General features: G+C 43.5%; 53 protein-coding genes and 1 pseudogene (1 of these 54 only partly in view). 24 read left to right on the top strand and 30 right to left on the bottom strand.

All coding sequences use genetic code 11. The features are described 5' to 3' along the window. Both PV763_RS02715 and PV763_RS02720 read right to left on the bottom strand, forming a co-directional pair. Nucleotides 1-307 carry the 5' portion of a universal stress protein gene (locus tag PV763_RS02715; RefSeq protein WP_253158795.1) on the bottom strand. Its footprint begins 140 nt before the window's first position, so 307 of the gene's 447 nt are visible here — the first part of the coding sequence; the start codon lies at nucleotides 305-307; the stop codon falls past the left edge of the window. 136 nt (nucleotides 308-443) lie between these two features. Next, entirely contained in the window at nucleotides 444-887 is a 444-nt protein-coding gene (locus PV763_RS02720; protein ID WP_253158797.1) for a universal stress protein, read from the bottom strand. Between the two features lie 266 nt (nucleotides 888-1,153). On the opposite strand from PV763_RS02720, the gene PV763_RS02725 reads away from it, so the two are divergent. Both PV763_RS02725 and PV763_RS02730 read left to right on the top strand, forming a co-directional pair. Then, nucleotides 1,154-2,140, top strand: a complete 987-nt coding sequence (locus tag PV763_RS02725; RefSeq protein ID WP_314136407.1) for an alpha/beta hydrolase — start codon at nucleotides 1,154-1,156, stop codon at nucleotides 2,138-2,140. Between the two features lie 87 nt (nucleotides 2,141-2,227). Continuing rightward, nucleotides 2,228-2,572, top strand: coding sequence for an SMR family transporter (locus PV763_RS02730; RefSeq protein ID WP_314136404.1), 345 nt, complete (start codon nucleotides 2,228-2,230; stop codon nucleotides 2,570-2,572). Between the two features lie 39 nt (nucleotides 2,573-2,611). Here PV763_RS02730 and PV763_RS02735 read toward each other — a convergent pair whose 3' ends face one another. The 4 genes from PV763_RS02735 to PV763_RS02750 form a co-directional block, all read right to left on the bottom strand. Beyond that, complete coding sequence (locus PV763_RS02735; protein WP_420937315.1) at nucleotides 2,612-3,787, bottom strand: benzoate/H(+) symporter BenE family transporter; 1,176 nt, start codon at nucleotides 3,785-3,787, stop codon at nucleotides 2,612-2,614. A 109-nt stretch (nucleotides 3,788-3,896) separates the two neighbouring features. Continuing rightward, on the bottom strand, nucleotides 3,897-4,556 hold the full coding sequence (gene leuE, locus PV763_RS02740) for a leucine efflux protein LeuE (protein ID WP_314136403.1): 660 nt from the start codon (nucleotides 4,554-4,556) through the stop codon (nucleotides 3,897-3,899). A 75-nt stretch (nucleotides 4,557-4,631) separates the two neighbouring features. Further along, nucleotides 4,632-5,609 (bottom strand): transaldolase, encoded by a 978-nt coding sequence (gene tal / locus PV763_RS02745; RefSeq protein ID WP_184413259.1) that lies wholly within the window; start codon nucleotides 5,607-5,609, stop codon nucleotides 4,632-4,634. 89 nt (nucleotides 5,610-5,698) lie between these two features. Continuing rightward, nucleotides 5,699-6,589: a LysR family transcriptional regulator gene (locus PV763_RS02750; RefSeq protein WP_180037390.1), complete on the bottom strand. Its 891-nt coding sequence runs from the start codon at nucleotides 6,587-6,589 to the stop codon at nucleotides 5,699-5,701. 98 nt (nucleotides 6,590-6,687) lie between these two features. Between PV763_RS02750 and aceI the strand changes: the two genes are divergently transcribed. Both aceI and PV763_RS02760 read left to right on the top strand, forming a co-directional pair. Further along, complete coding sequence (gene aceI, locus PV763_RS02755) at nucleotides 6,688-7,125, top strand: chlorhexidine efflux PACE transporter AceI (protein WP_247143511.1); 438 nt, start codon at nucleotides 6,688-6,690, stop codon at nucleotides 7,123-7,125. Nucleotides 7,126-7,300: 175 nt separating this feature from the next. Beyond that, a complete protein-coding gene (locus tag PV763_RS02760) occupies nucleotides 7,301-9,484 on the top strand; it encodes a hypothetical protein (protein WP_420937312.1) in 2,184 nt (727 codons plus the stop codon). Between the two features lie 54 nt (nucleotides 9,485-9,538). Here the strand turns inward: PV763_RS02760 and PV763_RS02765 are convergent, their stop codons facing one another. Continuing rightward, nucleotides 9,539-11,056 carry an acetyl-CoA C-acetyltransferase gene (locus PV763_RS02765; RefSeq protein WP_420937313.1) on the bottom strand — a complete coding sequence of 506 codons (1,518 nt, stop codon included), beginning with the start codon at nucleotides 11,054-11,056 and terminating at the stop codon, nucleotides 9,539-9,541. Nucleotides 11,057-11,296: 240 nt separating this feature from the next. Here PV763_RS02765 and PV763_RS02770 point away from each other — a divergent pair, with 240 nt between their 5' ends. The 5 genes from PV763_RS02770 (at nucleotide 11,297) to dnaX (ending at nucleotide 17,821) form a co-directional block, all read left to right on the top strand. Next, nucleotides 11,297-12,688, top strand: coding sequence for a 3-oxoacyl-ACP reductase (locus tag PV763_RS02770; RefSeq protein ID WP_314136392.1), 1,392 nt, complete (start codon nucleotides 11,297-11,299; stop codon nucleotides 12,686-12,688). Nucleotides 12,689-12,853: 165 nt separating this feature from the next. Beyond that, nucleotides 12,854-13,708: a MaoC/PaaZ C-terminal domain-containing protein gene (locus PV763_RS02775; protein ID WP_314136389.1), complete on the top strand. Its 855-nt coding sequence runs from the start codon at nucleotides 12,854-12,856 to the stop codon at nucleotides 13,706-13,708. 59 nt (nucleotides 13,709-13,767) lie between these two features. Next, entirely contained in the window at nucleotides 13,768-15,033 is a 1,266-nt protein-coding gene (locus tag PV763_RS02780) for a serine hydrolase domain-containing protein (RefSeq protein ID WP_314136386.1), read from the top strand. A 78-nt stretch (nucleotides 15,034-15,111) separates the two neighbouring features. After that, nucleotides 15,112-15,555 carry a copper resistance protein NlpE N-terminal domain-containing protein gene (locus PV763_RS02785; protein WP_005106602.1) on the top strand — a complete coding sequence of 148 codons (444 nt, stop codon included), beginning with the start codon at nucleotides 15,112-15,114 and terminating at the stop codon, nucleotides 15,553-15,555. A gap of 133 nt (nucleotides 15,556-15,688) precedes the next feature. Continuing rightward, the gene (gene dnaX, locus PV763_RS02790; RefSeq protein WP_314136383.1) at nucleotides 15,689-17,821 is read left to right on the top strand and encodes a DNA polymerase III subunit gamma/tau; all 2,133 of its coding nucleotides are present in this window, start codon (nucleotides 15,689-15,691) and stop codon (nucleotides 17,819-17,821) included. Between the two features lie 19 nt (nucleotides 17,822-17,840). Here the strand turns inward: dnaX and PV763_RS02795 are convergent, their stop codons facing one another. Further along, nucleotides 17,841-18,275: a thioesterase family protein gene (locus PV763_RS02795; RefSeq protein ID WP_314136380.1), complete on the bottom strand. Its 435-nt coding sequence runs from the start codon at nucleotides 18,273-18,275 to the stop codon at nucleotides 17,841-17,843. Between the two features lie 44 nt (nucleotides 18,276-18,319). Next, nucleotides 18,320-19,480, bottom strand: a pseudogene (locus PV763_RS02800) (iron-containing alcohol dehydrogenase). A gap of 120 nt (nucleotides 19,481-19,600) precedes the next feature. Between PV763_RS02800 and PV763_RS02805 the strand changes: the two are divergent. The 4 genes from PV763_RS02805 to PV763_RS02820 are packed head-to-tail and all read left to right on the top strand — an operon-like array spanning nucleotide 19,601 to nucleotide 23,335. After that, nucleotides 19,601-20,107 carry a low molecular weight protein-tyrosine-phosphatase gene (locus PV763_RS02805; protein WP_004645426.1) on the top strand — a complete coding sequence of 169 codons (507 nt, stop codon included), beginning with the start codon at nucleotides 19,601-19,603 and terminating at the stop codon, nucleotides 20,105-20,107. A 3-nt stretch (nucleotides 20,108-20,110) separates the two neighbouring features. Then, nucleotides 20,111-21,151 carry a UDP-N-acetylmuramate dehydrogenase gene (gene murB / locus PV763_RS02810; RefSeq protein WP_314136374.1) on the top strand — a complete coding sequence of 347 codons (1,041 nt, stop codon included), beginning with the start codon at nucleotides 20,111-20,113 and terminating at the stop codon, nucleotides 21,149-21,151. 1 nt (nucleotide 21,152) lies between these two features. Then, nucleotides 21,153-22,292: a YdcF family protein gene (locus PV763_RS02815; protein ID WP_314136372.1), complete on the top strand. Its 1,140-nt coding sequence runs from the start codon at nucleotides 21,153-21,155 to the stop codon at nucleotides 22,290-22,292. Beyond that, the gene (locus tag PV763_RS02820) at nucleotides 22,292-23,335 is read left to right on the top strand and encodes an alpha/beta hydrolase (RefSeq protein WP_314136370.1); all 1,044 of its coding nucleotides are present in this window, start codon (nucleotides 22,292-22,294) and stop codon (nucleotides 23,333-23,335) included. Before PV763_RS02815 ends, PV763_RS02820 begins: the two co-directional genes overlap by 1 nt. Before the next feature lie 68 nt (nucleotides 23,336-23,403). Here PV763_RS02820 and PV763_RS02825 read toward each other — a convergent pair whose 3' ends face one another. Beyond that, nucleotides 23,404-25,074: a glutamate synthase-related protein gene (locus PV763_RS02825; protein ID WP_420937314.1), complete on the bottom strand. Its 1,671-nt coding sequence runs from the start codon at nucleotides 25,072-25,074 to the stop codon at nucleotides 23,404-23,406. 503 nt (nucleotides 25,075-25,577) lie between these two features. Further along, entirely contained in the window at nucleotides 25,578-26,585 is a 1,008-nt protein-coding gene (locus tag PV763_RS02830; RefSeq protein ID WP_314136367.1) for a WYL domain-containing protein, read from the bottom strand. Nucleotides 26,586-26,825: 240 nt separating this feature from the next. Here PV763_RS02830 and PV763_RS02835 point away from each other — a divergent pair, with 240 nt between their 5' ends. The 5 genes from PV763_RS02835 to PV763_RS02855 all read left to right on the top strand — a co-directional run bounded on the left by PV763_RS02835 (nucleotide 26,826) and on the right by PV763_RS02855 (nucleotide 31,047). Further along, on the top strand, nucleotides 26,826-28,385 hold the full coding sequence (locus PV763_RS02835) for a circularly permuted type 2 ATP-grasp protein (RefSeq protein WP_314136364.1): 1,560 nt from the start codon (nucleotides 26,826-26,828) through the stop codon (nucleotides 28,383-28,385). Between the two features lie 22 nt (nucleotides 28,386-28,407). Beyond that, on the top strand, nucleotides 28,408-29,010 hold the full coding sequence (locus PV763_RS02840) for an alpha-E domain-containing protein (protein WP_313565505.1): 603 nt from the start codon (nucleotides 28,408-28,410) through the stop codon (nucleotides 29,008-29,010). After that, on the top strand, nucleotides 29,007-29,786 hold the full coding sequence (locus tag PV763_RS02845) for a transglutaminase family protein (protein ID WP_216986133.1): 780 nt from the start codon (nucleotides 29,007-29,009) through the stop codon (nucleotides 29,784-29,786). The genes PV763_RS02840 and PV763_RS02845 overlap by 4 nt, the downstream gene beginning before the upstream one ends. Nucleotides 29,787-29,799: 13 nt before the next feature. After that, nucleotides 29,800-30,534, top strand: a complete 735-nt coding sequence (locus PV763_RS02850) for a proteasome-type protease (RefSeq protein ID WP_004278798.1) — start codon at nucleotides 29,800-29,802, stop codon at nucleotides 30,532-30,534. A gap of 81 nt (nucleotides 30,535-30,615) precedes the next feature. Then, nucleotides 30,616-31,047 (top strand): BLUF domain-containing protein, encoded by a 432-nt coding sequence (locus PV763_RS02855; protein WP_314136359.1) that lies wholly within the window; start codon nucleotides 30,616-30,618, stop codon nucleotides 31,045-31,047. Nucleotides 31,048-31,094: 47 nt separating this feature from the next. Here the strand turns inward: PV763_RS02855 and alr are convergent, their stop codons facing one another. The 12 genes from alr to ppsA form a co-directional block, all read right to left on the bottom strand. After that, nucleotides 31,095-32,165, bottom strand: a complete 1,071-nt coding sequence (gene alr / locus PV763_RS02860; RefSeq protein ID WP_253146273.1) for an alanine racemase — start codon at nucleotides 32,163-32,165, stop codon at nucleotides 31,095-31,097. Between the two features lie 49 nt (nucleotides 32,166-32,214). Further along, nucleotides 32,215-33,657, bottom strand: coding sequence for a replicative DNA helicase (gene dnaB / locus PV763_RS02865; RefSeq protein WP_044108866.1), 1,443 nt, complete (start codon nucleotides 33,655-33,657; stop codon nucleotides 32,215-32,217). A gap of 216 nt (nucleotides 33,658-33,873) precedes the next feature. Then, a complete protein-coding gene (rplI, locus tag PV763_RS02870) occupies nucleotides 33,874-34,320 on the bottom strand; it encodes a 50S ribosomal protein L9 (RefSeq protein WP_004278793.1) in 447 nt (148 codons plus the stop codon). 9 nt (nucleotides 34,321-34,329) lie between these two features. After that, nucleotides 34,330-34,557, bottom strand: coding sequence for a 30S ribosomal protein S18 (gene rpsR / locus PV763_RS02875; protein ID WP_004278792.1), 228 nt, complete (start codon nucleotides 34,555-34,557; stop codon nucleotides 34,330-34,332). Nucleotides 34,558-34,569: 12 nt separating this feature from the next. Beyond that, the gene (rpsF, locus tag PV763_RS02880; RefSeq protein ID WP_004278789.1) at nucleotides 34,570-34,956 is read right to left on the bottom strand and encodes a 30S ribosomal protein S6; all 387 of its coding nucleotides are present in this window, start codon (nucleotides 34,954-34,956) and stop codon (nucleotides 34,570-34,572) included. Between the two features lie 436 nt (nucleotides 34,957-35,392). Next, entirely contained in the window at nucleotides 35,393-36,271 is an 879-nt protein-coding gene (gene cyoE / locus PV763_RS02885) for a heme o synthase (RefSeq protein WP_153566251.1), read from the bottom strand. A gap of 10 nt (nucleotides 36,272-36,281) precedes the next feature. Continuing rightward, nucleotides 36,282-36,608 carry a cytochrome o ubiquinol oxidase subunit IV gene (locus tag PV763_RS02890; RefSeq protein ID WP_004645410.1) on the bottom strand — a complete coding sequence of 109 codons (327 nt, stop codon included), beginning with the start codon at nucleotides 36,606-36,608 and terminating at the stop codon, nucleotides 36,282-36,284. Next, nucleotides 36,608-37,228 (bottom strand): cytochrome o ubiquinol oxidase subunit III, encoded by a 621-nt coding sequence (cyoC, locus tag PV763_RS02895; RefSeq protein ID WP_004278786.1) that lies wholly within the window; start codon nucleotides 37,226-37,228, stop codon nucleotides 36,608-36,610. The genes PV763_RS02890 and cyoC overlap by 1 nt, the downstream gene beginning before the upstream one ends. 4 nt (nucleotides 37,229-37,232) lie before the next feature. Then, nucleotides 37,233-39,221 carry a cytochrome o ubiquinol oxidase subunit I gene (cyoB, locus tag PV763_RS02900; protein WP_148334479.1) on the bottom strand — a complete coding sequence of 663 codons (1,989 nt, stop codon included), beginning with the start codon at nucleotides 39,219-39,221 and terminating at the stop codon, nucleotides 37,233-37,235. Nucleotides 39,222-39,224: 3 nt separating this feature from the next. Then, nucleotides 39,225-40,319, bottom strand: a complete 1,095-nt coding sequence (cyoA, locus tag PV763_RS02905) for a ubiquinol oxidase subunit II (protein WP_243474530.1) — start codon at nucleotides 40,317-40,319, stop codon at nucleotides 39,225-39,227. Nucleotides 40,320-40,617: 298 nt separating this feature from the next. Continuing rightward, on the bottom strand, nucleotides 40,618-41,415 hold the full coding sequence (locus PV763_RS02910) for an RDD family protein (RefSeq protein ID WP_005247265.1): 798 nt from the start codon (nucleotides 41,413-41,415) through the stop codon (nucleotides 40,618-40,620). Between the two features lie 419 nt (nucleotides 41,416-41,834). After that, nucleotides 41,835-44,213, bottom strand: a complete 2,379-nt coding sequence (ppsA, locus tag PV763_RS02915) for a phosphoenolpyruvate synthase (RefSeq protein WP_314136347.1) — start codon at nucleotides 44,211-44,213, stop codon at nucleotides 41,835-41,837. Between the two features lie 154 nt (nucleotides 44,214-44,367). Between ppsA and ppsR the strand changes: the two genes are divergently transcribed. Then, a complete protein-coding gene (gene ppsR / locus PV763_RS02920; protein WP_005106620.1) occupies nucleotides 44,368-45,204 on the top strand; it encodes a posphoenolpyruvate synthetase regulatory kinase/phosphorylase PpsR in 837 nt (278 codons plus the stop codon). 245 nt (nucleotides 45,205-45,449) lie between these two features. On the opposite strand, the gene PV763_RS02925 is transcribed toward ppsR, so the two are convergent. The 4 genes from PV763_RS02925 to PV763_RS02940 all read right to left on the bottom strand — a co-directional run bounded on the left by PV763_RS02925 (nucleotide 45,450) and on the right by PV763_RS02940 (nucleotide 48,653). After that, nucleotides 45,450-46,013: a flavoprotein gene (locus PV763_RS02925; RefSeq protein ID WP_314136345.1), complete on the bottom strand. Its 564-nt coding sequence runs from the start codon at nucleotides 46,011-46,013 to the stop codon at nucleotides 45,450-45,452. Between the two features lie 348 nt (nucleotides 46,014-46,361). Continuing rightward, nucleotides 46,362-47,366 (bottom strand): LLM class flavin-dependent oxidoreductase, encoded by a 1,005-nt coding sequence (locus tag PV763_RS02930; RefSeq protein WP_314136343.1) that lies wholly within the window; start codon nucleotides 47,364-47,366, stop codon nucleotides 46,362-46,364. 169 nt (nucleotides 47,367-47,535) lie between these two features. Next, nucleotides 47,536-47,991: a hypothetical protein gene (locus PV763_RS02935; protein ID WP_004278778.1), complete on the bottom strand. Its 456-nt coding sequence runs from the start codon at nucleotides 47,989-47,991 to the stop codon at nucleotides 47,536-47,538. A gap of 245 nt (nucleotides 47,992-48,236) precedes the next feature. Further along, on the bottom strand, nucleotides 48,237-48,653 hold the full coding sequence (locus PV763_RS02940; RefSeq protein WP_004645401.1) for a glycine zipper domain-containing protein: 417 nt from the start codon (nucleotides 48,651-48,653) through the stop codon (nucleotides 48,237-48,239). Between the two features lie 345 nt (nucleotides 48,654-48,998). On the opposite strand from PV763_RS02940, the gene prfA reads away from it, so the two are divergent. Both prfA and prmC read left to right on the top strand, forming a co-directional pair. Beyond that, a complete protein-coding gene (prfA, locus tag PV763_RS02945; protein ID WP_004645400.1) occupies nucleotides 48,999-50,087 on the top strand; it encodes a peptide chain release factor 1 in 1,089 nt (362 codons plus the stop codon). Continuing rightward, nucleotides 50,087-50,905, top strand: coding sequence for a peptide chain release factor N(5)-glutamine methyltransferase (prmC, locus tag PV763_RS02950; protein ID WP_005252142.1), 819 nt, complete (start codon nucleotides 50,087-50,089; stop codon nucleotides 50,903-50,905). The genes prfA and prmC overlap by 1 nt, the downstream gene beginning before the upstream one ends. Nucleotides 50,906-51,087: 182 nt before the next feature. Here prmC and PV763_RS02955 read toward each other — a convergent pair whose 3' ends face one another. Together PV763_RS02955 and PV763_RS02960 are read right to left on the bottom strand one after the other, a co-directional pair. Next, nucleotides 51,088-51,441 carry a hypothetical protein gene (locus PV763_RS02955; protein ID WP_004278774.1) on the bottom strand — a complete coding sequence of 118 codons (354 nt, stop codon included), beginning with the start codon at nucleotides 51,439-51,441 and terminating at the stop codon, nucleotides 51,088-51,090. Between the two features lie 229 nt (nucleotides 51,442-51,670). Then, nucleotides 51,671-52,693 carry an AraC family transcriptional regulator gene (locus tag PV763_RS02960; protein WP_180181375.1) on the bottom strand — a complete coding sequence of 341 codons (1,023 nt, stop codon included), beginning with the start codon at nucleotides 52,691-52,693 and terminating at the stop codon, nucleotides 51,671-51,673. A gap of 138 nt (nucleotides 52,694-52,831) precedes the next feature. Here PV763_RS02960 and PV763_RS02965 point away from each other — a divergent pair, with 138 nt between their 5' ends. The 3 genes from PV763_RS02965 to PV763_RS02975 all read left to right on the top strand — a co-directional run bounded on the left by PV763_RS02965 (nucleotide 52,832) and on the right by PV763_RS02975 (nucleotide 56,818). After that, on the top strand, nucleotides 52,832-53,602 hold the full coding sequence (locus PV763_RS02965; protein WP_314136338.1) for an SDR family NAD(P)-dependent oxidoreductase: 771 nt from the start codon (nucleotides 52,832-52,834) through the stop codon (nucleotides 53,600-53,602). A gap of 164 nt (nucleotides 53,603-53,766) precedes the next feature. Beyond that, entirely contained in the window at nucleotides 53,767-54,903 is a 1,137-nt protein-coding gene (locus PV763_RS02970) for an acyl-CoA dehydrogenase family protein (RefSeq protein WP_314136336.1), read from the top strand. Nucleotides 54,904-55,171: 268 nt separating this feature from the next. Next, entirely contained in the window at nucleotides 55,172-56,818 is a 1,647-nt protein-coding gene (locus tag PV763_RS02975; RefSeq protein ID WP_314136334.1) for an AMP-binding protein, read from the top strand. Between the two features lie 254 nt (nucleotides 56,819-57,072). On the opposite strand, the gene PV763_RS02980 is transcribed toward PV763_RS02975, so the two are convergent. After that, entirely contained in the window at nucleotides 57,073-57,603 is a 531-nt protein-coding gene (locus tag PV763_RS02980) for a pyridoxamine 5'-phosphate oxidase family protein (protein ID WP_004731434.1), read from the bottom strand. Between the last annotated feature and the right edge of the window lie 68 nt (nucleotides 57,604-57,671).

Genomic DNA, 57,671 nt, shown 5'->3' on the forward strand with positions numbered 1-57,671 from the left:
GCATAATGCCTTCTGACGGTGCCATGCCATGCAGGATTTTTGTCGTCACCTGGACGCCATCACGAACAAAGTTCAGTTTCAGTTCATTTAAACGATCCAGTGCATTCTGTTCTGCATGCATAAAGTAGTCTGTGACTGCTGGAGCAACTTTATAAAAATCTACGCCCTTAAAGGGATCCACCGCAATCACACTGAGTAAAGTGACATGGCTATGAAATACTTTGGCCAGTTCCAGGGCATGATCTGCGGCAGCATAGGAAATCGAGGACTCATCGAGTGCTACGAGAATATGATCATAGTTATTCATGGTGATTCCTCATATTTATTATTGCAGTAATTGGGAATGTGGTTTTAGTCAGTTAATCTTCACTGCATGTTTTGTGGCTGAATTTCAGAGCTAAAGCAGCAAGTCCTGCGCATCTTGAAGATGCGCAGTGTCTGGATTATTTTTTCACGATCAGTACAGGAATTTCACTGGCACCTAAAACATCCTGTGCAAAGCTGCCCAGAATCATTTTCTGGAAACCTTTACGGCCATGCGAGCCCATGACAATCAGGTCGGCTTTTACTTCAGCAGCAGTTTCAGCAATATGTTCTGCATTGACCAAACCTGTAACAATGCGGGATTGCGCTTCAATACCTTCAGTGGCTGCGATGGCAGTCGCTTCTTTCAAAGCCTTTTTGGCGTTGGCATGTGCCTCGATAAAATATTCCTTCATGATGGAGGAGCTGTAATAGAAATCCGCTTCAGTAAAAGGATCTTCTGCAATCAGGCTGATCAGAGAAAGCTGACTACCGAATGCCTTGGCAATTTTGGCAGCATGTCGTACTGCAGAAAAGGAGATTTCTGAACCGTCCACTGGGACTAAAATATGTTGATAAGCCATGGCTTTTCTCCGCAAGTTGTCTGATTTATAGGCTTGGTTTATTGATAGCACAGTGCTGTAGCAGGTGCAATTGCAAAAAAGCGGTAAAATTGAAAAAACTTATTAAATTACAAATATTTTTCATGTAAATATCATCAAAAAAACAGAGCGAAAAACTCGGAATTACTGTTTTCATGATCAAAAATAACAGGATGAATAATCCTCGTTTACATAAGGATGGTTTAAACTGCCGTAGCCTGTTTCGGGATCATACATAGGGGACTGTCTTGAGGTTTTTTACTATTTATCTTTTACTGATAGGTTCAGTCGTCCTCTCTGGCTGTCAGACGGCGCAAAACAGTAAAGTGATTGCCAGTGCTTTTAATCTGACCACAGGCTTGCAGCAAAAAGTGATGGATCGCTATGCGCCGGGTGCTGTGATTGTGCAGCAAAATATTGCTTATGCCCCGCAGCAGAAATTATCTCTGGATCTTTATCAACCGCAGAATATTGCCAGTATTGGCCTACGAACGACCATTGTCTGGATTCATGGTGGAGGCTGGATTTCAGGTTCCAAAGAACATGCCAGAGGTTATTTCAAGCTGCTGGCTGCCCAAGGCTATAACGTAGTATCCGTGCAATATCAGTTTGCACCGCAAGCCACCTATCCAAGCCAGTTACACCAGATCAATCAGGCACTTGAATTTCTAAATCGCTATGCGGCAAGCTACCAAATCGATACCCAGAATTTATATCTGGCCGGGGATTCTGCGGGCGCCAATCTCGCCAGCCATTATGCTGCTCTTTTAACGAATTCTGCATTTGCCAAACAATCCGGTATTCAGCCACATCTGCAACCTGAGCAGCTTAAAGGTCTGATTCTGCATTGTGGTATTTATGATCTGGAAGCGTTTGCCCATACTGCACCGAATGAAATGAAGATTATCGAATGGGGAGTCTTTAACCTGATTCAGGCCTATACCGGTGAACGTAAACATGATGCTGAATTTTTAAAGCAGATTTCTCCGATTCAACACATTACGCCGTCTTATCCACCGGTTTTTATCAGTGGCGGCAATAAAGACTTTCTCACCGATACCCAGTCTTTACCTTTTGTAAACGCATTAAAGTCGCAGCAGGTTCCGGTGACTGAAATCTTCTATCCAGAATCCAAGGCCTGGCTCATTCATGAATATCAGTTTTTTATGGGTAAAGAGGAAAGTCAGCAAACTTTTGTCAAAACGCTGGATTTTTTACATCAGCTTTCGCCTTAACGACGAAATTGTGCAATATGAATCGCTCATACCTGATTTTTCAATCATCCTGACAGTAATCATTGAACAATATTTTGGAGTTTAAAAATGAATCCTGTCTCTTGGGCCTATGTATTGTTAGGGCTGGCGATTATTGCCGAAGTAACTGGATCGACATTTTTAGTGAAGTCTGAAGGTTTTACCCGGTTATGGCCATCTCTGGCCGTGGTCGTTTTATTCTGTATGGCATTTTATTTGCTGTCTCAGGTGATTAAGGTGATTCCTCTCGGCATTGCCTATGCAATTTGGGCGGGTGTTGGCATCATTTTGACCGCCATTGTGGGCTATGTGATCTTTAAGCAGGCACTTGATTTGCCTGCTTTCATTGGGATCGCGCTGATCATTTCCGGTGTGGTGGTGATTAACCTATTTTCCCAAACTGCAGGACATTAAAAAGGCAGACAAAGTAGCTGCCTCATTTCTACAATAAGCTTATGCCACTTGCGGTTTCAGCTTAAACAGCAAATAAACCATCAAACCCAGTAGCAGTCCCCAAAAAGCGGAGCCAATACCAAAAAACTGGATATTAGAGGCGCTAAACAAGAACGTCATCAGTGCAGCTTCACGGTCATGACTGTCCTGAAAAGCCAGTGCGATATTGTGGCCAATGGTGCCAAACAGGGCAATTCCCGCTAAGACTGTAATCAGAATCCCCGGAAAAACCATTAGTACACTGGTCAAGGTCGCAGCGAAGAAGCCCATCAGAATATAAAACAGGCCGCAGCTCATACCGGCAATATAACGTTTGGCCGGATCAGGATGGGCTTGAGCATCCAGGCTGACTGCTGCACTGATTGCGGCAAGATTGACACTAAAACAGCCAAATGGTGCCAACATCGTCTGTGTAATACCCGTCCAGCCTAGAATAGAATTTACTTTCGGGGGATAACCATAACTTTTGATGACGGCCAAGCCAGGCAGGTATTGCGATACCAGATTAATCACCATTAACGGTAAGGCTAATCCTAAAACAGCCTGCAAACTAAATTCAGGTGTAATCCATACCGGCTGGGCAATACTCCAGTTCAGCTGTGGAATAGTAAAATTAATAAAGAACGGACAAAGGGCAATAGCCATTAACACGGTAATCACGATGCTATACCGCGTACTCAGTTTTTTGGAAACCAGATAAATCGCCAGTACACAAAGCACAAATTCCCATGACTGTTGCAAACTACCAAACACAGAGATACCAAATTTCAGCAAGACACCTGCCAGCATGGCACTGGTCAAACTTTGTGGAATAAACTGGAAAATTCGCTCGAAAATTCCAAAAAATCCTAGACAAGCGATCAGAATGCCAGAAATCAGAAAAGCGCCAATTGCTTCCCCCAGACTATAGTGACCGGCAGAAGCAATGACCAGCGCCAGACCGGCAGTCGACCAGGCGGTTGAAATCGGATAGCGATATTTCCAGGAAAGCAGAAACCCGGAAACTCCAATGCCGATACCCAGTGCCCACAACCAGGAACTGATCTGTGCCTGATTGGCACCCAGGCTTTGCGCAGCTTCAATAACCAGTACGGCAGAAACACTGATACCAATCATGCAGGTAATAAAACCGGCCATGATGGCGGGAAAGGAGAGATCTTGTAAAAGTTTTGGCATCATCCATGACACTATTTTTAAATGCGTTTAAATCATACGCTTTTCACGTATCAACACAATGTTTTTAACAATTTTATCCAGAGGTCTGCTGGCTTGAAGCCGGTCATTGCTAGAAAGTTGAAGTCGCCAGTTTAAGGCCAAAACCGCAAAACAGGATCCCAACCGCCGCGACACAGCTGGCAGTCACTTTATAGTTCTGATTGAAATAGGAGGCCAGTTTTACACCAGAAAAAATCAGGATCGACAGATAGGTCATACTGATCAATTGCAAGATTACAGCCAGAAGCGTGAATGTCAGGGCTGGATAAGGATAGGCAGGATCGACAAACTGCACAAAAAAAGACAGATAAAACAGAATCGCTTTGGGATTTAAAATACTGATTGTGAGCGCTGTACGAAAGGGCTGAACAGATTCTACCATATCTGGAGTCGTCTTTTTAATCTGGACGCGTTGTGATGACTTTTCCGGAAAGAAAGTCTGGTAGGCCGCAATGATTAGCTTGATACCCAAGTAACTGAGATAGATTGCTCCGATAATTTTCAGGGCAATAAACAGTACCGGAAAGGCATGTAGGAGAGAGGCCGCACCCAGTGCTGTACATATAATCAGGAGCAGATCACCGGTATAAACCCCCAAGGCACCCATATATCCCGTCTTAATCCCAAAGCGCGAAGCAATCGACATGACATACAGGGAGTTCGGCCCAGGCAGTAACACAATCAATGTGGTTCCAATGATAAAGGTCGTTAGATCTGTGATACCAAACACGAAAAACTCGCATGAACAAAAAAGCCGATGCGGCATTATAGCAACATCGGCCTGGAGAAATTTGCTAAATTTTCTTTAAATCTCAGTGGTACTCAGGAAAGTTTCACGTAATAAAGCAGCCAGTTGCTCACGGGCTTTAATGAAACCGTCAATGCCGCCTTGCAATAATTCACTGGCCATCGGATCCTGTTTCAGTTGTGCTTCAAAATCGGCAGGGCTGATTGGGCTGAGTTCACCTTGAACTTTAATATCTTTGGCTGAGAGTTGGGCCTGCACTTCACGCTGATCATTTTCCAGTTCGGCCAGCAGGTTTGGTGCTACCGTGAGCAGGTCACAGCCGCTCAAGCCTAGAACCTGATCAATACTGCGGAAGCTGGCACCCATGATTTCAGTCTGAATACCATGCGCTTTATAAAATTCATAAATACGCTTAACCGAAAGTACACCCGGATCTTTTTCAATCGGGTAAGACTCAACGCCTTCAGCTTTTTTGTACCAGTCCAGAATACGGCCGACAAAAGGCGAGATTAATGTTACTTTGGCATCAGCACAGGCATGGGCCTGATGTTGACCAAACAATAAAGTCAGATTGGTATGAATGCCTTGTTCTTCCAGTGCTTTTGCTGCCTGAATGCCTTCCCAGGTAGACGCGATCTTGATCAGGATGCGGTCTGAATCAATTCCATATTGCGCATAAAGTGCCAGCAACTCTTTGGCTTTGGCAATCGTGGCTTCAGTATTAAAAGACAGGGAAGCATCGACTTCTGTTGAAACACGGCCTTCAATGAGTTTTAAGATTTCTACACCGAATTTGACCGTCAAAATATCAATCGTACGTTCAATCAGGGCGTCATCTGTATAGCCTTCTTGCTGGGCTTGCTGAAAAGCAGCTTCAATCAAGGCCTGATTTTCAGGTTGTTTCGCTGCTGCAGTAATCAGCGATGGATTGGTGGTTGCATCAAGCGGACGAAATTTTTCAATGGCACTCAAATCACTGCTGTCTGCCACAATGGTCGTCAAGTTTTTTAATTGGTTTAATGCAGTTAATGTCATTACGATCTAGTTCTATGGTTATTGCTTATGCTTTCTTATATATCATAAATGGCCGGTTTACCAAGTAGACTGTCGTTGAATTTCTGTGATTAATGCCCGGTTTTACGTTGTTTGCGCAAGTGATTAATCAAAAAATGAGCAGCTGTGCCTAATCGGGTTTCTCTGCTCCAGACCAGATCAACAAAATATTCAAACTTTGGGGTGAAATCGAGCAGGTTGAGAACCTGTAACTGATCTTGCAAATGTGGCTGCTCATTCAGCATTTCGAGTGGCAGAACCCCCCAGCCCAGTCCTTGCTGAATCATGCTGCAAGCCGAGTGATGGTTGTCGGTGCGCCAGTAATTTCGTGAAAAGAGTAGTTCCGGCTTGATGGTGCGATCCCGACTGGCCACCACAATCTGCCTATTTTGCAAAATCTGTTCATAACTGACTTGATCGAACTGACTTAGGGGATGCTGTTTGGCGACTACAGCCACCAGTACCTCACGTTTCAATTCCACAAACTGTTCCCGTGTTTCCAGTTGTTCGCGTTCAAACATCAAGGCTAGCTGCGCTGAACCTTCAAACAGCATACGATGTGCATCTTCCTGAGGTGCACTGAATACATTGACTTGCAGTGCAGGAAATTCCTGTTCTAGCAACACAATATAATCGGTCCAGCGCGTATGCAGCAATTCTGAGACCACTACGATATTCAGTTCAGATTCCAAGCCTGAACTTAAGGCTTGAGCATGCTGTTTCCACTGGTTCATTTCTACCAGTAGCTGCTGGGTTTTTTCATACAATACCTGCGCCTGTGCGGTCGGTTTTGGTTCACGGCCTACACGCTGAAACAGTTCCAGATTTAAATCAATTTCCAGATTGGCAATGGCCATACTGACTGCTGAAGGCACTTTACCCAGTTGACGGGCAGCCGCAGAGAAAGAACCGGTTTCCATTACGGTTTTAAACATCAGCAGCTGTTCTTGATTAACATTCATAATTTTATCTTACATTTTTATTGATAGATTCTAACTCGAATAGTCAGATTTAAAGAAATAAAATTCTTGCATCATGTAATGAATTGAGCTGATTTGATATGTTAATTTCTAAAAGAAGATTGATTCATGCTGCCTTATATGAAGGCATTCTGCTGGTCGTGATCGCTGTCCTGCTAAGTACATTGATGCATATGCCGCTTGGGGTCACTGGTGCACTTGGGATTGCTATGGCCGTGACTTCAGTACTCTGGAACATGCTGTTTAATCATTATTTTGAAAAGTTTGAAGCGAAACATTGCCTGAAAAGAACCATTAAAGTGCGAATTGCTCATGCAATTGGCTTTGAAGGTGGTTTGATGCTGGCGACCATTCCGATGGTGGCTTATGCCTTACACATGAGTCTGGCTCAGGCCTTTCTGCTGGATTTGGCTTTAACACTCTGTATTCTGGTGTATACCTTTATTTTTCAGTGGATTTATGATCATCTAGAAGCCAGACTGGGGCTACAGCCGGATTATCGGAAAATCTCATCATAAAATACGTCATAAAAAATCCCACACAGTTCAGACTCCCTTTTCAGAATGCGAAAGGTGAAATATTCAGCGATGAGGACTTGATCAAGTCCTCATTTTTTATGCTCGAACCTAGCTGAAAATTAAGCTATAAGACTTTGATTTTTTATTTTAATTTTTAAATTTATTGGGGAATTCAATGCTATTTAGACGCGCGATCTTATCAGTGTCCATCGTGTTGCTGATGTCTGGTTGTGGGGGGGGAGGAGGTGATAGCAGTACGTCACAGCAGACGCTTCCGGATCTCGTAATTTCACCAGGTTCGGGTGAGCAACTGAGCAAAATTGCGGAATTTAAGGTTCTGGATGTGGGTTCAGAATTAACAGCAGGAAATTTTGGTCTGAAAACCTGGAATCCCACCGCCATGGTGGTAAATGGCGATGTCCTTTATATTGCCAATAGTCAGGCCGAATCGAATATTTTACGTTATGACTTAAAACAAAAACGTGCACTCAGTGCGATTGATCCTATGAAAATTTCGGGTCTGGCCAAAAAATGGGACAGTCTGAATGATCTGGAAATTCATGCAGGGCGTTTATATGTGGCCAACTATGGCTCAAACCGAATTGATATTCTAGATATTAGTGATGAACAGCCGAGCTTCATTATGGCACTCGGTACAGGTGTATGGTGGGGCGATGCGCTTAATTATGCGCTGGTACATAGCAATGCGGTGACTGCCGATGACCGTTACGTGTATGTGCCTGATATTGAAGGCCGGATCAATGTCTGGCGTCAAAGTGATGTGACAGCGCAAAATCATTTAAAGGCCCGAAAATTTGCACGGCTCAGCTTGCCGGGCTGTGCACGCAACTGTAATGCACGTATGGAGGTCATGAGCGACTATCTGTATACCAGCCTGCCTGATGGTATGACCTATGTCCACGATATCAATCAGATTCAGGAAAATGGAAATAATATTGCACCCATTTTAACAGAAACCAATTTGTCGGCAGTCATGCATCGCCATAACGATGGCCTGGTCTATGTGTCACGGAATGATGGCACTGTAGAAAGTTATAAGGAAAAATCCTTTAACTTGGAGTCTATCTTACCCAATAAAAGTGTGGATACCTTCCGAGACTATATTTTAAAAGGGCAAAACCAGAGCAGCCGAATAGCTAAAGCCAGCGATCTTTATATTTATGGTCAGAATCTATTACACATGGCCAATCAGAAAATTTATATTCTGCCAATGCTGACCCTGCACCAGAATAAATCGACTCAACTCAGTCCATCTGTGATATTGACCGAATCTCAGGCACGCGAGAGAAACCGTGTTTTGCAGGATGGTGAATCATGGGAAATCTTGACTAATAGCAGCCAGCGTCATGTTTATATGAACCAGATTTTATCGGCAACTCTAAATGGCAACCACCTGCATGTGCAAAGTTACAGTGCTGTGCCTGTACGTGATTTGCAGATTCGTGCCAAGATTAAAAACTCAGAAGACTGGGTGATTCTGGCTAAGCTGGATCAGTTGACGCCATTTTCGAAGGCAAATTTTGATCTCAAGTTAACCGATCAATCCCGTTTCCCGTTGCTTGATGGCACAGGCTCGATCCAGCTGGCAGGTCTGAGTCAGACCACGCAAAATCCAAGCAATGTTTTTGATCTGAAAATTAGCTCTGAGACTGATGAGCACGTTAAAAAGCTGAACCAGATTAAAGCCAAATGGAAAATTTATTTCGGTACCTATGATGAGTCAAATAAATGGTGTCGTATTACGCCGGTCTATGCCCGGGAATGGGTCATGATGATGACTAATCTGGCCTATATGCTCAGTACTCCAGAATTTGAAACCTTATGGTTTAACCATAAAGCGGTCATGGGACACGACTTTTTTGGCAATGATGGTCAGGTAGAAGGGCCGAATGGTTTCTTTCAGCCAGAAGATTATCTCCGGATCTATCGGGAAATTCTTAACTGCAATGAAATTAATCTTGGCATTACCAATATGGGTGGTGGTCTAGGTGGTGGAGCAGTATTAGGAGTAGATACCTGGTTATTCTATGGCCATTACAGATTATCTGGTTATCGAATTATTGCACATGAATTTGGTCATCATTGGGGCGGGCATAATAGTGCCTGGGCCATGTCGAATTATGGCTTTGAAGCTATGGTCGATGGGTTAAACTTCTATTTCCAGCGCCGTCCAAGCTCAATTCCTTATATGGACCCAAATGTGAATGCTTTCCACCTAACACCCGACAGCGCGCTTTGTCAGGGTGTGAACCAGAATATGGTGAAAGGTGTGGCATCGACTGCACCGTGGAACAAAGTGGATGAATATTTTAAAAATAACCCGATGCCAAATCCCTAAAATATAAAAAAAGTCCCTCATTTGAGGGGCTTTTTAATTGGATCGGTCAATAGATTATTTTTCAATAATCGCCGTTACACCTTGACCACCGGCTGCACAGATCGATACCAGTACGCGACCTGAACCTTTCTGGTTAATCAGTTTTGCTGCTGTCGCAATGATACGACCGCCAGTTGCTGCAAACGGGTGACCGGCAGCAAGTGAAGAGCCTTTTACGTTCAATTTTGCACGGTCAATTGAACCTAATGGTGCATCCAGACCTAAACGCTCTTTACAGAATTTCGGATCTTCCCAAGCTTTCAGCGTAGACAATACTTGAGATGCAAAAGCTTCATGAATTTCATAATAGTCGAAGTCTTGCAGTTTCAGACCTGCACGTTCCAGCATACGCGGCACGGCATAAGCAGGCGCCATCAACAGGCCTTCTTTTTTCTCGACAAAATCAACTGCGGCAGTTTCCTGGAAAGTCAGGTAAGCCAATACTTCATGACCATTTGCCTTCGCCCATTCTTCAGAAGCGAGCAGTACACAAGAAGCACCATCTGTCAGTGGCGTAGAGTTACCTGCTGTCATGGTACGTGCATCACCTTTACCAAAAGCAGGTTTAAGTTTTGCCAGCTTCTCAACTGAAGAGTCTGGGCGCAGGTTGTTATCACGCTTAAGACCCAGGAATGGCGTGATCAGGTCATCAAAGAAACCTTCTTCGTATGCTGCAGCCATTTTCTGGTGTGAAGATGCAGCTAGCTCATCTTGCGCTTCACGGGAAATACCCCATTCCAGTGTGGTAATTGCCTGATGATCACCCATAGACATGCCTGTACGTGGCTCGCCATTTTTTGGCGCATCCATCAGGTCTTTCACATTGATTTTGGTCAGTGCTTTTAGGCGGTCTTTCGCCGTTTTCGCAATGTTTAGCTCAAGCAATGCTTTACGTAAGCCATCACCAAAAGCAATTGGTGCATCAGAGGTCGTATCTACACCACCTGCAATCCCGACTTCGATTTGACCTAAAGCAATCTTGTTGGCAACCAGAAATGCCGCTTGCAAACCAGTACCACATGCCTGCTGAATGTCATAAGCAGGCGTTTCAGGTGCAAGGGCAGTGTTCAATACACATTCACGGGTCATATTGAAATCACGGCTGTGTTTCAGGACTGCACCCGCAACAACTTCACCTAAGCGTTGACCTTGAAGATTAAAGCGTTCAACCAGACCATTTAAGGTTGCTGTAAACATATCCGTATTGGATGCCGTAAAGTAAGCACCATTAGAACGTGCAAAAGGAATGCGGTTACCACCGATAATCGCAACGCGGCGAACTGTATTTTGGCTCATGTTGGGTTCCTGTAGAACAGAAGTTTGTGTTGTAGAGGTTGAATCTTTTTCGGATGAAGTCGTATTTTTGGCACGGGCAGTCGTGCTGCGTGTACGTGTGGTTTTAGTCGGGCTTTTTGCTGTGCCAGTGGCTGTATCAGTATTTTTAGTGCTACGCTTAACCCGCGTTGATGGTTTTGACACAGTTTCTGTCGCAGAGTTCTCGACTGCTGGATTTTCTTGAGTTGTTTTGCTCATAAGGCTTTACCAGGCAAATAGATCGTCTTCTTGGTGCTTACATTAGCATAGAAGAAGATAGGCTGTATTGACTACAATGACATTACAGACTGCGCTCAGGTCAAGTCATCTGCCTATTATCTCAAGTATGATTGGGCGGAATCTGGTAGATCTATTGAAATATAAGTGTCTGGCATCATATTGAAGTTTAAGGATAACTTTAGATCAACCAAAAATTAATTTGTATGAGAGATAATAAACATGACTGATCAGTACCAAACTTTTGCAAAATCTCCTATTGGTAAATTTGTCATTAAAAATTTGGGTCTGCCATCCCCAACTTCATTAGATCGTTTTGAGTCAGCTACGCCAGTGGTTAAAGGCGCAGTATTATTGGGTGCAGCCCCAGCAAGTGCATTAACGGGTGCGATTGCTCAGGTTCTGGCAAATATTCATGCCAACAGCTATGCGGGCAATAATTCTGAGTTACAACAGGCAGCAGCAACCTCCGGGCTGAATCTGGGTGCATTTAACCCGGGCGATAAAGAATCAAAATTTAAGGTCGTTATTTTTGATGCTTCAGGGATCGAAAATTCAGAACAGTTAAAATCACTATATGATTTCTTTAACCCGGTGGCGCGTCAGATTCAGAGTTCTGGCCGTATTGTGATTGTGGGGACTACACCTGAAACCGCGAAATCAGTTAGCCAGGCGATTGCCCAACGTGCGTTGGAAGGTTTTGCTAAATCCGTTGCGAAAGAATTCAAGAAAGGGATTGCAGCGAACCTGATCTATGTTGATGCAGGTGCTGAAGCCAATCTTGAGTCAGCATTGCGTTTTGCGATTTCTCCGCGTTCTGCGTATGTCTCTGGTCAGGTGATCCGTGTTTCACCAGCTGAAAAAGTAGACGTAGACTGGACCAAGCCATTAGCGGGTAAAACTGCGGTTGTGACAGGTGCAAGCCGTGGTATTGGTGAAGCGATTGCCCATGTATTGGCCCGTGATGGTGCACATGTCATCTGTCTGGATGTTCCACAACAGCAGGCTGACCTTGATCGTGTAGCTAGTGAGATCGGCGGTTCTACCTTGGCTATTGATATTACAGCTGCAGATGCAGGTGAGAAGATCAAGGCAGCGGCAGCTGAGCATGGCGGTCTGGATATTATTGTACATAATGCCGGAATTACTCGTGACAAGACCTTGGCCAATATGAAGCCTGAGCTGTGGGATCTGGTGATTAATATCAACCTGTCGGCAATTGAACGTGTGAATGATTATTTAATCTCCAACAATGGTCTAAATGCCAATGGCCGTATTATCTGTGTATCCTCAATTTCAGGAATTGCAGGTAACCTGGGTCAGACTAACTATGCAGCATCTAAAGCCGGGGTGATAGGTGTAGTAAAATTCACAGCACCGACATTAAAAAATGGTATAACCATTAATGCCGTTGCACCGGGCTTTATCGAGACTCAGATGACAGCTGCGATTCCATTTGCGATCCGTGAAGCGGGCCGCCGTATGAATTCGATGAGTCAGGGCGGTCTACCTGTCGATGTTGCAGAAACGATTGCAATGTTTGCTGCTACTGCATCAACAGGTTTAAATGGCAACGTGGTACGTGTATGTGGTCAAAGTCTGTTAGGGGCTTAATAGAATTCCCCTAAATCCCCCTTTATGAAAGGGGGACTACTCCTCCCTTTAATAAAGGGAGGTTGGGAGGGATTAAAAATATAAAAGGACAGTTTGAAACTTGCTCCTCATCCTCTCTATCCATTAGAGGGAACTTGATAAAGATAAATATTTTAAAGGTTCAGTATGAATACGCGCCATTTTAGTCAACTTCCAAAACCTTATTTAGCCTATCCAAAAGTGATTCAAGGCTTGATTTTTAAAAAGCCGAAAGCTGAAAAAGTTCTACCGCAAGTTGAATATGTGGTGGATTCATTCAAGGTCGATCAGAAACATCTGAAAGCCTATAACGACGTTTGTGGTTTTAAAAATAATGGTTATATTCCAGCAATCTATCTGACGGTACTTTCACAAAGTCTGCAAATGCACATGATGACTTCAGAAGCATTTCCGTTTCCGATTTTGGGTTTGGTACATATCCGTAACCAAGTGAAGCAATACCGTAAAGTCGGTGTGAATGAAACTTTGACCCTGTCATGTAAATTTGGCGAATTGCAGTCGCACGATAAAGGCGTTCAGTTTGATTTCATTACTACAGTCAAAGTGGGAGGTGAGGTCGTAGTTGAAGCATTGACGACTTATCTGTCACGTCAAAAGACCAATGCTAAAGCTGCTGCTAAACCTGTAGAAAGTAAGGCATCAGAATTTAAGCTGAATAATGAATGGAACATCTCGGAAAATACTGGTCGTCGTTATGCTATGACTTCAGGTGATTTTAACCTGATCCATATTCATGCAGTCACAGCGAAAGCCTTTGGCTTTAAAAAGGCAATTGCACATGGCATGTGGAGCAAGGCCAAAGCACTGGCGAATCTGTCATTGCCAGATGCTTATGAAGCTGATGTCTGGTTCAAGTTGCCGATGTACTTGCCATCTAAAGTTGAGTTCCTGACCGCACAGGCAGCGAATGATACAGATTTCCTGATTCGAAACAGTAAAAATCAAAAACCGCATGTCAGTGGTCATATCAAAGCGATTTAAATCTGAATCAAAAGCCTAAATCTGATTTAGGCTTTTGCATTTTAAGGGATCAAGATTCTATGGATAGAATGATGCAGCCAATTAAAGATTATCTGTTTGCTGATCAGCATAATTATCAGGGCAATGTCGATGAGCATTTTAGCGATCTTGCCCGTCAGTTTAGCCGTTTGCAGGATGCACGTACCGAACAGGGTGGTGCCGCACTGGTGGTATATTTTGAGGGACAAAAGGTCGTCGATATTTATACCGGTAAAAAGTCTGTCACTGAAAACTGGCAGCCCGATACCATGTCGCTGTGTTATTCTACAGGCAAAGGTGTACTGGCGACTTTGGCGCACATTCTGGTGAGTCAGGGATTTTTGGATTATGATCGACCGGTTGCAGAATACTGGCCTGAATTTGCGCAGAAGGGTAAAGAAAATATTACTCTGGCGCATATGCTGAGTCATCAAAGCGGATTGTTTGATATCCGTAATATCATTGATGATGCCACTGAAATGGCGGACTGGTCACAGATGCTGGACCGGATTGCGGCGGCTGAACCACGATTTCAGGTTGCTACAGATGCCGCTTATCAACCGCTGACTTTTGGCTGGCAGGTGGGTGGGGCATTAGAAAAAGCGACTGGTAAAAAACTGGGTGCACTGATGCAGGAATATCTGGTTCAACCATTACAATTAAATGGTGCTTATTTTAGCGTACCGACGAATGAGTTAGCTCGGGTGGCTTTACCCATTTCAAAGCCTAAAGTAGCCAAGTCTCAAGCACAGCCTGTGAAAAAAAATATGCAAAGAAAACCCAACCTGATGGAACGAGCCTTAGTATGGAGTGGTCAGAGTCCACAGGATTTTCAGGATGCAATGATTCCCAAAGGCATGAAGAAATTTAGTTTCTTTAGTGAAAAGGGTCTAAAAGCCATTATCCCATCTGCTAATGGTGTCTTTACCGCAGAGAGTCTGGCAAAAATCTATGCCATGCTGGCCAGTCATGGTGAATGGCAAGGTCAGCAACTGATTTCGCCTGAGGTGTTCCAGCGACTGAGTCAGGTGCAGTACAAAACACGCGATCGGATCATGCTTTTACCGATGCACTGGCGCTTGGGTTATCACCGTGTTCTCACTTTAGGAAAAGCCTCTAAAGGTTTTGGTCATATGGGGTTTAATGGCTCTGGTGCCTGGTGCGATCCTGAGCGCGGTTTGAGTTTTGCCTATACGCATAATTTCCCGACAGGTTCATTAACTGGAGATTACCGTCTTTGGGGCCTGACGCAAGAAACCTTGCGCTGTGCGGATGCGGTACTGACCGGTCGCAAAGGCTGGCGCTAAATATCCCTGATTTGGGAGTTTAGCCCGTTAGCTAAATATGTTATTTTGTCGCGCAGTCCATGGCTGTGGTGTGAAGTAATGAAAAAAGTGCTGGTGATTCCTCTGGTCGCAAGCAGTGCGTTGTTCGGATGTCAGGAGCCGAATCAGCCGGCTGCAAAAACGGTGATGGAAGCCAAAGCTCAGATTCCTGCCTGGGTTGGGAGTTATCAGGGCACGACGCCATGTATGGGATGTTTTTCAAGTTGTGAAGACTGTCCAGGCATGGCAGTGGCCTTGACCTTGAATGAAGATCAGACCTTTACTTTACAGCGTGAAAGTTTAAGTGGACATAATAAAATTGAAACGATGAGTGGGCAGATTCGGTTTCAGGATGAATCACAACAAAAGATTGAACTGCTGAATGTCGATACCCGAAATCTGCTCTATGTCGATCTGAAAAAGCATGTTCTGGAAATTCGTGAAGATCAAACAGGCAAACGCTACCAGATGCAAAGTGACTTTATCTTGTTTGAATCCGTCTAATTTTAAAAAAGCATTTGTTTTATATCCCTTTTTCAATGAGTTTGATTAAGGGATTTTTATTCTTTATAAACCGGCATTCATTTCACTATTTCATAAAAAAACAGTATGCTTAGACCTGTAAAAAGGAGCATACATGTATCAAGTACTTGCGCGAAAATACCGTCCTCGTAATTTCAATGAATTGGTGGGGCAAAACCATGTATCACGTGCTTTAACCAGCGCGCTCGAACGTGGCCGTTTGCATCATGCCTATTTGTTTACGGGAACACGTGGTGTCGGAAAAACCACGATTGCACGTATTTTGGCGAAGTGCCTGAACTGTGAAACCGGTATTACTTCGACTCCTTGCGAGGTGTGCCCGACCTGTAACGCAGTCAATGAAGGCCGCTTTATTGATTTAATCGAAATCGATGCGGCGTCACGCACCAAGGTGGAAGATACCCGTGAGTTGCTCGACAATGTGCCTTATGCACCGACTCAAGGTCGCTTTAAAGTCTACCTGATCGATGAAGTGCACATGCTCTCCACGCATTCTTTCAATGCGCTGTTAAAGACGCTGGAAGAACCGCCAGAACATGTCAAATTCTTGTTTGCAACCACCGATCCGCAAAAACTACCCATTACCGTAATTTCTCGCTGTCTGCAATTTACTTTGCGTCCATTGGCAGTCGATGAAATTACTGAACATCTAGGCCATATTCTTAGCAAAGAAAGCATTCAGTCTGATCAGGATGCCATCTGGCAGATTGCTGAATCTGCACAAGGTTCTCTGCGTGATGCCTTGTCGTTGACCGATCAGGCGATTGCCTATGGTCAGGGAGGGATTCAGCATCAGGATGTCAAAGACATGCTGGGTCTGATTGACCGCACTATTATTTATGACCTGATTCTGGCGATTCACCAGAACCAGAAAGCACGTGTTAGCGAGTTATTATTGCAGTTCCGCCAGCAGGCTCTGGATGTATCGTTGGTGCTCGACCAGCTGATTTCGACATTGCATGAACTGGCTTTATTGCAGTACCTGCCAGATCTGAGCCTGAAATACAGTGCAGAGATCAATCAAAAGATCATGCAATTATCGGCTATAATTTCAGCACAAGACCTGCAACTCTATTATCAGATTGCCTGTAAGGGGCGTGCCGATTTACAGCTTGCAGTTACGCAGGAACAAGGTTTTGAGATGACGGTGCTACGTTTATTGGCTTTCTGTCCCTTACAGCCAAGCGAAATTCCGGTGATGCAGGAGACTGCACCGCAACAGGCAGCCACTCATACAACACGCCTACAGCAGCCCGTTCAGACACAACTTCAATCTGAGTCCGTAGAAACACAATCATTTGAAGCGGAGCCTGTATTTGATGATTTTTCTCTGGACGATGAGACAGATGAGGAGATTGATGTCGCATCAGCGTCTGAACCTTCTTCGGATGATTTTTTGGATGAAGACGAGCCAACCAGCATCACTGAGCCTGAATCTGTCCAGCCCGTAGTAATTCAGACCACCATTGAAGAAGTGCAGTCTAGTGATCAAATTATTTTTGATCCAAATGATGACAAAGGCTTATTTGGTTTTGATGAAATCGAGAGTACGCCAGAAGCACCTGCTACCAGCAACAGTTCGGATGATTTGCTGCTTGAAGAGTTTATTCCTGCAGATGCTGTCATCCCTACCGAGCCAGCACAAGACAGTATGTCTGCTGATGAGGAATTTAGTCTTGCTGCACCGGAATTGGAACTTTCACAGGATTCGATTGCTCAGCCTGCTCTTGAAAATACAGTTCCGGTTCAGCCAGTTGCACAGACAGCTTTGCTGGAAGATATTTCCCAAGATGTAAATACGCAGAATCTGATGCCACAGGATATTTTAAAAATACCTGAGCAAACCTTAGAAGGCGAGTGGAGCGTAGAAAAATGGGAATACTGGTTCCGTAACAGCCAGCTTTCTCCAGCGGTACAGGAACTGGCACAGTATGGTGTCATGAGCGGCCAGATTAATGGTGAATCTGTTTTCCATATTCCTGAGCAGTACCAGCAGTTGTTGACCCAATTACAACATAATCTGGAAGCTGCCTTACAACAGCAATGGCCGCAAACCAATTTCCAAGTGAAATTTGAAAATGTGGACCAGCTCACGCCGTATACCATGCAGCATCAGCGTAAGGCGCGTGCTTTTAAACGTGCCGAAGAATTGTTGCATGCTGAACCGGCAGTACGCGATCTGTTACAGCAATTTGATGGTGAACTGCAAAATATTCAGCTGAAATAGGCAGGAAATATGCAGGGCTTTAAGGCGTAACAAATCGAGATAAAGCATCCCGCATTTCGACTGGAATCGGGGTGCTTTTTCGTGTCTCACGATCGACAAATACATGAACAAAATTGCCCTGTGCAGCCGCTGTATCTGAATTGCGTTTAAAAATGGCCAGATCATAGCTGAGCGATGAGCTTCCCAGGCTTTCAATGGCCACGCCAACTTCAATAATTTCCGGATAAGACAGTTCCTGATTAAACTGACAGTTGGAGCTGACCACCAGTCCAATCATCGGGGAATATTTCGGATCAAAATCGGCTTCCTGAATCAGCAAGGCATTGGCTGCGGTATCAAAATAACTGTAATAGGTCACATTGTTGACATGACCATATAAATCATTGTCTGCCCAGCGGGTTTGAATGGGTAAGAAAAATGTATAGTGTTCGCGTTGCTTGATCGTGGCTTTCATCAGTATTCAGTCCTCAGCTAGACAAGGCTTAGGTGGAAATTGGTCTAGGCATAGATCGCCTGATAAATCTGATAAGCATCCTCCACCTTGAGTTCACGTGGATTATTCTGTAACAGCCGGCTTTGTTGCATCGCATCTTCTGCCATGACCTGCAGCATATGTTCCGGAACATTCAACTAATTTAGTTTTAGAGTCAAACCGCTTTGCAGCAGATGATTATTAAAATGATCAATAAACAGATCGGTCAGACCATCATGACAACCTTTACTGTAAGGATCCAACCAGGTCATCAATTCCGCATAGAGCTGTTTGGCCGCTGGCGCATTAAACTTTAATACTTCAGTTAGAACCAGCGCATTGCTATGCCCATGCGACAGATGAAAATGTCCACCCAATGGATAAGCCAGCGCATGTACGGCGGCGACCGGTGCGTTGGCAAAGGCTTGTCCGGCGAGCATGGAACCGACCAGCATATTTTGACGGGCCTCTAAATCATAACCGTCTTGCAGCACGCGCTGCAGATTGGCATTCAGTAATCTTAAAGCCTGTTTGGCCAGCATATCCGAATAAGGATTTTTCTTGTGTTTTGAGGTATAAGCTTCAATGGCATGTACCATGGCATCAATGCCGGTGGCGGCAGTGATCTGTGCCGGAAGATTTTGGGTAAAGGTTGCATCCAGAATGGCAATATCTGCATAGAGAATGGGCGCGACAATGCCAGTTTTGGTCGTTTCACCTGTGGTGACAATCGAAATCGGCGTCACTTCCGAACCTGTTCCAGCGGTGGTCGGTACCAGAATTAAAGCTAAACGCGGTCCGGTAGCATTATCAACGCCATACAGATCGGACAGTGTCTGATGCTGCTCGGGATGCGCCAAAATTGCAATGAGTTTGGCCACATCCATCGAGCTGCCACCACCAAAGCCCAGCACCACATCAATATTTTCCTGTTTTGCAAAAGCCGCCGCTTCAAGCACCACTGTATCGGGCGGATCGGCCTGAACATCCGAGTAAATCACGTACTCCAGCCCGGCAGATTCAATAATATCAAGAAGCGGCAGATGTAATTGCTGCTTCAGCATCCCCGGGTCAGTCACTAGCAGAAGACGTTGATAACGGCCATTTTTTAGAATTTTAAATAATTCCTGAATCGTGCCTAGTCCGGCAATGATATTGGGGACGGTTTGAAACTGAAAACGATTCATGGCGATATCCTTGATTTTTTTATTGCAAATACGAGATTATTCTATGGTTGTAAGATAGGAATCAGTATATAAATAACTTAACATAAGAATCCTTAAAATAAAGTAGCTCTGAGGTTGTTTATGTCATCCAGAACGCCATACAAGGTGTTATGTGTTTGTTTGGGAAATATTTGCCGCTCTCCCACGGCAGAAGTTGTACTCAGACATTATTGTGATGAACAGCAACTGAACATTGTGGTCGATTCTGCCGGAACCAGTAATTATCATCCGGGCAAGGCACCGGACTTGCGTAGCCAAAAGCATGCGCTGAAACGTGGCTATGACCTTTCAGCACTTCGCGCACGTCAACTCATTCCACACGATTTTATTGATTATGATCTGATTCTGGCGATGGATCTGGAGAATTTATCCAATATCCAGAACATACAGCGTCTGGCAGAAACTCAGTTTGGTCATGTACGTGCACGTGTGGCATTGATGAGTGAACATGATCAGACCTATCCGAAACAGGCTTTACCCGATCCCTATTATGGCGAAGCGGATGGCTTTGAGCGGGTGCTTGATCAGTGTGAGTCCAGCAGCCAGGCCTGGATTGAAATTTTTAAACAGAATTTACATAAGGTTTAAGCGATGCAGATTCAAACTCAGGTTCAACTTAAACCTTTTAATACCTTAAATTTAGAAGCAGTTGCTTCACATTATGCTCAGATTCAATCAACCGCTGATCTACTGGCTGCACTGGATTTTGCTGAACAGCAGCAACTCAATGTGCTGATCCTGTCAGGCGGCAGTAATATGTTGTTGCCGGAGCAGATTGATGCGCTGGTTCTGCATATGGATATTCAAGGCATTGAAATGCTGGATGCTGATGATCACTCGCAGCGCTTACGTGTAGGCGGTGGTCAAGGCTGGCATGACTTTGTGCTCTGGACTACAGCACAAGATCTGCATGGTTTACAAAATCTGGCCCTGATTCCTGGACGTGTCGGTGCTTCTCCAGTACAGAATATTGGCGCTTATGGCGTCGAAGTCGGAGAATTCATCGATTCTGTTGAGGTCTATGACCGACAATTGAAACAGTTTGCTTCGATTCAGGCAGCAGATTGTCAGTTTGCCTACCGGCATAGTATTTTTAAAGATGATCCCAATCGTTATGTGATTACCCATGTGACTTTTAGATTACTTAAACAGCCAGATTTGAAACTGAATTACGGTGACCTGAAGACTGCGGTCGGTGATCAGCTCACAGCAGAAAACTTGCAGCAACAGGTCATTCAGATTCGTCAGAGCAAATTACCTGATCCGCAAGAATTTCCCAACGTGGGTAGCTTCTTTAAAAATCCAGTGGTTGATCAGGTGGTCTTTGACCAAATTGCTGTATCTTTCCCGAATTTACCCCATTACCAACAAGCCAATGCTCAAGTTAAACTAGCAGCGGGCTGGCTGATTGATCAGGCGGGCTGGAAGGGTAAACAGTTGGGGCCTGTCGGCATGTTTCACAAACAGGCATTGGTCTTGGTGAATTATGGTCAAGCCTCTCTCACCGATGTTCGTAAAACGTATCGTGGGGTACAGCAATCAGTTTGGGAAAAATTTAGTCTGATGCTGGAACCTGAACCTGTATTGTTCGATAAAAATGGTTTGATCCGTTCTCATCAGGTCGAGGAATAACATGAAAAACACCCATTGGATAGTACGTTTGCTACAAATTGTCACTGGACTGTTTGTGCTATGCGGCTGTCTATTGGTGTTGGTTTATACGCCTTTTTACTCAAAAATGATCGTCAAGGGCTTAAACCAGTTTGTCTCCTTAGAGCTAAATGAAGTCGCGGCCCAAAGCCAGAAAATGGCAGCATTGAGCGAGCATGAAAATCTGGAACCTGGCTCTGATTTGTGGATTGCCCGTCAGGCGTATTTAAAGGTCATGGAACAGGATATTCAGCAAAATAATTCTGCCAACCTCATGCTGATTCAGGCACGTTATAAAGCACTGCAGCAGGTAATTGAAGATTATCAGCGCGAGCAACAAGATCAAAAAGCAGAGCAAAGTCCGCCCGCTCAGGTACCGTTATTGTCCTCACAGGAAGATGCAGAACCAGTCGATCCGACAGCCAATGTCCGGGAATTGCTGGAGTGGGACAGTAGTGAAAACAAGGAACGTATTGAGCAATATATGGAGTTTCTGACGACGCATCCGCTGGAACAAGGCGAAGCCAGTTCGGTACAGGAAACTGATGGAGAGGAAATCCAGCAGGACTTAGCTTTATTACAAGAGCAACAGCAGGCTAAACCCGCGAATCGCTCTCAGCCTTATGCCATTGTGGTATTGGGTGGTGGCTTAACTCTAGATGAGCAGGGTAAAGAAATTGTCGTCAATAACTATACGAGACTACGTCTGGAAACCACGCTGGCAGTAGAAAAACATTATCAGTTGCCGATTGTTCTGAGTGGAGTCGAAGCACCATATATGCAGCGCTGGTTAAAAAATCATGGTGTCGATGCCAAATTACTGGAAGATCGCAGCATGAACACTTGTGAAAATACACGATTCAGTTCATTACTATTACAAAAGAAAGGTGGAGCGCCTACAGTGATTCTGATTACGGATCGTTATCATATGCCGCGTACCCGCCGTTTATTTGCTTTAAATGGCATACAAACCATTCCGGTAGAAGCGCCGATGCCAACGCCATTGACACGGTGGCGTCCAAGTGCACAAAATTATGATCACAGTCGTCGTGCCAATTATGAAATGTTGGCGACCATGCGCGATATGTGGTTTGGATCCAGTGACTGTCGGGAGGTGCCATAATGTCTGATATCCCATTTTTAAATCCCACCATTCTGAAACAGCTGGATTTACCCATTCCGAGTCGGGATGTTACGCCTCAACTCTTGCCACCTTTAAACCTGAATCGTAGTGATGAACCGCCGATTGATCTGCAGTCCTATCGCAAGCTTTATGGTTTTGATTTGCTGGATTGCAAACACTGGCAGGGCTATGTACAGATGCCTTTATTCAAGTTGCATGTACAGGTGTTTGAACCGAATCTGGAAAATACCCGCTTTAACAAGATTCAGGGAACTGCTTTTCTGCTACATGGTTATCTGGAACATAGCGGCATTTATCAGCCTATTGTCAAAGAGCTTTTGGAACAGGGTTTTAGCGTATTGACCTATGACCTGCCCGGACATGGCCTGAGTGATGGTTCACCTGCCAGCATTCAGAATTTTGATCATTATCAGCAGGTTTTGCATGCCGTACATCGTTATGTGCAACATGCTTCACAATTACCCAAACCTTGGGTTGGCATCGGGCAAAGTACCGGGGGTGCGATCTGGATGCACCATTTACTGGAGTTTGCGGAACGTCGCGAAAATCCTTTTGTTGAGCGGGTCTTGCTATTATCACCATTGATTCGTCCCGCCAAAACTGCTTGGTGGCATAATTCGGTCGGATTGGGCATTATTAGCCGAATCAAACGTGAAGTTCCCCGACATTTCAGACGCAATAACCATAATCCGGAGTTTTTGCGTTTTATCCGGCTTAAAGATCCATTACAACCGCGAATGATGGGTATGGACTGGATTTTGGCGATGTCACGCTGGATGCTGGAAATGGAAGCGCGTCCGGCTTGTCGTATTCCAGTCTGGCTGGCACAGGGTGCACAGGATCAGACTGTGGACTGGCGTTATAATATCGAATTTATCCGGCGTAAATTCCGGCTCCAGACTTTGCTTATGCTAGAAGAGGGTTCGCATCAGTTAATCAATGAGCGTGCTGATATTCGTGCTGCATTGACGGGTTTGATTCCTGCCTTTCTGCATGCACACGGCAGCAAAACTTATTATTAATAGATTGAAAATTTAATATTTAAAAAGGCGTTTATGAAAACGCCTTTTTTAGTTCTAATGCTATTGATTTAAAATTTTTCTAATTGGGCCAAATTCCACATCCGGAAGTAGAAGTTCTCCTCATCCTTATTTTCACAGGATAATAATTCGCCTTCTTTCAACCAGAAATGAATCTGCGCAAAGTTCTTTATTTCGTGATTATTCACACGTTGTGCCAGATGATGCGCCTTAATGGCTGAAGGGTGTTTCAGACCAGCGGAAGCAATCAGTTCAGACAGGGCATGTAAAGTGTTTTTATGAAAATGAAATACCCGTTCTGCCTTGGTCGGCACATGTAAGGCTTTCTGGCGATCTTTATCCTGGGTCGTGACCCCAACCGGACATTGATTGGTATGACAGCTTTGAGCCTGAATACAGCCCACTGCAAACATAAAACCACGGGCGGAATTCACCCAATCCGCACCAATGGCAAGCGTACTGGCAATATCGAATGCACTAATAATTTTACCACTTGCACCAATTTTGATCTTATCTCTCAATCCTGCACCAACCAGGGTATTGTGTACAAACAGCAAACCTTCTCTTAAAGGGGCGCCAACATAGTCAATTAATTCAATGGGTGCAGCACCGGTTCCACCTTCAGAGCCATCAACCACAATAAAATCTGGGTAGATCTGGGTATGTAACATGGCTTTGACCATGCTCATAAACTGCCACGGTTGACCCAGACACAGCTTAAATCCGACCGGTTTTCCGTTGGAAAGTTCACGTAATTTTTTTATGAAATGCATCATTTCAATCGGCGTACTAAATGCTGGATGACTCGAAGGTGAAACACAATCATGATCACGGTTGATGCCTCGAATTTGGGCAATTTCTTCCGAAATTTTACTTTTAGGTAATATACCGCCGTGGCCAGGTTTTGCGCCTTGCGAAAGCTTGATTTCAATCATCTTCACTTGAGGTAATTGGGCTTGTGCAGCAAAACGTTCCGGATCAAACTGCCCATCTAAAGTACGGCAGCCAAAATAACCGCTGCCAATTTCCCAGACCAGATCGCCGCCATATTCCAGGTGGTAGGGACTGATACTGCCTTCTCCAGTATCATGGAAAAAATCACCTTTTTTAGCACCGAGATTAAGTGCCCGTATCGCATTGGCACTCATGCTTCCAAAGCTCATGGCTGAAATATTTAAAATAGAAGCTGAAAAGGGCTGGGTACATTGCTCATTTCCAATCAGGATACGAAAAGTCTGCGGATCGGCAACTTTGCAGGGCGTGATGGAATGACTAACAAAACGGTAATTATCTTCATAGACATTCAGGATCGAGCCGAAAGGTTTATCAGAATTTTCATTTTTTGCCCGCTGATACACCAGACTGCGCTGCATACGGGAAAAAGGCAGTGCGTCCCGGTCGGCTTCAATAAAATACTGACGAATCTCGGGACGGAATTCCTCAAAGATAAAGCGGAAATGTCCCATAATGGGATAATTTTTCAGAATGGAATGCTTATTTTGTAGTATATCATACAAACCCAGCAAACTCAGCAGAATGCTCAGGATCCACAGGGTATTCACTAACGTTTGCGGCATAAAATAATAGATATAACGCGGCGAATAACCGATATGAAATGTAGTAAAAATCACTGCAATCACAATGCAGGCAAACCAGACCGAATGGCGGGAAAAGAAAGTATTGAGCAGCTTGTGACGTACTAATTGAGCAGGGTTAGCCATTGTAAAATTAAGTCCCTATTTCTACTTCTATAGGGCTTTATGATGTGCAGAGCGAGGTATCTTATACAAGCAGAGAATTGTTATTCGATTTTATCCACTTGCCGAAAATGCTATTAAGCCGGGCAATAAATCAGCAGCGATTATATAGATAAATTTTTCGAAAAAAGTACTATAGAAAAAATCTGCAAAAGACATGCATTCTATTTATTTCACAAGTAAGGCAGATGACTTTATAGTCGGTTTATTCACTACGTAGGAGTCTTAAACCATGACCAAAAAATCCATTCGCTTTAATAATGCTGAGCTGGCTTGCTCATGTCTCAGTCATTTTTAAATATTGATGTTTCATCCAAGTTGCATTTCGGGGTATCAAAGAAAAGCAGCTTAGCACAGCGGCAGATCACCACAACAAGAACAAAAATATAAGCATAATTCTCCAGTCCCCAATTTGGGGATTTTTTTATTCTGGAATACCTAAAAGAATCTGGATGAAGCCTGTGTGGTTAAGGGTTTTCCTCATCCAGTTGAGCGACTGCATTGGCTACAATACTCGGTTCAATATGTTTAATCTTTTTACCAAAGCTGCGTAACCACCAGACCAGTTGGGAGGTAAATGGCACGGTAGCTGTGATCAGCGACATGCCATTGTCCATTTTTTCAATCTTCTGGTCTTTGCTGAGCTGGCTTTCCTCAAAGTAATGCGCATCCGATTCTGACATGCTGAGTTTAAGCGTGACATTTTCGGTAGGATGGTTAAAGTCCACCCGGAAGCCCAGCGCACCAGAATCAATATACTCATCAATATCGAAATTGACCGGATGCAAGGCGCGGGAATTTAGCACCACGGCCGATTTAAAGCGGTGCAGGGCAAAGGTCTGGATATCCGATTTGTCATGACGGGTACACACCAGATAAATGATCGACCCTTTTTGTACCAATGCCAGAGGATTGAGAATATAGGTTTTTTCTTCACTGTTATGACCACGGCCCTGATACACACATTCCAGTTGTTTGTCCTGTAACAGACCTTCGTACACCGCTTGTTGCGCGGCCTTATCTACCACAGGTGGAATCAGCGGCTGGGTAGCTGGAACAATACGTACGCGGTTAATCCATTGCCGGACATTGTTCTGGGAAGAAAGACTGCGTCGTGCCAGATCAAACCACGGATTCATCTCATCGATCAGGCTCGGCGGCAGCAGATGTTTTAAATGTTCTTCGACCATCATGAAAGTGACCGCTTGCGAACTGGTCATATGCGGCAAACTTTGCAGCGGCGCATCTGAACGCCAACGCCAGCCTTGCGGCGTGGTTTTACTGCTTTCAATCGGAAAGCGTTGAGCAATCTGATTCAGGTCGCGCTGAATGGTGCGCAGACTGATATCAATGCCTTCGCGATTCAGGATTTCCTGTAATTCACGTGTTCCCATCCATTTGCCGGTAGAAAGACGCGACAAAATTTGCCATTGGCGATACAGACTGTTTGAAGTTTCTTTTTCTTGTGCTGACATAATTTATTTTGCTGGCAATAAAGAAGAGGGAATCTAGGCTTAGCTTAACACAATAAAAAAACTCTGATTTTTTCGCAAGTCCCTCTGTGCAACATTTGTCCTACAATTCTAAAACAACTTGGTCGAAAATAGCATTGAGTTCATTGGGCATTTATTAGATTAATGGTAATTGAAATGCAGATGTCATGGCATGGATATTGCTTTGATTTAATTATAATAGATGATAATACGAGGGTTTGTATGCTTAAAGGAAATCAGGATACAAATGTGATTGAAACAATTGATAAATTTAGTTCCCAGAATATTGGAAAAAATTTTATAGACACTAAAACTACAGCGGTATCTACTACAACAAACCCACAACTTTTACTGCAGCAGTTATCTTCAACGTTCTTTAATGAAATGCAGGATGAACATGTGCTGTCCAGTCAGACAGGTCAAAGACTGGAAGAATGGTTATCTCAACATACGCTGGATGAACTCAATGCACTGAATCAGGTAGCAAAAGAACATTTTTTAAATCACGGTATTACCTTTACCGTTTATGGCGATGAAGAAGGCGTAGAACGCACTATTCCCTACGATATCATTCCGCGAGTCATAGACCGGAAACAGTGGAATATGGTGGCTTTAGGCTCGGCACAACGGGTACGGGCGCTAAATTTATTCTTACATGATATTTATCATCAACAGGACATTTTAAAAGCCAATATCATTCCTGAATTGCAGATTTTAACTCATGAGGCCTATCAGCCGCATATGTATCAACATAGCTTGAAAGGCGGGATTTATAGCCAGATTAGCGGAATCGATGTGATCCGTGATTCCAAGGGCGAGTTTTATGTCTTAGAAGATAATCTCAGAACGCCATCTGGCGTGTCTTATATGCTGGAATGCCGCAAGATCAGTGAAAAACTCATGCCAAAAGTATTCGAGCAGTCCAAGATTGCCGGAATCGAGCAATATCCACAATTATTGAAAGAAATCCTGATCGAAAATGCCTACGTCGACAAGCCATTTGTCGTGGTGCTGACCCCAGGACGTTTTAATAGCGCTTACTATGAACATGCCTTCCTTGCAAGGGAGATGGGTGTACCATTGGTAACATCACGTGACCTTTTTGTTGATGACTCGAAGGTTTATGTAAAAACCATACGTGGTCGCCAACGAGTCGATGTTATTTATAGACGGGTCGATGATGCGTTTCTTGATCCCTTATGCTTTAAACCGGATAGCACTTTGGGTGTGGCTGGCTTGATGTCAGCTTATTTGCAAAATAATGTTGTGATTGCCAATGCACCGGGAACCGGTGTGGCAGATGACAAATCGGTTTATCCATATGTCGACAAAATGATTCATTTTTATTTGGGCGAGCAGCCAATTCTAAAAAATGTTCCGACTTATCAATGTCGTAATTCTGAAGAATTAGACTATGTCGTGGCTCATCTGGATCAACTGGTGGTGAAAGAAGCGCAGGGTTCGGGCGGTTATGGCATGCTCATTGGACCACAAGCCTCTAAACAGCAAATTGAAACTTTCAGGGAGAAAATTTTAGCTGCGCCGCATTTATATATTGCGCAGCCAACTTTGGACTTATCGGTTAGTCCGACTTTGACCAATTTTGGTATTGCTGAACGTCATATCGACTTACGCCCATTTGTATTAAGTTCGCCTTATCGTACTGAAATCGTACAGGGTGGCTTGACCCGTGTGGCGATGCAGCCCGGCTCACTGGTGGTGAATTCATCACAGGGTGGTGGTATCAAAGATACCTGGGTAGTCGACAATTTACATTCATAAGATTCCAAAGAAGGAAAATGTCATGGTTTTGCTGAATAGCAATGCACAACATATTTTTTGGCTAGGGCGTTATTTATCTCGCACTCATTTTTTATGTGCGCGCTTTCCATTTTTAGAAGACGAAGCGGCAGTGGCGTATGCCCATGCCTTTTGTTTACCTGCCTTTGATGCCAGTTCCCTAAATGAGCTAGTACTTGATCCTACGCAAGTGGCGTCTTTTAGCCAGCAGTTTAAAGTGGCCAAAGACAATATTCAGGAATTACGAGGGGTGCTGTCTGCTTCAGGCTATGCGGAACTGATGAAACTGATCAAAACCGCAGACAAAAATGCTGGTTATATCTGTGAAGTGGTGACGGAATGTGAAGATATTCTGGAAGCCGAATCTTCCGATATTTTTCTGTTTTTTAGTCTAGGGCAATGTGTCGAACAGCTCGATCATCAGTTACGCCTGGGTGAAGAGACTAGTACCACACTCTGCAAGATTGATTATGTGGTCAGAATTCTGGTGGAAATGGGCTGGGATGATCTGGAACAGTACTGGGAACAGTTGCGTACAGAACCGAACCGGATTCAGTTCTACCAGTTTAGTGACCATATCCATCAACTGTTTGAGGCAGATGTATGAAATTGATGGTGAATCACCAAACGCATTATATGTACACGGCCGAGGTGAGGAACAGTATTCAGTACATTAAAATGATGCCTTCGAGCAATGCGCATCAGCGGGTTCATTCTTGGGATATCAGTGTACCGGGTAATAAAGAAATCCGGAAAGATGCATTTCATAATCTGTGGATGACCTGTAGCCAGCGGGAGCCTTATTATTCCCTGACTATCATGGCGCAAGGGATTGTTGAACTGAATCCTGCGCATCAGAGTGGACTGAATGATTCAATCAATCTCAATCTTTTTCTACAGCCGACCGAATCGACACAATGTAATGCAGCAATGAAAGACTTTGCACAACGTCATGTTCCTGCATTAACCCGTCAGCATTTGATTGAACTGGCACAGGCCTTGCTGGAGCATGTGCCTTATATTTCCAACAGTACTTCAGTGCAAGGCTCTGCAATAGATGCCTTTGAGTCCAGACAGGGCGTCTGTCAGGACCATAGTCATATTTTTATTGCCATGTGCAAATATCTAGGTTTACCTGCCCGCTATGTTTCTGGTTATTTATATGCACAAAATGCTTCGCATCTGGCCAGTCACGCTTGGGCAGAGGTGTTTGTAGACCAGACATGGTATTGTTTTGATGTCAGTAATCTGTTGTTTACTCCAAGTTCGCATGTTTATGTGGCGATTGGACGGGATTATTGGGATGTGGCGCCGGTACGCGGTGTCAGAGAAAAGGGCGGTGTGGAATCCATGCATTCCATCGTTCAAGTGCTAGGATATTAATAAGGACGAATGAATGACGTATTGTTGTGCACTACGTTTAGAGCAAGGTATGCTTTTTATCAGTGATACCCGGACCAATGCCGGAGTAGATCACATTTCTGTATTTCGAAAGTTGTATACCTTTGGTATTCCTGGTGAACGTATGATCGTCATACAGGCATCCGGAAATCTGGCAACAACACAAGCCGTAATTGGGCATATCAAAAATCAGCTCGAACTGAAGCAGGAACCCAATATCTTGAGTCTGCACACCATGTTTGATGTCGCTGAGCTGGTTGGAAGTATGCTGAAAAAAGTGATTGCGAATGTTACGAGCGATATTTCGGAACAAAGCAATTACTATTGCAATCTGCTGGTCGGGGGGCAACTTAAAGATCAGGATATGCAGCTTTATCATGTCTATCCGCAAGGGAACTTTATCTGTGCCACACGCGATACGCCGTATTTCCAGATTGGCGAAAGTAAATATGGCAAGCCGATCCTGGATCGTGCGCTGACTTATGATATGCCGCTGGATGAAGCTTTGCGCTGTTCCCTGATTTCATTTGCATCGACCCTACGTTCCAATGTATCGGTTGGTATGCCCCTCGATGTGCTGGTCTATAAAAAAGACAGTCTGATCATGCCAAGAGGCAAGCGTATTGCCGAAGATGATGAGTATTTCACGTCAATCAGCCGGCAATGGTCAGAGACCTTGAAAAAAGGATTGGCGGAACTTCCGGTTCCCTCTAATGAGTATTTCTTATAATAAACCTATCCGGGTTCAGGTTTTTCGCGTACAGTGTTAACTTCTATGCATCAGGTATAATAAAAAAAGAGGAGTTAGCACATGTACCAATTTTGTTATGCCAGTAAAAGTACTTCTCCCAAACCTGACTTACTTGAAGATTTGGCGAATATCCTGAAAGAAGCTCGTGATTTTAATTACCAGCATCAAGTGACAGGTGTACTGTATTTTGCTGATGGTTATTTTTTTCAATGTCTCGAAGGTGAATGTCCCACTTTAAAAAGTCTGCTGGTGGAGCGACTGAATAAAGATCCTCGCCATCAGGATATTAAATTATTTGAGACCAAGGAAATTGAATATCCAAGTTTCCCGGACTGGTCCATGAAATATATTTCCAAACGCAGTCAGATCCAGCAATTCTGTCGGGAAATGGGATTTGATGACTTTAATCCTTTTGCCTTTCAGCAAAGCCATGTCGATGCCTTATTAATGCAATTATGCATAGAGCAGGGCGAAGAACAAAAGTCAGCCTAAAGAAAAAGCCCAACATAAGTTGGGCTTTTTTTATTTTGAGAACTAGATCAGACTACTTGACGTAGTGGACGATTGCTGAGCCTGCATAATAGTTCATAACCAATCGTGCCATTGGCTGTCGCTACATCATCCACCAGACGGGTTTTACCCCAAAGTTCGACTTCTGTGCCCAATTGCACTTCTAGTCCTGTCACATCAATGGCAATCATATCCATCGCTACGCGGCCGATCACACGAGTTTGCTGGCCATTAATCGCGACATAGTTCTGTTTCAGGAAAGCGCGAGGGTAGCCATCACCATAGCCAATTGAAACAATCGCTAGCGTCATGTCTTGATTTGCGGTAAACGTCGAACCATAACCGACATGCTCACCCGCTTGAATATCATTCAAGGCAATAATTTCAGCTGTAAACTTCATGACTGGCTTTAAGTCCAGATTATGCACATCCTGGTCTGCAAATGGAGTCGCACCGTAGAGCATGATCCCGGGACGGACATAGTCAAAATGCAATTCTGGATATTTATAGATTGCAGCCGAGTTACAGCAAGAGGCTAAAATTGGGGCACAGTCATTTTTAATTTCTAAGAATTGACGGATTTGTTCATCATTCAGTGGATGCTCAGCATCGGCATTGGCAAAATGCATGGCAAGCACGCAAGTAAAGCCTGCGGCTTTTAGCGTATAAATTACGTCTTTGATCGGTTCAATCTTAAAGCCCAGGCGGTTCATGCCGCTGTTCAGTTTGACCCAGACTTTAAGTTCTTTGGCGATATAGGCATCTTTATGTGCAATTAACCAGTCGACTTGTGCCTGTTGATGCACAATGACTTCAATATTTTGTTCAATTACGATTGGCATCTCATCTGGTGAAAAAACACCTTCGATAAGCGTGATCGGCTGTAAATAACCTAATTCACGAATTTCCAGGGCTTCTTGCAGACAGGCAACACCAAAGGCATCGGTTTCGCTTAAGGCTGCTAAGCAGTCTTTAACTCCGTGTCCATAAGCATTGGCTTTCACCATGCTGACGATTTTCGCGGTTGGGGCAAGTTGTTTGACACGGTTTAAATTATATTGCAGCGCAGCGCTGTCAATATAAACTGTAGCTTGACGCACCCTAAATTACTCCTAGAGGGACGATGGAAATGTGATGACGAGAGCCTGATTACTCTTCGTCATCATACTGAGCATAGAACTCAGGTGAGAGATTACTAAAGCGGGTATATTGACCTTCGAATGCCAGACGCACGGTACCAATCGGGCCATTACGTTGTTTACCGATAATAATTTCGGCGGTGCCAGCTTCCTTGGATTCCTTGTTATAAACCTCATCCCGGTAAATAAACATGATCAAGTCGGCATCCTGCTCAATCGCACCGGATTCACGCAAGTCGGACATCACCGGACGTTTGTTTGGACGGTTTTCCAGCGATCGGTTGAGCTGTGACAGGGCAATTACCGGACATTGCATTTCCTTCGCTAAAGCTTTTAAGCTTCGGGAGATTTCCGAGATCTCGCCGACACGGTTATCGCCCATACCGGGTACTTTCATCAGCTGCAAGTAATCGACCATGATACAGCCCAGCTTTCCGCCATGCATTTTGGCAATACGACGCGCACGGGCACGTAATTCTGTTGGTGGTAGCGCAGAAGAATCATCGATATACAGATTTTTTTCTTGTAAATGCACAATGGTACTGGTGACTTTTGACCATTCATCACTGTCCATTTTACCGGAACGTAAATGCCCTTGGTGCACGCGACCAAATGACGAAATCAAACGCATGGCGATGGAGTCGGCTGGCATCTCCATCGAATAGACCAGAGCAGGCAGGTTGTTATTGAATAAAACACTTTCGACCAGATTCATGGCAAAGGTGGTTTTACCCATGGAAGGACGCGCTGCGACAATAATCAGGTCACCGGATTGCATGCCGGAAGTTTTGTTATCCAGTTCCACAAAACCAGTAGTTAAACCGGTAATGCTGCCTTCCATTTGCGACAGTTCATTTAATTTGTCGAATACGTCCGCGACCACCGAGTTGATCGGCTTAGGCCCTTGCGCTTTGGCATTGTTATTATGCTGTTCGGCAATCGAGAAAATATTGGTCTCAGCCAGATCCAGAATTTCACTGACAGTACGGCCTTTGGTGTCATAGGCATTTTGTAAAATTTCAGAGCTGACTTTAATCATACTACGCAGGGTAGAGAATTCTTTAATTTTGCCTGCATAAGTTTCCAGGTTATAGAAACTCGATGGCGAATCTGCCATTAACTGCATCAGATATTCTTCGCCACCAATTGCATCGAGCAAGTTTTGTTTGATGAGCCAGTCATGCACCAGAACCGCATCATAAGGCGAGTTTTCTTTAGAGAGTTGCTCAATGGCACGGAAGATATATTTATGTCGGGTGGCATAGAAATCATTTTCGGTCAGTACATCACCGACCTGCTCAAAAGATTCAGCCACAGTCATAAGGGCAGCAAGTACAGCCTGTTCAATTGCTAAATTGTGTGGCGGAGTACGGAACTCCTTGAGATTGCTATTTTCAGTAACAATTTCTGGTTTAGCAGGAGCTACCTTTTTGCTGGCATTCGCCTGTGACATATAAATCCCTGATTTTAAATACAATGGTTAAATATCGTCGGAGATGAATAGCGTTTATTCACGACGAAATGAAATGATACGCGCTCTGATCAAAAATGCGAAGTGCAATTTTTTGTAAACACGAATAATAAAATGAATTTGACAGTGTTGGCTAGATTATATTTTTTAGAGATAAAAAAAGAGCATGCTTTCGCATGCTCTTTTTGAGGCGAGAAATTACTCAGCTACGATAGTAACTAGAACTTCTGCAGTAACATCATGGTGCAATTGGATTGCGATGTTAAATTCGCCAGTGTGACGAAGCGCGCCATTTGGAAGACGTACTTCAGCACGGTCTACTTCTAGACCAGCATTTGTCAACGCGTCAGCGATGTCACGAGTACCGATAGAACCGAATAGTTTACCTTCATCACCAGCTTTCGCAGTGATAACGATGTTCACTTCGTTCAATTGGTCAGCACGTGCTTGAGCAGCAGCCAAGATAGCAGCTTCTTCTTTCTCAAGTTCAGCACGACGAGCTTCAAAAGCAGCAGTGTTTGCTTCAGTTGCAGCAACAGCCTTACCTTGAGGGATAAGGAAGTTACGGCCGTAACCAGCTTTAACTGAAACTTTATCGCCTAGTTTACCTAGGTTTTTAATGCGTTGTAATAAGATAATATCCACAGCTCAACCTCACTTATGATTGTCAGTGTAAGGGATCAAAGACAAGTAGCGAGCTTGTTTGATAGCTAACGCTAATTGACGTTGGTAACGAGCTTTAGTACCTGTAATACGGCTAGGAACAATTTTGCCGTTTTCAGTGATGTACTGTTTTAAAGTGTCGATATCTTTGTAGTCGATGTACGTAACGTTCTCAGCTGTAAAGCGGCAGAACTTGCGACGACGGTAAAAACGTGCCATGTTATGTTCTCCTTAAGCTTCAGCAGAGTCTTGAGCGTGTTGTGCTTCTTCACGTTGAGCTTTACGCGCACGTTTTTCTTCAGCACTTTTCGCCAATAATGACTCTTCAGTGATAGCGTTTTCACGACGGATGATAAGGCTACGAATGATTGCGTCGTTATAACGGAACAATTCTTCAAGCTCATCAAGAGTAGTTTGACCACACTCAACATTCATAAGAATGTAGTGAGCTTTGTGGATCTTGTTGATTGGGTAAGCCAATTGACGACGGCCCCAGTCTTCAAGACGGTGAATTTGACCTTCAGCTTCTTTGATGTGAGTTAGGTAGCGTTCTACCATACCAACGACTTGATCGCTTTGATCAGGGTGTACTAAAAGTACGATTTCGTAATGACGCATTGTCAGCTCCTTACGGTTTGGACAGCCCCAATTTAAGTAAATTGAAGCAAGGAGTCACAACCAAAGTTGTGTCGCAGTGTTTGCGAAGGGGGAATTGTAGTGATCTTTAGGGATAATTTCAACCAAATAAGACATTTTTGCGAAATTATATCTATAGTCAGATCTTTTAATAGAAAACCACATTAACTTTAAAACAGCAGGGTTCGACTGCTTAAATTCAGCAAATGTACTATTGAGAATATCAAGTGGCTTTCTCTAACTTAAAATCTGCATACACATTATCAATGTCAGGCTAAAACCAAAAAACGGTAAATTTATCAGAGATAAGAAAAGAGAGGGAGGTTCTAAAGCAGAGATTTTGATTCTGCTCTACAGATACTTGGAATGGGGGATAGGAAAATCAAAATAAAAAAAGATAGAGACTAACTCTATCTTTTTAAAAAAACACAATCTGTGTAGATGGCGCAGTTGAGGTAAAGCTAAAGATAATACTGATGACAGTAATCAGGATCACCGAGAACAAGAAATATTTCTTTGCCCAAAGTTGATCATTTTCAGCTTTAAATCCAATGACACCGATATATAACCAGTAAATGCACAGTAAGTTTAAAATCACTGCATAGAACCAGTTGGCATAACCAAAGACAAATAACGCATTCATGGTCAGCGTGAATAACACCACATAAACCAGTGATTCAATCTTGGTACGATGAATCGAACGCGCTACAGGCAAAATCGGAATGCCTGCATTTTTGTAATCATCAAAGCGGTAAATCGCAATCGCCCATGAGTGAGGCATTTGCCATAGCGCATAACCTAAAAAGATCAGTAACGCACCGAGGTCAAATTGATTGGCTACTGCGGTATAACCAATGACAGGCGGAGCTGCACCAGAAATACTGCCTACAACAGTCTGATGAATTGTGGTTCGTTTTGTCCATAGGCTGTAGAAACCAACATATACGACAAAACCAATCACCGCGAATAAGAAAGCGTACGCATTTACCCAGAACCATAAAAGACTAAAACCAACGATGCCTAATACCAGAGCAAAGGCCAGGGCAACAGGTTCGGAAATGGTTTTGGTGACCAGAGCACGGTTTTGGGTGCGCTGCATTTTTTGGTCGATGTCCTGGTCAATCACGTTGTTGACCACACATCCTGATGCTACGACAAGCGTAGTACCGAGAAGGGTAATAAGCAGGAGAAGGAAATCTACAGAACCTTGAGTGGCTACGAAGTAGCCACCCAAAGTGGTAACAAAGTTACCGAAGAGAATTCCTGGCTTAGTCAGGAATAAATACTTTTTCAGCATGACGACCAGTTTAGATCATCATGTTGTAGTGTAGGTAATTCATGATCCATACAGAACCCACTAAAAGAATAGCGATAGTTAAGATGGTATACACGAATGCAATCACGTTCCAGCGTTGCTCTGAAGAAGAGTTCATATGCAGGAAGTAAATTAACTGCACAAGAATCTGAGCAACCGCAGTAATCGCGATGACAGTAATCAAGATACCACGGCCAAAACCGCCTGCCATCACCATACCGAATGGAATTACGGTAAGGATGACAGAAAGGATAAAGCCAACAGTATATTGCTTAACGTTACCGTGTGATTCGCCAGCAGCGTTATGATCGTGACTCATTACAGAACTCCCATCAAGTAAACTACGCTGAATACACAGATCCAAACGATGTCAAGGAAGTGCCAGAACAAGCTTAGGCAAGCTAGACGACGCGTGTTTGCAAGAGTCAAACCATATTTCTTGATTTGAACCATAAGCACGATCATCCAGACCAGACCAGAAGTTACGTGAATACCGTGCGTACCTACCAAAGTAAAGAACGCAGATAAGAACGCACTTGTGCTTGGACCGTGACCAGCATGAACTAGGTGATTGAACTCATATAGTTCCATGCCGATGAAGATAGCACCGAATACCCAAGTAATCGCTAACCAAGTCAGTACTTTTGCAACGTCTTTTTTGTATGCAGCAAGAACTGCAAAACCAAAGGTTACAGAAGAGATCAAGAGGGCGAAGGTTTCAGTAAGAACGAAACCTAGAGAGTCGCCAAACAGGTCTCTCGCACTTGGAGTACCCACAGGAATGTGGCTACTCAAAACAGCGAACGCAATGAAGAGTGTACCGAACAGGACAAGGTCACTCATCAAGTAAGTCCAGAAACCAAAGACGGTGATGTCAGTATCATCGTGATGATGATGCTCATCGTGTCCGTGGTTATCGTGATGAAGTACTTCAGCCATTGTCTTAGTCCTTCTTCAAGTGTTTTTCAAGAATCGCATAGCGTTCGTTTTCAATACGCTCAACTTCAGCAGCTGGAACATAGTAATCCACTTTCTTGGTGAAAGAAGACACGATGAAGCTAATGATAGAAGCAAGGAACGTAACAACTACTAACCACCAGATGTGCCAGATTAAACCGAAGCCCATAACAGTGATGAACATCGCGATAACGAAACCGGCAGCACGGTTAGTTGGCATATGAACATCTTCGTACTTCGTTGGTTTTGCATACGCAACACCATTTTCTTTCTCGATCCAGAAAGTATCAATACCATTGATCTTTGGAAGATGAGCAAAGTTATAGAACGGAGCAGGAGAAGATGTCGCCCATTCAAGGGTACGACCATCCCATGGATCGCCAGTCAAATCCAGACGTTGGTCACGTTGTAAGAAACCAACCACGATTTGCAGAATGAAACATACGATACCAAGCGCAATCAGAACTGCACCGAACATCGCGATATTTACATACGGGTCCCATTCTGGGTTGTCAAATGTATTCAAACGACGTGTCATACCCATGAAACCAAGGATATAAAGTGGCATGAACGCAAAGTAGAAACCGAAGAACCAGAACCAGAACGCTGCTTTACCCCAAGTCTCATTCAGTCTCCAACCGAACATTTTCGGCCAGTAGAAGATGATACCTGCGAACATCGCAAATACTACACCACCAATAATTACGTTATGGAAGTGAGCAATCAGGAATAAAGAGTTATGTACCAGGAAGTCCGCTGGTGGAACCGCCATCAATACACCTGTTAAACCACCGATACCGAAAGTTACCAGGAAGCCTAGTGTCCACAGCATTGGAGTAGTGTAAACAATACGACCCTTGTACATGGTGAATAACCAAGAGAAGATTTTCACACCAGTCGGAATCGCAATAATCATGGTCATGATACCGAAGAACGCGTTAACGTTGGCACCTGCACCCATGGTAAAGAAGTGGTGAACCCATACAACGAATGACAATACTGTGATTGCTACTGTTGCATACACCATTGATTTGTAACCGAACAATGCTTTGCGCGAGAAAGTCGCAACAACTTCTGAGTAAATACCAAATGCTGGTAATACCAAGATATATACTTCCGGGTGACCCCAAGTCCAAATCAAGTTCACGTACAACATCGGGCTACCACCCAAGTCGTTAGTAAAGAAGTGGAAACCGAAGTAACGGTCAAGCGTTAACATTGCAATTGTTGCAGTCAACACTGGGAAAGCCGCAATAATCAATACTGCTGTACATAAAGATGTCCAGGTAAAGATTGGCATTTCCATAAGTTTCATGCCAGGCGCACGCATTTTGATGATGGTAACGAAGAAGTTAACACCCGTTAATAGCGTACCCAGACCTGAAATTTGCAGTGCCCAGATGTAGTAGTCCATACCTACGCCTGGAGAATATTCTATACCAGACAGTGGAGGGTATGCCATCCAACCTGTTGCAGCGAATTCACCTAACGCAAGTGAAACCATCATCAGACCCGCAGCGCCGGCGAATAACCAGAAGCTTAAAGAGTTTAATAATGGGAATGCAACGTCACGTGCACCGATTTGAAGCGGTACAGAGATGTTCATTAAACCAACTACAAGACCCATTGCCACGAAGAAGATCATGATCACGCCATGCGCGGTAAATATCTGGTCGTAATGCTCAGGGTGTAGATAACCTTCGCCGCCACCTTTTGCAAGGAACTGCTGAAGACGCATCATGATCGCATCGGCGAAACCACGCAAAAGCATGATCACAGATACGAAGATATACATGATACCAATTTTTTTATGGTCTACAGATGTGAACCATTCGTTCCACAGGTAGCCCCATTTTTTGAAGTAGGTAATACCAGCAAAAACTGCGATACCACCCAGGATCATCATTGCAACAGTTGCCAATACGATTGGATCGTAAGGAATTGCATCTGGACCTAACTTACCTAAGAAGCTCATGTCTTATTCTCCTTGAGAAGCAGTCGCATGTTCACCAGCTACATGAGCTTCAGAAGCAGACGCTTCATGAGCAACAGCATCAGTCGCTGCAGCTTCTACAGGAGCTGAATGGTCAGCACCGTGGTAGTTACTCATATACTTGTGAATCACAGATTCAAACAAACCTTGCTCTACAGAAGAGTAGTAAGTCACAGGATGTGGCTTAGTAGGGTAAGGCTTCATTGCTTCAGCAGCAGCCTTCTCTTCAGGAGTTTCAGCTTTTGCAATAATCGCTTCGATCTGGTGTTTACCACGGTTGCCGTCACGTAAAGTTGCAAATTCAGCTTGGTCTAGAACAGTTTTTTGTACTGCATTAGGGTTAACTGAAGTACCGTTTCCTGCCTGAACAGCAGAAATCCATTCAGCAAATTGAGCATCAGTCACAGAATGTGCACGGAAGCGCATTTGTGAGAAGCCATAGCCTGAATAGTTTGAAGAGAAACCACGATAACCTTCAGCTGGACTAGTTTCATCTGCTAAGAAGTTAAGGTGAGTTTGCATACCTGCCATTGCATAAATCTGACCACTTAACGCCGGGATGAAGAACGAGTTCATCGTGAAGTTAGAGGTTAAACGAAGGCTTACCGGAGTTTGCTCTGGGAAACGCAATTCGTTAACAGTTGCAATGCCTTGCTCAGGATAGATGAAGATCCATTTAAATTGCTCAGCAATAACCTGAACAGTTAATGGCGCTTTATCTGCTTCAATTGGACGGTATGGGTCATACTTGTGGGAACCCCACCAAGTTAACCAAGCTAAAATACCAATAATAATGACAGGGATACCCCATACTACAATTTCAATCGCAGTAGAGTGTGCCCATGTAGGTTTATAGTCTGCGTCTTTATTCGATGCACGATATTTCCAACCGAACCATAATGCCATGATGATTGATGGAATAACCACCAAAAGCATTAAGTAAATCGCAGTCATCATCAGGTTACTTTGACCTGCTGCAACTGGACCTTTAGAGTTCAGAAGTACCATATCACCACCACACCCGGTCAAGAGTGCAGTCATCGCAGATAAAGACAATACAGCTAAAATCGTTTGTCTCATTTTACAACCTCGGTGAAGAGTCCCATTCCCTAATTTAATATGGGATAGCGATTAAAGTGCATATGACAAAAAAGGCTGAATTTTACAAAACATCCTATTAATCACAATACACCGCTACGTTGTAGGGCATTATGCCTGAGATTCACGAACTAAGCTATATCTAGGGCGCTTTAAATGCCTGTAATAAAAACCGATTTTGCTGGTCTGGATTGGGGAGGATTTATGGGAATTTTATTTCAATTTCAAAGTTCTGTAATCAAAATGGGATGATATTCATCCCATTTTGTGTATTCCTGCGCTATTGTTTCACAACTTTCGTTTTTGCCAGTTTGTCGTGCAAGGTTTGACGTTTTTTGCCCAATCCGAAGGCCCAGTCAATAATTAAACTCAGTGGCATAAATACAATATTTAAAAATATGAAGAATACGCTACGAATAGTAAAAGCGCGCAACAGGCTGGGCTTTTCACCTGATTCTGCATCTACAATTTTGATTTTCGTGAGCTTTTTACCAATACTTTGGCCTGATTTGGCAATCAGAAAGGCTTGAATGGCCAGCATGATAATCAAATAGACCGCTGTGGCAAGCCACGCCTGCTGAGAAAACATCTCAAACATTTGAGTCTGTAATTGCTGAGCCATTGCAGGATCTGCATCGCTACTCAGCACAACATTCATGAATTCTTCATTCAGTTGAGCAAACCGGGTTTCCTGTTCAGGCGTAAAAAAAGCAGTCAAAATGAAGGTTGCTGGTAGCCACAGTAATACGTCTACAATTTTGGCCAGGATACGGCTTGGAATACTGGCAAGTTCATTTTTTTGAGTTGCTGTTTGAGTATGAGGCTGTGAGTAGGCCGAAGTCGTTGGTTGGCTATTCTGGAATACCGGCGTTTCAGGTGTGACTGCTGGAGCGACATAACCTTCGGGTTGATATACCGATTTTCCTTGGGTAAGTTCACCTAAGGCTTTCCACTCGGTCATGCCTTGATGCCATGCCAGGTCAGTCAGCATGACTTGTTGATTCGCCAGCATCTGATTCAATTGCTCGAGCGTATATGGACCAGCTTGTTGATTGTTTCGTGCCAAGTAAATCTGCATATAGACTGAATCTCAATATATAAATGTGAACTGATAATAGCTTTGAACAAGATTGTATTGAATTCTGTTTTGAAAACAAACATCCTCTCATCGTAAGATATAGATTAATTAAGGATTTTCAATCATATTTCTTATTAAAAATGCGCCCATACAAAATTGCAAGGATCACCATTCTTAAAAATATCTTCCCGAACATCCAATGGTTATTCATTATTATTGCCATTTTGATATGACTTTACTGTTGGTATTTGTTTGTCATTACAGTTTTCATGTGTTGATAAGCTTTTTTTTAATTATTTTTATAAATTCAATGGTTTAGCTTTAGATTGGGACTTTAGTTATTAATTTTCAAACAATAAATCATAATAGCTGTCTCATAAAAAAGACCCTATCAAAGGGTCTTTTTTATTCAAAATTGCTTATGCTTTTTGCACTTTTTCTTCAGCCAAGAAGAACCAAGTTTCAAGTACCGAGTCTGGGTTTAAAGATACAGAGTCGATACCTTGTTCCATTAACCATTGTGCAAGATCTGGGTGATCAGAAGGACCTTGACCACAAATGCCTACATATTTGCCAGCTTTACGGCATGCTTGAATTGCAAGAGAAAGCAACGCTTTAACCGCAGGGTCGCGCTCATCAAATAGGTGAGAGACAATACCAGAGTCACGGTCAAGACCAAGTGTTAATTGTGTCAAGTCGTTTGAACCAATAGAGAAACCATCGAAATGTTCAAGGAACTGATCTGCCAATAAAGCATTGGTTGGAAGTTCACACATCATGATCACTTTAAGGCCGTTTTCACCGCGCTTAAGACCATTTAATGCAAGAAGTTCAATGACACGTTTCGCTTCAGCAACAGTACGAACAAATGGAATCATGATCTGGATATTGGTTAAACCCATTTCATCACGTGCCTTTTTCAATGCACGACATTCAAGTTCGAAGCAATCACGGAAGTTATCAGAAACGTAGCGACTTGCACCACGGAAACCTAGCATCGGGTTTTCTTCTTCTGGCTCGTATAACTTACCACCGATCAAGTTTGCATATTCGTTAGACTTAAAGTCTGACATACGAACAATGACTGGCTTGTCTGCAAATGCAGCAGCAAGTGTCGAGATCCCTTCAACCAGTTTCTCTACATAGAATTCGATTGGAGATGCATAACCTGCAGTACGCGCCATGACTGCTGCACGTGTTTCACGTGGAAGGCTGTCAATATTGATCAATGCTTTCGGGTGAACACCAATCATACGGTTAATAATGAATTCAAGACGCGCCAGACCAATACCTGCGTTTGGAATTTGAGCAAAGTCAAATGCACGGTCCGGGTTACCCACGTTCATCATGACTTTAAATGGAAGAGCAGGCATAGACTCAATTGAATTCTTTTGAATTTCAAAATCTAGTGCGCCTTCATAGATAAAGCCAGTATCACCTTCGGCACAAGACACAGTCACTTCCTGACCGTCTACAAGAACTTCAGTTGCATTACCACAACCCACGATTGCAGGAACACCAAGCTCACGTGCAATGATTGCAGCGTGACAAGTACGACCACCACGGTTTGTTACAATCGCAGCTGCACGTTTCATGACTGGTTCCCAATCCGGGTCAGTCATATCAGATACAAGAACATCACCATCTTGTACTTTGTCCATTTCTTTAATAGACGTCACAATCCGGACTTTACCAGAACCAATGCGTTGACCGATTGAACGACCTTCACAAATTACAGTGCCACGTTGTTTCAACAGGTAGCGTTCCATGGTGCCGACATTTTCACGGCTTTTTACAGTTTCAGGACGCGCCTGAACGATATAAATCTTGCCATCATCGCCATCTTTTGCCCACTCGATGTCCAATGGTGCACCGTAGTGGTTTTCAATGATCAGCGCTTGTTTAGCAAGTTCTTGTAATTCCTGGTCGTTTAAAGCGAACTGTTGGCGTTCAGCTTTTTCAACATCCACGACAACAACAGATTTACCTGCAGATGCTTCTTCACCATAAATCATTTTCTGGTGCTTAGAACCCAGGTTGCGACGAAGAATCGCGTGTCGGCCTGCATTTAAAAGCGGTTTAGAAATATAGAATTCGTCCGGGTTAACTGCACCTTGAACGACCATTTCACCCAAACCATAAGATGCGGTAATGAATACTGCATCACGGAAGCCTGATTCAGTATCTAGCGTAAACATCACACCTGCAGCGCCAGTTTCTGAACGAACCATGCGTTGTACACCAGCGGACAGGGCAACTACATCATGGGCAAAGTTTTGGTGTACACGGTAAGAGATGGCGCGGTCGTTGTACAAAGATGCAAACACTTCTTTGATCGCGATCAGAACGTTATCGATACCACGAATGTTCAGGAAAGTTTCTTGCTGGCCGGCAAAAGAAGCATCCGGCAAATCTTCTGCAGTTGCAGAAGAACGAACGGCAACCGCGATGTCAGGGTTGCCGTTAGAAAGTTCTGCAAATGCTGTACGAACTTCTTGTTCTAATGCAGGCGTAAGTGGAGTATCCACAATCCATTGACGAATTTTTGCGCCAGTTTCAGCGAGTGCATTTACATCATCAACATTGAGTGCAGCAAGCTCTGCATTAATTTTAGCGTTTAGGCCACTTTGCTCGAGAAATTCACGGTAGGCATCGGCAGTCGTTGCGAAACCACCTGGCACAGATACACCAGCATTTGATAAGTGGCTGATCATTTCGCCTAGTGATGAGTTTTTCCCACCGACCAGCTCAACGTCGTGCTTCCCTAATTTTTCCAGACCAATTACGCGCGCTTCCAAAGTTGTTACTCCACTTTTGCAGTATTAATCACTATCTTGGCATGAGAGTATAGCAAATCATCTAGGTTTTTGATTTTACTAAGCGACAGTCATGTAAGATCGGTTTACTATAAAGATTATATAGCACTAAGACAAATGTTGGAGGAGAATTTTAATGTCGGAAGGTAAACAAATTCAGCGTAGTGTTTTCTTTATTTCAGATGGTACCGCCATCACCGCTGAAACTCTTGGACACTCGCTGTTAGCGCAGTTTCCACATGTGAAATTTGACATTCATATTATCCCTTACATTAGCTCCGAAGAAGCGGCCACAAACGTGGTTGCAGAGATCAATGCAAGAGCTCAAGTCGATGGTGAAAAACCGCTGGTATTTGATACCCTGGTTGATCCCTATGTGCGCGACATTATTAACACCGCAAATGCAGTAAATCTTGATGTATTTGAAGGGCTTATTAGTAAGTTGGCTGATGAGTTAGGCACGATTCCTACAACTTTAGTCGGGCAGACCCATGCGGTGACCGACTCTGAGTCTTATAAGGCTCGTATTGATGCAGTGCATTTTGCTTTAGACAATGACGACGGCGCACGTACCCGCCATTATGATAAAGCTGACCTGATCCTGATTGGTGTATCGCGTTCAGGTAAAACCCCTACCTCTATTTATCTGTCTTTGCAGTTCGGTATTCGCGTAGCAAACTATCCACTGACTGAAGAAGATTTGGACGATAACCGCCTGCCAGCCGTGCTGCGACCGCATAAAAACAAGCTATTTGGCCTAATGATTGATGCGGAACGCCTTGTGGCCATTCGTTCTGAGCGTAAGGCCAATAGCCGTTATGCCAGCTTTAGTCAGTGTCAGATGGAGTTGCGTGCGATAGAAGGGATTTATATTTCGGAAGGCATCAAGTACCTGAATGTTTCTGAAATGTCGATTGAGGAAATCTCAACACGTGTGTTGCAAATGACCGGTTTAAAACGTCGAATCGGTTAAGAAACCAGCCAGAGCCAAACTGCGGTTTGGCTTTGATTTATAGCTAAAAATTACCAGTAAGCCGTTATTAATCGAAATAATGTATGAGTTTTATAATTCAAATAAAATACCAGCTATCATATTTGGAAATAGTGAAGAATATTCTTTGATCATTTTGTTGGATAAATCATCAATTGGTTCTTGGCACCTAACTCCAAATCTCATTATCAGCTTATCAATTTTTCATTTTTATCCGCCCGCATGAGTTATTTTTCTGCTGAATAAGTATAAATAATGATATCAACTGGATGCTGCTCAGCATTGATGCAATGAACTGCAGTCTCTGAAATTTTAAGAATTGGCCAGGTAATCAGCTGGCAATTTTCACGCTGTAGCGCTGCATAGTAATGATCTGACTTAAGATAAATTTTACGGGAAGATGCAAGATTTGGCATTAACTGGCGTCTTAGCCACAAATTCTGCACCTGATTTTCTAAAAAACGTAGAGAGAGTAGACTTTTAATCCGGTTGTTAAATAAGCGACGATTTTTACCAATCAGCGGATGATTAATAATTCGTTGCAGAATTCGGTCAGAACCGGGCAATACAAAAGCAGGATTAATCTGGAAAACTTTTACCGAACGGGCGTGTTGACTGATTTTATCCAGTTGGCTCACGGTAAACTGGTCCGTGCCAATAATTGCAATATCTTTATCTTCATAATCTAATTCTAGCAGCTCGGAAGAGGGTACTTTAATTCCAGTAAACTGCTGAAAATGTTCGGGGCGATTTTCAAAAATACCAGCGTGTGGATCCTGCTTGGTAGACATTAGAATTCCTTGAATTTATTTAATAATTAATTTTCTTTGTATGAGATATAAACAAAAACTCAAGCTAGGGTAAAGTGAAAAATTTAACTTAGACAGTCATCTATTTGACCAAAATATAAAATCTGATTTTATTGAAGACTAAATGGATTTACATGCGATTCAAAAGGAATGACTTTTAACTTGACAAGATCAACGAAGGAAATGAAGTTAAGTATTCACTCATGGAATAAACTGTTTAATGGAGGAGGTCGATGAAAATGCTTTTACTGGGATGTTTCTTTTAGTCATTTATCTTTAAAGATGAAAAACATCTACCCATTACTGAGAATAGGTAGATGCAACTTTCATTTACTGATCGTTTTTAATTTGCATCAATAGCTCAAAGTTGTGCAGACGTTTGTCAGTGTCATAAATGTCACAAGTAAAGATAAACTCATCCACATCATATTTGGTTAAAAGCGATTTTAGCCCAGCTTTAACGGTTTCTTTGGAACCGACCTGAGCCATAGCAAAGAAATTATCGACTGACATTTTTTCCGGCGGCGACCACAGACCTTCCATCGAATCAATTGGTGCTTTAAGTTTTAGGCTTTGCCCACGAATCAGTGATAAAACCCGCTGATAGGCACTAGTCGCCAGATATTGTGCTTCTTCATCGGTATCTGCGACACAGGTCGGTACGCCCATGGAAACATAGGGACGATCGAGATATTCAGACGGTTCGAAATTGTCACGATATAACTGAATGGCCTGACCCAGCATACGTGGAGCGAAGTGAGAAGCGAAGGAATAAGGCAGACCAAGTTTCGCCGCCAGCTGTGCACTAAACAGGCTGGAACCTAAAAGCCATACGGGTACATGTGTGCTTTGACCCGGCGTCGCCACAATACGTTGTCCTGAAATTGGATCTTTAAAATATTGCAGAATTTCCAGAACATCCTGCGGAAACTGATCTTCGGTTTCCTGACGGCCACGACGCAGGGCACGCATAGTCATTTGGTCGGTACCGGGAGCACGGCCCAGACCCAGTTCAATCCGATCCGGATAGAGCGTTGCCAAGGTGCCGAACTGTTCTGCCACAACCAGCGGGGCGTGATTAGGCAGCATAATTCCGCCAGAGCCTAAAGTTAAGGTTTTGGTATTCGCCAGTAAATAGCCTAAGAGAACTGCGGTTGCTGAACTGGCAATGCCATCCATATTATGATGTTCTGCCAGCCACATCCGGCGATAACCCAATTTTTCTGCTGTTTGGGCAAGTTCCAGCGCATGGTTCAGCGCGAATTGAATGCTCTTGTCGTCACGAACAGGAACCAGTTCGAGTATAGAGAACTGGGTATCGTTAAGCGTACGCATAGTATTACTCTTAAATAGACATCTCTAAAAGCATACGACTTTAGAAGGCGTTTGTATATCGAAAAAAATCGATATAAGTGTAAACCAAAAGATAAAGATAAAAAATAAAGGCAAAAAAATAAGCATCCGAAGATGCTTATAAAGGAGGAAAGAATAAGGGGAGAGAATCTTAACGACGACGGTTGTTATAGCGATAATCGTTATAACGGTAGTTACGAGAAGAGTTATAGCGACGTTCGCTGCGGTCATCATAACGACGGTCTTCGCTGACTTTCTTACCTAAAGCTGAACCACCTGCTGAACCGAGTGCCGCACCGATATAACCACCGTTGGTGCCTGCCATGTTTCGGCCAACTGCATAACCTGCACCGCCACCTAAAGCACCACCGATAATCGCACCATTACGGTCACGTTTATTTGCTGCTACTGCGGCACCCGCACCACCACCAATCGCTGAACCGATTGTTGCACCAGTAGTACCGCCCATTTTATTGCCTACTGCGGCACCAACGACACCACCCAAAGCAGAAGCTAAAGCTGTATTGGTTGTATTGCCTGCATTGGCAGCTGTCATACCCATGGCTGAGGTTGCTACGACAGCGATCATTAGAGATTTATAGTTCATGAGGACACCTTTTATATATCTAGCTATATTTTGTTGATGAGATAAATTTAATCTAGCAAGCGCAAAACAGCATGAAGGCAGTGTTGGCGAATTGTGATTTTTATCTCCTTAATTTATTCATGATGTGGACAGGATAATTCCATGTATTAATTGAAAATTCACGTATTAAAGCCACAATAAAAAAAGCACCAAAAGGTGCTTTTCATGTTAAATATAGCGTCTGGTCTAAACTGCCTGAGCGCAAATTAACGGTAACGTTTTTTCCAGTGTTTAGAGCGTTTTTCAGCTGCTTTATCTTTTGCAATCTTGTTACCTAGTGCAGCACCACCGGCAGCACCCAAAGCTGAACCGATATAACCGCCGTTAGTACCGCCCATATTTTTACCTACGGTATAACCTGCACCGCCACCTAGGGCACCACCAATGGCAGATTCAGTACGGTTTTTCTTGCTGCTTGCAACTGCTGCACCGCCAGCACCACCTAAAGCAGCACCAATGGTTGCACCAGTATTACCGCCCATGTTTTTACCTAATGCTGTACCTGCAACACTACCTAAAGCACTTGCTGCTGCAACACGCGCTGTACTGTCGGCATGTGCGTTTACGGTCATCATTGAACCAGCAGCTAAAACTGTACTCATTAAAAGTGCGTTGAGTTTCATGTCATCACTCCGTGTCCATCTACAGGACTGTAGTTATTTCGATGCGGAAAATGTAACAAATCATGCCCAAAACAATATGAAGATGTTTCTTCATAATTCCCTGCTTTATTTGGCGAATTGTAAAATCGGCAAGAAATAAGAATAAGATCGACTATAAAAAATGCAATTCCACTGTTTTTAATCATATTTGTTAACAAATACTGTAGAGCGCGAATGATAGCAACGCGGACTTACTCAATAATGATGTTCATTAGAAGCCAGAGTCGTTAAACTAGGCGCAATTTTTTGATTTCGCTGTGCTAAATCGGTTTTTAGTCCCAGCCTATGTTTGAGATTTTTTAGAAAATGAAAGAATCGTTACGTTTACGATTAGACCAACTCTCTGACCGCCATGAAGAATTGACCGCATTGCTGGCTGATGTAGAAGTCATTTCTGATAATAAGCGCTTCCGTCAATTGTCACGTGAGCATAATGACTTAACAGAAATCACCAATGTCTGGACCAAGTACAGACAGGCTGAAGAAGACATCGAAACGGCTCAGGCCATGTTGTCAGATCCAGATTTTAAGGAAATGGCACAGGAAGAAATTAAAGAGAATAAAGCTTTAATTGAATCGCTTGAAGCAGACCTGAACATCTTGATGATTCCGAAAGATCCGAATGATGCCAACTCGGCTTATCTTGAGATTCGTGCCGGAACCGGTGGTGATGAAGCGGCGATTTTCTCAGGCGATTTATTCCGTATGTATAGTAAATATGCGGAAAACCAAGGCTGGCGTATTGAAATCCTCTCTGAAAATGAAGGCGAACATGGTGGCTATAAAGAAGTCATCTGCCTGATTAATGGTGACGGGGTTTACGGTCGTCTAAAATTTGAAAGTGGTGCGCATCGTGTACAGCGTGTACCAGCGACCGAATCACAAGGCCGTGTGCATACCTCAGCATGTACCGTTGCGATTCTTCCTGAAATTGATGTCGATACCTCGGTTGAAATCAACTCATCTGATTTGCGCATTGATACCTATCGTGCTTCAGGTGCAGGTGGTCAGCATGTTAACAAAACCGATTCTGCAGTACGTATTACTCATATTCCAACCGGCACCGTAGTGGAGTGTCAGGAAGAGCGTTCACAGCATAAGAACAAGGCCAAAGCGATGGCACTGCTGGTATCACGTTTAGAAAATGCCAAACGTGCAGCAGCAGATGCAGCAACCTCGGAAATGCGTCGTGACCTGGTGGGTTCGGGGGATCGTTCAGAACGTATCCGTACCTATAACTATCCGCAAGGTCGTATGACAGATCACCGCATTAACCTGACTTTATACAAGCTGGATGCCGTGATGGAAGGTGATTTGACTGAATTGCTGGACAGCCTGCATCGCGAATATCAGGCGGATCAATTGGCCATGCTTGCACAGCAGAATGGTGGATAATGAATATTTTACAAGCCTTGGCTTTACGCGGCGAAGCTGAAAGTTACGAACGTCAGGAAAATGCCTGGTTACTGGAACACATCACCAAGATTGATTCATTTGATCTGCTGATGAAAAAGGATCAGGAGTTAACGCCGGAACAGGAACAGGCGTATAAAGACGGATTGGCGCGTATTGCTGCCGGTGAGCCTTTGGCTTATGTCACTGGTTCACAGCCATTCTGGACTTTAGACCTCAAAGTGACCAAAGATACCTTGGTGCCACGTCCGGATACTGAAGTGCTGGTTGAGACTGTGTTGAAATTGGATCTGCCTGATGATGCCCGTGTGGTGGATTTGGGTACAGGTACTGGTGCAATTGCCTTATCACTGGCATCTGAACGTTCTAACTGGACACTAACCGCTTCCGATATCTACGAGCCTACGCTTGAGGTGGCGAAATATAATGCGGAACAACATGATATTGAGAATGTGGAATTTGTTCTGGGTTCATGGTTGAAACCATTTGGCCGTCAATTCTTTGATGCCATTGTATCGAATCCACCTTATATCGATGCTGATGATGTGCATATGCAGAATCTGGCGACTGAACCGGAACGTGCGCTGGTGGCAGATAAAAAGGGGCTGGCCGATATTGAAATGATTATTCTGCAAGCCAAGAAGCATTTGACTGTGAATGGTTGGGTGGTGCTTGAGCATGGTTATGATCAGGCAGACGCCGTACAACATCTATTTAAACAGGCGGGTTATAAGCAAGTCCGCACGGTTAAAGATTATGGCGGGAATGATCGCGTAACTTTGGGTCAATGGCCACATTAATCTGTCATCTATCTTTATAAAAAAGCGACCGATGTGGTCGCTTTTTTATTGGATTTTTTCTTTATAAATTCCTGACTGCATCTGAAACCTTAAGTATTTTGAATGACATGATGCCAACGCAGTATAACTAAAAACAAAAAAGCGATGCCAGAGCACCGCTTTCGAGGAATTTTTAAAAATAATTACATTGGATAGTCTTGTAGACAGTCATAGACTTCTACCTGATCCAGACTACCAGTTTCCATTGCCAGACAAAGTGCCACAACTTTTAAAGTATCTGCCAGAGATTTTTCATCTTTCAAGGCAATACCTTGTTGTAACTCGTTGATACGTTCTGCCGGAATTTCAAGGGCCTGAGCTGCTTCCACAGCATCTACTTGGTTAAAGAAGTGCAAAATTGCATCTTTCAGTTCTGCATCCGATGCATTTAAAATCCCTTGATTCAACTGTTCTGTGATGAGATCAGTCGAAGAAAATAAAGCTTTAGAGAAGTTTTGGACAAGATTTTGCCCAAGTACATCAGTCATCTTTAACATGGAGATACCTTCAACTAGAAAGGAAAATGGAGAGTACAGCCAATAGCAAAAGTGCTATAAATTGAATGAAAAATAATCTATCTCCGGGTGAATTGCAAAGCTTTCTGGGTGACTGTGTAGTCCTGCTAATATATATTTTAGGGCTTGAAATATATAATCATAATAAAAATAAATGTTTAGAATCCAAGTGTTTTTTCGGTAATATTTTTAAAGTCTAATTTTATATAAATTATCTAATATTATTTTGTCGATACGCACCTGGACTGACGCCAGTCCACTTTTTGAATGCACGATGAAATGCACTGGATTCCTGAAAGTTAAGCTGATCGCTGATCTCTTGTAAACTTTGTTCAGTACGGGTCAGTAATTCAATTGCGGTATCCCGGCGTATCTCATTTTTTAATTGCTGATAGCTGACACCTTCACTTTTTAAACGCCGTTGCATGGTGGCTTCAGACATATTCATTTTTAAGGCTAGTTCATTCAGTTCCAGCCATTCTGCCGGCGAAACCTGTAGCAATTTTCGGCGAATCTGGGTGCTCAAGGCATAGGGGTTTTTAAAACGCACCAATAAATTTTGTGGTGTTTGCTGAATAAACTGATACCAAGACTGAGTATCCTGTTTAATCGGCAGTTGCAGATAGCTGGCATCAAATTGCACGTAATTTTCGCTGGCCTGATATTCAATCTGTTCACAGAATCGAACTTTGTAATCAAAATCATTCAGTGGTGCTGCACATTTCAATTGAATCTGATTAAGCAAAATCCGTTGTCCACTTAACCAGCAGATCAGGGTATGAATCAGCATCAGATAAGTCGCATAACTAAACATGCGTTTGGTTGTTTTTAAATCATAAATCACGATATAGGCATAGTGTTCCTCAACCATGAGCGTGCTTTGCAGGTCGTCCAAAACCAAGTTGAGAAATTGCAGAATGTTTTGCAGCGCTTTTTCCAGTGTATCTGCCTGCATAACCATTTTCGAAAGCAATTTAAAACTGCCACGACGCATGGCATGGCTGTCCATGCCAAAAAATTCGTCATTCATGCTGTCTGCAAGCACAGTCCATAATTGGGCAAATTGGCTGACCGACACGCGTGCCTTGGGAGCATTTAATACTTCTGCTGGGATATTGGCTTTTTTCAAAATGGCAGGGATATCAAATTGCAGCCGTTTGGCATCCAGCAATGCTTCGTTCACCAGGTCAATCGAGATGGTGCCTTTGCTATATTCCAGTGCAGGCTTATGCATATTCAGTCTGACATCCTTGTTTTCATTGTCCAAATACATCATGCAAGATGCAATATTTGGAAATTGTACAGAATAAAAACTCTGTTTACTCTGCATATTAAGTCGTATCTGAAATAGAAAAATCGCTAGGAAATAAACATGAACATTCAGGGAAAAGTTATTGTGATCACTGGTGGTGCCTCAGGTTTGGGTGCAGCTACAGCGACTCATTTGGTTGAACACGGTGCTAAAGTGATTCTGGTCGATATGAATCAGGAGCAGGGTCAGGCATTACAGCAGCAACTGGGCTCACAGTCTGAATTTGTACAGCTCGATGTTACCGATGAACAAGCCATTGAAAGTTTCTTCGCTCATGTTGAAAGCACGTATGGTCAACTGAATGGCTTGATCAACTGTGCCGGGATTGCACCGTCTGCCAAAGTATTGGGTCGTAACGGCATCCATGAATTAGCCATGTTTCAAAAAGTGCTCAATATTAATGTAAATGGTACTTTTAATATGTTGCGTCATGCGGCGGCTTTAATTGCAAAATATGAGTTGCAATCGGGTGAAGAAGAACGTGGCGTGATTGTGAATACTGCTTCAGTTGCCGCTTATGACGGTCAAATTGGTCAGACTGCCTATGCGGCATCCAAAGGTGCAGTCGTCGCAATGACTTTACCTTTGGCACGTGAACTGGCTCATGAAGCGATCCGTGTCATGACCATCGCGCCGGGCATTATGGAAACTCCGATGCTGAAAGGCATGCCGCAAAATGTCCAGGATGCTTTGGGGCAAATGGTGCCGTTTCCACCACGTCTGGCAAAACCACAGGAATTCGCCCAATTGGTGGGGCATATCTTTGAAAATAGCTATTTAAATGGTGAAGTCATTCGTCTGGATGGCGCAATCCGTATGGCACCAAAATAATTCATTAAATAAACACACTTTCTTTGACTCATCAAAATGGCAATGACGTGTCAGGGAAAGTTGCATGCTGAATTTGCCGAATATATCCAGAAAGCATCACATTTCTGGCAGTTAAAAAGTCCTTGCTAATGCTGGATAGAAAAAAATAAAGAAGGGAAATACCCGTGATTTTAAATGATGAACAAAAAATGATTCAGGACATGATGCGTAACTATTCGCAGCAGAAACTGAAACCGACGGCGGCCTTACGCGACAAAACGGCACAATTTCCAGCAGAAGAACTTAAAGAGCTTGGTGAGCTTGGTGCATTGGGTATGACAGTGGCTGAAGAATGGGGTGGTGCAGGTCTGGATTATGTATCATTGGTTTTGGCGCTAGAGGAAATTGCCGCAGGAGATGGTGCAATCTCGACGATTATCAGTGTGCAGAATTCTTTGCCTTGCGGCATTACCCAGCGTTATGGCACTGAAGCACAAAAACAGCAGTATTTAACTAAGCTGGCGACAGGTGAATGGCTTGGCTGTTTCTGTTTGACAGAACCTCAGGCCGGTTCGGATGCCAGTTCGCTGGAGTGTAAAGCCGAACGTGATGGTGATGAATGGGTGCTAAATGGCATCAAGCAGTTTATCACGACAGGTAAACACGCACAGATTGCACTAGTCTTTGCTGTGACTGATAAATCTGCAGGGAAAAAGGGTATTTCATGCTTTCTGGTGCCGACCGATGCACCGGGTTATATCGTGTCACGCCTAGAAGAGAAAATGGGTCAGCATTGTTCGGATACCGCGACCATCGTTCTGGATAACTGCCGGATTCCGGCTGCCAACCTGCTGGGCCAGGAAGGTGAAGGCTATAAAATTGCCTTGTCGAATCTTGAATCGGGTCGCATCGGGATTGCAGCACAATCAGTCGGTATGGCGCGGGCTGCACTAGATGCTGCAGTGGAATATGCCAATGAACGCAAAGCCTTTGGTGTGGAAATTGTGCAGCATCAGGCTGTGGCGTTCAGGCTTGCAGATATGGCGACCCAAATTGAAGCCGCACGTCAGCTTGTCTTGCATGCTGCAACGTTAAAAGATGCAGGCTTGGCGTGTTTAAAAGAAGCATCAATGGCAAAGCTGTTTGCATCGACCATTGCAGAGCGAGTCTGTTCAGATGCGATCCAGATTCATGGTGGCTACGGTTATGTCTCTGATTTTCCGGTTGAGCGTATCTATCGTGATGTGCGAGTGAGCCAGATTTATGAAGGTGCATCAGATATTCAACGACTGGTGATTGCACGTGAAGTGTGTCAACGCTGATTGTTAAATTAAAAAAACAGACTTTGATTAATGTTCAAATTCTGCACTTACATGGATGGATATGGAAATTGCAGGATTCAACTGAACATGATGATCTAAAGACATACAGTGCGAATAATCGAAAAATAAGCTTTATTCATGTTCTAGCCATAGGGCATGAATGCAGATTTGAGAAAGTATGCTGATGGAATCAGCAGGAACAACAAATACAAATGGACAAACTCAGGCAAGGTCGCCTGAAAACTACAACAGGAAAGAGGTTGTCGTCATGAAGACACTAGAACAGGCATATGCTGATTTTAATTTTGAAAATATGGTTCAAGAACATCTGGTTGGAAACGCAGAGAACATCAATGCGTATACCGAATGCTGTGGTCGCTACTTGGGTCAAAACCGAACTGCACTGATTTGGGAAGGCAAAAACGGAGACGCAGAGCAGTGGACCTTTGAACAGCTGGCTATGGCTTCAGGACAGCTGGCCAATTATATGCATTCTCTGGGTTTAAAGGCCGGTGATTGTATTGCAGGCTTACTGCCAAGAACGCCAGCACTCTTAATTACCATATTGGCCACCTGGCGTATCGGTGCCATTTACCAACCTTTATTTACCGCTTTTGAAAGTAAAGCCATTGAACATCGCATCAGTACCGCTGGCACCCAGTTGATCGTTACTGATGAAGAACAACGACTGAAACTCCATGATTTCAATATTCCTAATATTCTGACTGTGCATCAAACAGCGACAAATAATTATCAAGATGCGGATTTCTGGACAGCCTTACAGCAACAACCAGAGGAGTTTGAACCGGTAAATTGCCAGTTTAATGATGTCTTCCTGATGATGTTTACTTCAGGTACGACAGGCTTGGCAAAATCGGTTCCTGTACCTTTAAAAGCGTTGTTGGCCTTTAAAGGCTATATGCTGCACGCCGTAGATCTGCGAGATGAAGATTCCTTCTGGAATCTGGCAGATCCGGGCTGGGCGTATGGACTGTATTATGGTATTGCAGGGCCGTTGAGTTTAGGGCACAGCATCATCATGGATGAACGTGGCTTTAGTGTCGATAATGCCGTACAAATCATTCAAAAATATCAGGTGAATAACCTGACTGGTTCGCCAACCGCATTTCGCATGTTCTTTGGCTTTAAAGAAAAATTTGATGCAGGCATCAGTTCGCATTTGCGCGTAGTCAGCAGTGCCGGTGAGCCGCTCACGCCTGAGGTGATTCAGTGGTTCAATCATGATTTAAATGTGAATATTTACGATCAATATGGACAGACTGAACTGGGTATGGTGATCGCCAATCATCATGGCTTGGAGCATTATAAAAAAGTTGGTTCAGCCGGTTTTGCTATTCCTGGGCATCGTTTTGCTGTATTGGACAAAGAACATCAGGAAGTAGAAAAAGGCGGGATTGGAACCTTGGCAATTGACTGTGCAGCTTCACCGTTGATGTGGTTTGAAGGCCATGCAGGCCACAACCGCAAGTCATTTGTCGGGCAGTATTATCTCACTGGTGATACCGTGAAGCTGAATGAATATGGCGGTATTGATTTTATTGGGCGTGCAGACGATGTCATTACAACTTCGGGCTATCGGGTTGGGCCTTTTGATGTAGAAAGTACCTTGCTTGAATGTGAAGAAGTGCTTGAATCTGCCGTAGTCGGCAAGCCAGATCCAGAACGAACTGAAATTGTGAAAGCCTTTGTAGTGCTTAAATCGGCTTATCCGGCTACTGAAGATTTAATGTTGAAACTGCAAAGTTATGTACGTTCACGCTTATCCAAACATGCCTATCCGAAAGAGATTGAGTTTGTGACGTCTTTGCCTAAAACATCGAGTGGCAAGATTCAGCGCAATTTACTCAAACAGCAGGAAGTTGCCAAACTTCAAGAGATGAAGCGAGTCAGTTAATTTTTCAAATTAATTGTTTGATTGAATGTTCAAAGGCTGCCATGGCAGCCTTTGGTTTTTTTAGGAAATAAATCTTCTACTTAAATTTTAGTCAGATATTGAGCTGATTTCCCCAAACTTATATCTTCAAGAGAGCAGATTGAGGCAAGCTAAAATTATAATTTTTATGTCATTACAGTAAAATTACATTAATATTTAAAATGAAATATATCAAAAATTTAGCCTCTTAATTTCAAGAGGCTAAATCTCATTCATTACCAGATATTACCTTGTAGATTCACTTTTTGATGTTCTGCATGAGGTTCGCCCGCTTCACCAGTTACGCCGCCTTTTAAGGCTTTAAAAAGCTGGGTGACTTTGTTGTCTGTCACATTCCAATATTCTGCGCTGACTGCTTCTGCAATCAATACCCGTACGGTAGGATCATCCTTGCCTTCAAACCAGTTTTCAGCCCATGGATTCCATAATTGCTCAATCAGAATACGGTCAGTACTGATCTGGGCATGTGCACTAATCGACACATAAATACCATCTGATGGTTTTGCAAAAGACAGACCGATCTGACCACGGCCTGTTTCTGCTGCTTTGACCAGATCATTGGTATTACGCAGGATGAAATATAAGTTTTGACGTTCATTCATCTGCTCGGAGTTCAGCATGGTCATCGGCTGGGAGTGGATTTCATGGGTGTCGGTTAAATGGCTGATCATGGTGTAACGGACATCTTTGATCAATTCCCATAATTTTTCACGATTATCATGTTGAGTATTGTTATGCTCGGTCATGTATGTTCTCCATACGATTTTATGAAAGCTGAAAAGATTGCTTGGTATTTTCAGATTAATCATATTTA

The organism is Acinetobacter sp. AS5, assembly GCF_048957595.1.
In the GTDB taxonomy this organism is placed as follows: Bacteria; Pseudomonadota; Gammaproteobacteria; order Pseudomonadales; family Moraxellaceae; genus Acinetobacter.

Coding starts and splice junctions, on each gene's coding strand:
- PV763_RS02720 (WP_253158797.1), bottom strand. CDS start 887: ATGGCTTATCAACATATTTTAGTCCCAGTGGACGGTTCAGAAATCTCC.
- PV763_RS02730 (WP_314136404.1), top strand. CDS start 2,228: ATGAATCCTGTCTCTTGGGCCTATGTATTGTTAGGGCTGGCGATTATT.
- PV763_RS02735 (WP_420937315.1), bottom strand. CDS start 3,787: ATGCCAAAACTTTTACAAGATCTCTCCTTTCCCGCCATCATGGCCGGT.
- tal (WP_184413259.1), bottom strand. CDS start 5,609: ATGACATTAACTGCATTAAACCAATTAAAAAACTTGACGACCATTGTG.
- PV763_RS02750 (WP_180037390.1), bottom strand. CDS start 6,589: ATGAATGTTAATCAAGAACAGCTGCTGATGTTTAAAACCGTAATGGAA.
- aceI (WP_247143511.1), top strand. CDS start 6,688: ATGTTAATTTCTAAAAGAAGATTGATTCATGCTGCCTTATATGAAGGC.
- PV763_RS02760 (WP_420937312.1), top strand. CDS start 7,301: ATGCTATTTAGACGCGCGATCTTATCAGTGTCCATCGTGTTGCTGATG.
- PV763_RS02765 (WP_420937313.1), bottom strand. CDS start 11,056: ATGAGCAAAACAACTCAAGAAAATCCAGCAGTCGAGAACTCTGCGACA.
- PV763_RS02770 (WP_314136392.1), top strand. CDS start 11,297: ATGACTGATCAGTACCAAACTTTTGCAAAATCTCCTATTGGTAAATTT.
- PV763_RS02775 (WP_314136389.1), top strand. CDS start 12,854: ATGAATACGCGCCATTTTAGTCAACTTCCAAAACCTTATTTAGCCTAT.
- PV763_RS02780 (WP_314136386.1), top strand. CDS start 13,768: ATGGATAGAATGATGCAGCCAATTAAAGATTATCTGTTTGCTGATCAG.
- PV763_RS02785 (WP_005106602.1), top strand. CDS start 15,112: ATGAAAAAAGTGCTGGTGATTCCTCTGGTCGCAAGCAGTGCGTTGTTC.
- dnaX (WP_314136383.1), top strand. CDS start 15,689: ATGTATCAAGTACTTGCGCGAAAATACCGTCCTCGTAATTTCAATGAA.
- PV763_RS02795 (WP_314136380.1), bottom strand. CDS start 18,275: ATGAAAGCCACGATCAAGCAACGCGAACACTATACATTTTTCTTACCC.
- PV763_RS02805 (WP_004645426.1), top strand. CDS start 19,601: ATGTCATCCAGAACGCCATACAAGGTGTTATGTGTTTGTTTGGGAAAT.
- murB (WP_314136374.1), top strand. CDS start 20,111: ATGCAGATTCAAACTCAGGTTCAACTTAAACCTTTTAATACCTTAAAT.
- PV763_RS02815 (WP_314136372.1), top strand. CDS start 21,153: ATGAAAAACACCCATTGGATAGTACGTTTGCTACAAATTGTCACTGGA.
- PV763_RS02820 (WP_314136370.1), top strand. CDS start 22,292: ATGTCTGATATCCCATTTTTAAATCCCACCATTCTGAAACAGCTGGAT.
- PV763_RS02825 (WP_420937314.1), bottom strand. CDS start 25,074: ATGGCTAACCCTGCTCAATTAGTACGTCACAAGCTGCTCAATACTTTC.
- PV763_RS02830 (WP_314136367.1), bottom strand. CDS start 26,585: ATGTCAGCACAAGAAAAAGAAACTTCAAACAGTCTGTATCGCCAATGG.
- PV763_RS02835 (WP_314136364.1), top strand. CDS start 26,826: ATGCTTAAAGGAAATCAGGATACAAATGTGATTGAAACAATTGATAAA.
- PV763_RS02840 (WP_313565505.1), top strand. CDS start 28,408: ATGGTTTTGCTGAATAGCAATGCACAACATATTTTTTGGCTAGGGCGT.
- PV763_RS02845 (WP_216986133.1), top strand. CDS start 29,007: ATGAAATTGATGGTGAATCACCAAACGCATTATATGTACACGGCCGAG.
- PV763_RS02850 (WP_004278798.1), top strand. CDS start 29,800: ATGACGTATTGTTGTGCACTACGTTTAGAGCAAGGTATGCTTTTTATC.
- PV763_RS02855 (WP_314136359.1), top strand. CDS start 30,616: ATGTACCAATTTTGTTATGCCAGTAAAAGTACTTCTCCCAAACCTGAC.
- dnaB (WP_044108866.1), bottom strand. CDS start 33,657: ATGTCACAGGCGAATGCCAGCAAAAAGGTAGCTCCTGCTAAACCAGAA.
- rpsR (WP_004278792.1), bottom strand. CDS start 34,557: ATGGCACGTTTTTACCGTCGTCGCAAGTTCTGCCGCTTTACAGCTGAG.
- rpsF (WP_004278789.1), bottom strand. CDS start 34,956: ATGCGTCATTACGAAATCGTACTTTTAGTACACCCTGATCAAAGCGAT.
- cyoE (WP_153566251.1), bottom strand. CDS start 36,271: ATGCTGAAAAAGTATTTATTCCTGACTAAGCCAGGAATTCTCTTCGGT.
- PV763_RS02890 (WP_004645410.1), bottom strand. CDS start 36,608: ATGAGTCACGATCATAACGCTGCTGGCGAATCACACGGTAACGTTAAG.
- cyoC (WP_004278786.1), bottom strand. CDS start 37,228: ATGGCTGAAGTACTTCATCACGATAACCACGGACACGATGAGCATCAT.
- cyoB (WP_148334479.1), bottom strand. CDS start 39,221: ATGAGCTTCTTAGGTAAGTTAGGTCCAGATGCAATTCCTTACGATCCA.
- cyoA (WP_243474530.1), bottom strand. CDS start 40,319: ATGAGACAAACGATTTTAGCTGTATTGTCTTTATCTGCGATGACTGCA.
- PV763_RS02910 (WP_005247265.1), bottom strand. CDS start 41,415: ATGCAGATTTACTTGGCACGAAACAATCAACAAGCTGGTCCATATACG.
- ppsR (WP_005106620.1), top strand. CDS start 44,368: ATGTCGGAAGGTAAACAAATTCAGCGTAGTGTTTTCTTTATTTCAGAT.
- PV763_RS02925 (WP_314136345.1), bottom strand. CDS start 46,013: ATGTCTACCAAGCAGGATCCACACGCTGGTATTTTTGAAAATCGCCCC.
- PV763_RS02930 (WP_314136343.1), bottom strand. CDS start 47,366: ATGCGTACGCTTAACGATACCCAGTTCTCTATACTCGAACTGGTTCCT.
- PV763_RS02935 (WP_004278778.1), bottom strand. CDS start 47,991: ATGAACTATAAATCTCTAATGATCGCTGTCGTAGCAACCTCAGCCATG.
- PV763_RS02940 (WP_004645401.1), bottom strand. CDS start 48,653: ATGAAACTCAACGCACTTTTAATGAGTACAGTTTTAGCTGCTGGTTCA.
- prfA (WP_004645400.1), top strand. CDS start 48,999: ATGAAAGAATCGTTACGTTTACGATTAGACCAACTCTCTGACCGCCAT.
- prmC (WP_005252142.1), top strand. CDS start 50,087: ATGAATATTTTACAAGCCTTGGCTTTACGCGGCGAAGCTGAAAGTTAC.
- PV763_RS02955 (WP_004278774.1), bottom strand. CDS start 51,441: ATGTTAAAGATGACTGATGTACTTGGGCAAAATCTTGTCCAAAACTTC.
- PV763_RS02960 (WP_180181375.1), bottom strand. CDS start 52,693: ATGCATAAGCCTGCACTGGAATATAGCAAAGGCACCATCTCGATTGAC.
- PV763_RS02965 (WP_314136338.1), top strand. CDS start 52,832: ATGAACATTCAGGGAAAAGTTATTGTGATCACTGGTGGTGCCTCAGGT.
- PV763_RS02975 (WP_314136334.1), top strand. CDS start 55,172: ATGAAGACACTAGAACAGGCATATGCTGATTTTAATTTTGAAAATATG.
- PV763_RS02980 (WP_004731434.1), bottom strand. CDS start 57,603: ATGACCGAGCATAACAATACTCAACATGATAATCGTGAAAAATTATGG.